Origin of the sequence: Sulfitobacter sp. JL08, assembly GCF_003352045.1 — a bacterium.
Taxonomy (GTDB): Bacteria; Pseudomonadota; Alphaproteobacteria; order Rhodobacterales; family Rhodobacteraceae; genus JL08.
Genome location: NZ_CP025815.1, coordinates 1,355,259 through 1,412,929, shown reverse-complemented (window position 1 = coordinate 1,412,929; position 57,671 = coordinate 1,355,259). Strand labels below are relative to the sequence as shown.

General features: G+C 57.3%; 53 protein-coding genes and 1 pseudogene (2 of these 54 cut by a window edge). 19 read left to right on the top strand and 35 right to left on the bottom strand.

The genetic code is table 11. The annotated features are described in order from the left end of the window. From C1J05_RS07055 to C1J05_RS07045, 3 genes are all read right to left on the bottom strand, one after another. Positions 1-468, bottom strand: the 5' portion of a protein-coding gene (locus tag C1J05_RS07055; protein WP_254684730.1) for a dipeptidase. Its footprint begins 546 nt before the window's first position; the window shows 468 of its 1,014 coding nt (coding positions 1-468); it begins with the start codon at positions 466-468; its stop codon lies beyond the left edge, outside the window. 163 nt (positions 469-631) lie between these two features. Next, complete coding sequence (locus C1J05_RS07050; RefSeq protein WP_114869626.1) at positions 632-1,648, bottom strand: sterol desaturase family protein; 1,017 nt, start codon at positions 1,646-1,648, stop codon at positions 632-634. A gap of 21 nt (positions 1,649-1,669) precedes the next feature. Further along, positions 1,670-2,263 (bottom strand): HD domain-containing protein, encoded by a 594-nt coding sequence (locus C1J05_RS07045; protein ID WP_254684785.1) that lies wholly within the window; start codon positions 2,261-2,263, stop codon positions 1,670-1,672. A 140-nt stretch (positions 2,264-2,403) separates the two neighbouring features. On the opposite strand from C1J05_RS07045, the gene C1J05_RS07040 reads away from it, so the two are divergent. Further along, on the top strand, positions 2,404-3,234 hold the full coding sequence (locus C1J05_RS07040) for a LysR family transcriptional regulator (RefSeq protein ID WP_162797951.1): 831 nt from the start codon (positions 2,404-2,406) through the stop codon (positions 3,232-3,234). 136 nt (positions 3,235-3,370) lie between these two features. On the opposite strand, the gene C1J05_RS07035 is transcribed toward C1J05_RS07040, so the two are convergent. The 8 genes from C1J05_RS07035 to C1J05_RS07000 form a co-directional block, all read right to left on the bottom strand. Further along, positions 3,371-4,516, bottom strand: coding sequence for a serine hydrolase domain-containing protein (locus C1J05_RS07035; RefSeq protein WP_114869624.1), 1,146 nt, complete (start codon positions 4,514-4,516; stop codon positions 3,371-3,373). Further along, positions 4,513-6,612 (bottom strand): acetate--CoA ligase family protein, encoded by a 2,100-nt coding sequence (locus tag C1J05_RS07030; RefSeq protein ID WP_114869623.1) that lies wholly within the window; start codon positions 6,610-6,612, stop codon positions 4,513-4,515. The genes C1J05_RS07035 and C1J05_RS07030 overlap by 4 nt, the downstream gene beginning before the upstream one ends. Then, positions 6,609-7,769 carry an acyl-CoA dehydrogenase family protein gene (locus tag C1J05_RS07025; RefSeq protein ID WP_114869622.1) on the bottom strand — a complete coding sequence of 387 codons (1,161 nt, stop codon included), beginning with the start codon at positions 7,767-7,769 and terminating at the stop codon, positions 6,609-6,611. The genes C1J05_RS07030 and C1J05_RS07025 overlap by 4 nt, the downstream gene beginning before the upstream one ends. A gap of 13 nt (positions 7,770-7,782) precedes the next feature. Then, complete coding sequence (locus C1J05_RS07020) at positions 7,783-8,580, bottom strand: ABC transporter permease (protein WP_114869621.1); 798 nt, start codon at positions 8,578-8,580, stop codon at positions 7,783-7,785. Beyond that, on the bottom strand, positions 8,577-9,425 hold the full coding sequence (locus C1J05_RS07015) for an ABC transporter permease (RefSeq protein ID WP_114869620.1): 849 nt from the start codon (positions 9,423-9,425) through the stop codon (positions 8,577-8,579). The genes C1J05_RS07020 and C1J05_RS07015 overlap by 4 nt, the downstream gene beginning before the upstream one ends. Positions 9,426-9,498: 73 nt before the next feature. Continuing rightward, positions 9,499-10,608, bottom strand: a complete 1,110-nt coding sequence (locus C1J05_RS07010; RefSeq protein WP_114869619.1) for an extracellular solute-binding protein — start codon at positions 10,606-10,608, stop codon at positions 9,499-9,501. Positions 10,609-10,693: 85 nt separating this feature from the next. Beyond that, the gene (locus C1J05_RS07005; protein ID WP_114869618.1) at positions 10,694-11,701 is read right to left on the bottom strand and encodes an ABC transporter ATP-binding protein; all 1,008 of its coding nucleotides are present in this window, start codon (positions 11,699-11,701) and stop codon (positions 10,694-10,696) included. Between the two features lies 1 nt (position 11,702). Further along, a complete protein-coding gene (locus C1J05_RS07000) occupies positions 11,703-12,593 on the bottom strand; it encodes a 3-keto-5-aminohexanoate cleavage protein (protein WP_114872173.1) in 891 nt (296 codons plus the stop codon). Between the two features lie 124 nt (positions 12,594-12,717). Here C1J05_RS07000 and C1J05_RS06995 point away from each other — a divergent pair, with 124 nt between their 5' ends. After that, positions 12,718-13,779: a GlxA family transcriptional regulator gene (locus tag C1J05_RS06995; RefSeq protein ID WP_114872172.1), complete on the top strand. Its 1,062-nt coding sequence runs from the start codon at positions 12,718-12,720 to the stop codon at positions 13,777-13,779. Here the strand turns inward: C1J05_RS06995 and C1J05_RS06990 are convergent. Genes C1J05_RS06990 through C1J05_RS06975 form a run of 4 tightly spaced genes read right to left on the bottom strand, consistent with a single transcriptional unit; the run spans position 13,776 to position 18,087 of the window. After that, entirely contained in the window at positions 13,776-14,732 is a 957-nt protein-coding gene (locus C1J05_RS06990; protein WP_114869617.1) for a 3-hydroxyacyl-CoA dehydrogenase NAD-binding domain-containing protein, read from the bottom strand. The two genes, C1J05_RS06995 and C1J05_RS06990, sit on opposite strands and share 4 nt — an antisense overlap. Before the next feature lie 2 nt (positions 14,733-14,734). Beyond that, complete coding sequence (locus C1J05_RS06985; protein WP_114869616.1) at positions 14,735-15,538, bottom strand: carnitinyl-CoA dehydratase; 804 nt, start codon at positions 15,536-15,538, stop codon at positions 14,735-14,737. 14 nt (positions 15,539-15,552) lie between these two features. Then, complete coding sequence (locus C1J05_RS06980; RefSeq protein ID WP_114869615.1) at positions 15,553-16,590, bottom strand: LLM class flavin-dependent oxidoreductase; 1,038 nt, start codon at positions 16,588-16,590, stop codon at positions 15,553-15,555. 15 nt (positions 16,591-16,605) lie between these two features. Further along, complete coding sequence (locus C1J05_RS06975; protein WP_114872171.1) at positions 16,606-18,087, bottom strand: aldehyde dehydrogenase; 1,482 nt, start codon at positions 18,085-18,087, stop codon at positions 16,606-16,608. Positions 18,088-18,229: 142 nt separating this feature from the next. On the opposite strand from C1J05_RS06975, the gene C1J05_RS06970 reads away from it, so the two are divergent. From C1J05_RS06970 to C1J05_RS06960, 3 genes are read left to right on the top strand one after another with little or no spacing between them, the layout of a single operon-like run. Beyond that, positions 18,230-18,634: a RidA family protein gene (locus tag C1J05_RS06970; protein ID WP_114869614.1), complete on the top strand. Its 405-nt coding sequence runs from the start codon at positions 18,230-18,232 to the stop codon at positions 18,632-18,634. Further along, a complete protein-coding gene (locus tag C1J05_RS06965) occupies positions 18,631-20,370 on the top strand; it encodes an alpha/beta fold hydrolase (RefSeq protein ID WP_114869613.1) in 1,740 nt (579 codons plus the stop codon). Before C1J05_RS06970 ends, C1J05_RS06965 begins: the two co-directional genes overlap by 4 nt. A 24-nt stretch (positions 20,371-20,394) precedes the next feature. Then, complete coding sequence (locus C1J05_RS06960) at positions 20,395-21,003, top strand: amino acid synthesis family protein (RefSeq protein WP_114869612.1); 609 nt, start codon at positions 20,395-20,397, stop codon at positions 21,001-21,003. A 28-nt stretch (positions 21,004-21,031) separates the two neighbouring features. On the opposite strand, the gene C1J05_RS06955 is transcribed toward C1J05_RS06960, so the two are convergent. From C1J05_RS06955 to C1J05_RS06905, 11 genes are all read right to left on the bottom strand, one after another. After that, on the bottom strand, positions 21,032-22,150 hold the full coding sequence (locus C1J05_RS06955) for an alpha-hydroxy acid oxidase (protein WP_114869611.1): 1,119 nt from the start codon (positions 22,148-22,150) through the stop codon (positions 21,032-21,034). An 8-nt stretch (positions 22,151-22,158) separates the two neighbouring features. Then, positions 22,159-22,713, bottom strand: a complete 555-nt coding sequence (gene comE, locus C1J05_RS06950; RefSeq protein ID WP_114869610.1) for a sulfopyruvate decarboxylase subunit beta — start codon at positions 22,711-22,713, stop codon at positions 22,159-22,161. After that, entirely contained in the window at positions 22,710-23,216 is a 507-nt protein-coding gene (comD, locus tag C1J05_RS06945) for a sulfopyruvate decarboxylase subunit alpha (protein ID WP_114869609.1), read from the bottom strand. The genes comE and comD overlap by 4 nt, the downstream gene beginning before the upstream one ends. 52 nt (positions 23,217-23,268) lie before the next feature. After that, positions 23,269-23,673, bottom strand: a complete 405-nt coding sequence (locus tag C1J05_RS06940; protein WP_114872170.1) for a universal stress protein — start codon at positions 23,671-23,673, stop codon at positions 23,269-23,271. Between the two features lie 43 nt (positions 23,674-23,716). Beyond that, positions 23,717-24,724: a zinc-dependent alcohol dehydrogenase gene (locus tag C1J05_RS06935; protein ID WP_114869608.1), complete on the bottom strand. Its 1,008-nt coding sequence runs from the start codon at positions 24,722-24,724 to the stop codon at positions 23,717-23,719. After that, positions 24,721-25,473 carry an SDR family NAD(P)-dependent oxidoreductase gene (locus C1J05_RS06930; RefSeq protein WP_114869607.1) on the bottom strand — a complete coding sequence of 251 codons (753 nt, stop codon included), beginning with the start codon at positions 25,471-25,473 and terminating at the stop codon, positions 24,721-24,723. Before C1J05_RS06930 ends, C1J05_RS06935 begins: the two co-directional genes overlap by 4 nt. A 3-nt stretch (positions 25,474-25,476) precedes the next feature. Beyond that, complete coding sequence (hisD, locus tag C1J05_RS06925; protein WP_114869606.1) at positions 25,477-26,784, bottom strand: histidinol dehydrogenase; 1,308 nt, start codon at positions 26,782-26,784, stop codon at positions 25,477-25,479. Positions 26,785-26,796: 12 nt separating this feature from the next. Beyond that, positions 26,797-28,128: a TRAP transporter large permease gene (locus tag C1J05_RS06920; RefSeq protein ID WP_114869605.1), complete on the bottom strand. Its 1,332-nt coding sequence runs from the start codon at positions 28,126-28,128 to the stop codon at positions 26,797-26,799. Between the two features lie 11 nt (positions 28,129-28,139). Beyond that, entirely contained in the window at positions 28,140-28,655 is a 516-nt protein-coding gene (locus C1J05_RS06915; protein WP_114872169.1) for a TRAP transporter small permease, read from the bottom strand. Positions 28,656-28,764: 109 nt separating this feature from the next. Then, on the bottom strand, positions 28,765-29,904 hold the full coding sequence (locus C1J05_RS06910) for a TRAP transporter substrate-binding protein (protein WP_114869604.1): 1,140 nt from the start codon (positions 29,902-29,904) through the stop codon (positions 28,765-28,767). Between the two features lie 20 nt (positions 29,905-29,924). Then, positions 29,925-30,113, bottom strand: a complete 189-nt coding sequence (locus tag C1J05_RS06905) for a hypothetical protein (protein ID WP_114869603.1) — start codon at positions 30,111-30,113, stop codon at positions 29,925-29,927. A gap of 180 nt (positions 30,114-30,293) precedes the next feature. Between C1J05_RS06905 and C1J05_RS06900 the strand changes: the two genes are divergently transcribed. After that, positions 30,294-31,316, top strand: a complete 1,023-nt coding sequence (locus C1J05_RS06900) for a LacI family DNA-binding transcriptional regulator (RefSeq protein ID WP_114869602.1) — start codon at positions 30,294-30,296, stop codon at positions 31,314-31,316. Between the two features lie 52 nt (positions 31,317-31,368). On the opposite strand, the gene katG is transcribed toward C1J05_RS06900, so the two are convergent. After that, on the bottom strand, positions 31,369-33,576 hold the full coding sequence (gene katG / locus C1J05_RS06895) for a catalase/peroxidase HPI (protein ID WP_114869601.1): 2,208 nt from the start codon (positions 33,574-33,576) through the stop codon (positions 31,369-31,371). Between the two features lie 155 nt (positions 33,577-33,731). On the opposite strand from katG, the gene C1J05_RS06890 reads away from it, so the two are divergent. The 4 genes from C1J05_RS06890 to C1J05_RS06875 all read left to right on the top strand — a co-directional run bounded on the left by C1J05_RS06890 (position 33,732) and on the right by C1J05_RS06875 (position 37,975). Then, a complete protein-coding gene (locus tag C1J05_RS06890; RefSeq protein WP_114869600.1) occupies positions 33,732-34,652 on the top strand; it encodes a hydrogen peroxide-inducible genes activator in 921 nt (306 codons plus the stop codon). A gap of 36 nt (positions 34,653-34,688) precedes the next feature. Continuing rightward, complete coding sequence (locus tag C1J05_RS06885; RefSeq protein WP_114869599.1) at positions 34,689-35,537, top strand: 3-keto-5-aminohexanoate cleavage protein; 849 nt, start codon at positions 34,689-34,691, stop codon at positions 35,535-35,537. Continuing rightward, positions 35,537-36,538 carry a D-cysteine desulfhydrase family protein gene (locus C1J05_RS06880; protein WP_114869598.1) on the top strand — a complete coding sequence of 334 codons (1,002 nt, stop codon included), beginning with the start codon at positions 35,537-35,539 and terminating at the stop codon, positions 36,536-36,538. The genes C1J05_RS06885 and C1J05_RS06880 overlap by 1 nt, the downstream gene beginning before the upstream one ends. Before the next feature lie 69 nt (positions 36,539-36,607). Further along, positions 36,608-37,975 (top strand): formimidoylglutamate deiminase, encoded by a 1,368-nt coding sequence (locus tag C1J05_RS06875; RefSeq protein ID WP_114869597.1) that lies wholly within the window; start codon positions 36,608-36,610, stop codon positions 37,973-37,975. Here the strand turns inward: C1J05_RS06875 and C1J05_RS06870 are convergent. After that, entirely contained in the window at positions 37,968-38,501 is a 534-nt protein-coding gene (locus C1J05_RS06870) for a HutD/Ves family protein (protein WP_205389157.1), read from the bottom strand. The genes C1J05_RS06875 and C1J05_RS06870 overlap by 8 nt on opposite strands. An 83-nt stretch (positions 38,502-38,584) precedes the next feature. Between C1J05_RS06870 and C1J05_RS06865 the strand changes: the two genes are divergently transcribed. Further along, positions 38,585-39,286, top strand: coding sequence for a GntR family transcriptional regulator (locus tag C1J05_RS06865; protein WP_114869595.1), 702 nt, complete (start codon positions 38,585-38,587; stop codon positions 39,284-39,286). Positions 39,287-39,303: 17 nt separating this feature from the next. On the opposite strand, the gene C1J05_RS06860 is transcribed toward C1J05_RS06865, so the two are convergent. The 7 genes and pseudogenes from C1J05_RS06860 to C1J05_RS06835 all read right to left on the bottom strand — a co-directional run bounded on the left by C1J05_RS06860 (position 39,304) and on the right by C1J05_RS06835 (position 46,802). Further along, the gene (locus C1J05_RS06860; RefSeq protein WP_114869594.1) at positions 39,304-40,512 is read right to left on the bottom strand and encodes an aromatic ring-hydroxylating oxygenase subunit alpha; all 1,209 of its coding nucleotides are present in this window, start codon (positions 40,510-40,512) and stop codon (positions 39,304-39,306) included. A 548-nt stretch (positions 40,513-41,060) separates the two neighbouring features. Further along, positions 41,061-41,138 (bottom strand): annotated as a pseudogene (locus C1J05_RS21855) (IS6 family transposase); the annotation flags it as partial. A gap of 93 nt (positions 41,139-41,231) precedes the next feature. Beyond that, on the bottom strand, positions 41,232-43,499 hold the full coding sequence (locus tag C1J05_RS06855; protein ID WP_114869593.1) for a SulP family inorganic anion transporter: 2,268 nt from the start codon (positions 43,497-43,499) through the stop codon (positions 41,232-41,234). An 87-nt stretch (positions 43,500-43,586) separates the two neighbouring features. Beyond that, positions 43,587-44,168 (bottom strand): MASE1 domain-containing protein, encoded by a 582-nt coding sequence (locus tag C1J05_RS06850; protein ID WP_205389155.1) that lies wholly within the window; start codon positions 44,166-44,168, stop codon positions 43,587-43,589. A gap of 172 nt (positions 44,169-44,340) precedes the next feature. Further along, positions 44,341-44,550 carry a hypothetical protein gene (locus tag C1J05_RS06845; protein WP_114869591.1) on the bottom strand — a complete coding sequence of 70 codons (210 nt, stop codon included), beginning with the start codon at positions 44,548-44,550 and terminating at the stop codon, positions 44,341-44,343. Positions 44,551-44,570: 20 nt separating this feature from the next. Then, positions 44,571-45,602: a glutamine synthetase beta-grasp domain-containing protein gene (locus tag C1J05_RS06840; protein ID WP_114869590.1), complete on the bottom strand. Its 1,032-nt coding sequence runs from the start codon at positions 45,600-45,602 to the stop codon at positions 44,571-44,573. Between the two features lie 156 nt (positions 45,603-45,758). After that, on the bottom strand, positions 45,759-46,802 hold the full coding sequence (locus C1J05_RS06835) for a helix-turn-helix domain-containing protein (protein ID WP_114869589.1): 1,044 nt from the start codon (positions 46,800-46,802) through the stop codon (positions 45,759-45,761). 584 nt (positions 46,803-47,386) lie between these two features. On the opposite strand from C1J05_RS06835, the gene C1J05_RS06830 reads away from it, so the two are divergent. The 8 genes from C1J05_RS06830 to C1J05_RS06795 form a co-directional block, all read left to right on the top strand. Next, positions 47,387-49,366, top strand: coding sequence for a cyclic nucleotide-binding domain-containing protein (locus C1J05_RS06830; protein WP_114869588.1), 1,980 nt, complete (start codon positions 47,387-47,389; stop codon positions 49,364-49,366). Positions 49,367-49,370: 4 nt separating this feature from the next. Next, positions 49,371-51,107, top strand: a complete 1,737-nt coding sequence (locus C1J05_RS06825) for a hypothetical protein (protein WP_114869587.1) — start codon at positions 49,371-49,373, stop codon at positions 51,105-51,107. Positions 51,108-51,115: 8 nt separating this feature from the next. Continuing rightward, positions 51,116-52,600: a response regulator gene (locus tag C1J05_RS06820; RefSeq protein WP_205389145.1), complete on the top strand. Its 1,485-nt coding sequence runs from the start codon at positions 51,116-51,118 to the stop codon at positions 52,598-52,600. A gap of 48 nt (positions 52,601-52,648) precedes the next feature. Beyond that, positions 52,649-53,014 carry a response regulator gene (locus C1J05_RS06815; protein ID WP_114872168.1) on the top strand — a complete coding sequence of 122 codons (366 nt, stop codon included), beginning with the start codon at positions 52,649-52,651 and terminating at the stop codon, positions 53,012-53,014. Positions 53,015-53,057: 43 nt separating this feature from the next. Continuing rightward, positions 53,058-54,308 carry an ammonium transporter gene (locus tag C1J05_RS06810; RefSeq protein ID WP_114869585.1) on the top strand — a complete coding sequence of 417 codons (1,251 nt, stop codon included), beginning with the start codon at positions 53,058-53,060 and terminating at the stop codon, positions 54,306-54,308. Between the two features lie 76 nt (positions 54,309-54,384). Then, positions 54,385-55,632: an ammonium transporter gene (locus tag C1J05_RS06805; protein WP_114869584.1), complete on the top strand. Its 1,248-nt coding sequence runs from the start codon at positions 54,385-54,387 to the stop codon at positions 55,630-55,632. After that, complete coding sequence (locus C1J05_RS06800) at positions 55,629-56,594, top strand: type IV pili methyl-accepting chemotaxis transducer N-terminal domain-containing protein (protein WP_114869583.1); 966 nt, start codon at positions 55,629-55,631, stop codon at positions 56,592-56,594. The genes C1J05_RS06805 and C1J05_RS06800 overlap by 4 nt, the downstream gene beginning before the upstream one ends. Continuing rightward, on the top strand, positions 56,584-57,671 hold the start of the coding sequence (locus C1J05_RS06795; protein ID WP_162797948.1) for a response regulator. It continues 2,830 nt past the right edge of the window; 1,088 of the gene's 3,918 nt are visible here — the first part of the coding sequence; the start codon lies at positions 56,584-56,586; the stop codon falls past the right edge of the window. The genes C1J05_RS06800 and C1J05_RS06795 overlap by 11 nt, the downstream gene beginning before the upstream one ends.

The window sequence follows — 57,671 nt, the reverse complement described above, 5'->3', positions numbered from 1 at the left end:
CACACCATATCCGAAAGTCGTATCGCGGCTCCAGACCGGACCGACCGAGCGCAGACCCGCCTGATAGAGCACATGCAAAACGTGCATATCGGGATCGATCGCCTCGGCCCCTTCGATGTGAAAGATTGCCGCCATGATGCCATCGGCCAGACAAGTGCGTAGGTCGGATGCGGTCCGGCAGATTTTCAAAGCACCCTGTCGTTCCATCTCGAACAGGATTGCCGCCTGCTCCATGACGACGGGCAAGGCATCCTGCTGGGGGATCGGGTCCGGCAATGGCAGATCGTAAGCCGGTTTGGTCATCTCGTCGACCTTGACGTCCTGATCCATGTCGGATGGTACGTAGACGGCAAAGAACCCGCCGCCAAAGCCGCCCTTTTGCGCCGAAACCGCATCAATCGCGCCGTCACGCCCGGTCAGAAAACCCGCAACAGCAGACCGTCCGCCCGCGCGAAACAGTTTAAGCAATACATCATTGTGGCCATCAAATACGGCCGGTGATCGAAAATCCCGCACTGTGCAAGCGACTCCCCCGGTGATCGTCCGGACAGGTTATCGCAATAGGTTCGATTGACCAGAGGTTTTTATTTTTGTTGGGAAATTCCTTGCCCGGCCTTTGTAAACAAGGGTATCAATCGCCTTTGCCTGCCCAGATTTTCCGCCGCCGCTCCTTGACCAGCGCGTCGCCTTGCGGCGTGCCATCGTGAAATGTATTGAACCACGCATCCCACGGCGTTTCCCATGTGCCATAGTTGCAATCGAAAAACTTGTGGTGCAGCTGGTGATAAAAATCGCCCAACTGGAAACGGCCAGATTCCCCGATCTTCAGGTTTTCAAATCCGGCATGGGATGTGGGCGCGCCGATGCCATGGTGAAACAGCAGGAAAATCACGTGCACCGGATGCGAGGCGACGATGAAAAAGATCATCGTGTCAAACATCAGGAAAAAGCTTTCAACCGGATGCATCGCCAGACCCGACCACGGGCCGGTATTGACGTTCTTGTGATGCCACGCGTGCACGCGTGTATAGAGCGGGCCGACATGAAGCAGCCGGTGCAGCCAGTAGAAATGAAACCCTGCCCATAACGGGATCAGCACAATCAGGCCCACGAACCAGACCGGATTATCCGTAAATGTGATCAGCGTGGCCCAGCCGTTGGCATAGGCCCAGTACATCAGGCTTTCCCAAAAGGTCCAGAAGGCCAGCGCCGGCCCCAGCGTCCAGAACATGTTATCCCAGACCTGGTTCTTGAAATAGAACACCTTGGCGCCCCTCGCCATCGGGCGCATGTCATAGCGATATTCATCGCCCTGCGCACGAAACCGCAGCAACAGCAGATGCAATCCGCCCGCGACCACCAGCAGGATCACCAGATTGCGCAGCCAGATTTCGAACACCCAGTCAAACTGCCATGTCTGCGCGCGTTCAAGTTCCGGAGTGAAATACAGCCAGGTGATAACCGCGCAGACCAGAAACAGACAGCGCTGCGCCACCGGATTCCAACTGCGCGCCAGATATTTGAGCGAGGCAAGAGGTGCCAAAGGCCAGTCCCAGTAGGGCGCAAGCCTGAGCGGCAGGGCCGGTGTGTAATTCCATATCTTTCGCACGGCGCGGGGCGCGCCGGTCTGGGGCGTTTCATCGGTCATGATCGGATCTCGGGGTTGGCGCTAGGCGCGCTGTGATGCAATCTCGGGGTTTTGAAGTGCGACGCGCACCCCGGCCTGAATAACGCCCGGGTCATAGGCCTTGCGGGCGAAAACCTGATGCACCATCGGCGCGAAAAACGACAGTGGCAGCGTATCATAATCCGGGTCAAAACTGGTTTGATCCCAACGCTCGCAAAACGTGGCGCAATCGTCAAAATAGGCATGGCCCTTGTAGGCGTCACGTTTGTTCGGATCAGCCCCGACATGGGTCGCGTAATAAAGCATCTGGAAATCACCATGTTTTTCCACCACCCATGCGCATTGTTCACGCACGAAGGGCCGCAGGATCGCAGCCGCATATTCATCATGGTTGTACGGTGCATAGATGTCGCCGATATCGTGCAGCAATGCCGAAACCAGCCAGTCGGTATCGGCGCCGTCGCGCCATGCGCGGGTCGCGGATTGTAATGAATGGCCCAGCCGCGTGATCTGATAGCCCGAAAGCGATGTATCAAGGCTTTCCAATGCGTCCAACAGGCGGGTGGCCGTATGGCTTGCATATTCGGTTTCATGCGCGTTCAGCAGATCGTAATCCGCCTTGTCGCCTTCTTTCATCTGGGTGAATTTTACAGTTTGCACGCGGGCGCCCTTTTTCGCTGAACGATTGCTTGCCGACACAATAGGCCTTTCCATTCGCGTCTGATAGGCCCAAAAACAGGCAAGGCATCATGCCTTTTTGTTATGGAGCCGCAGATATGGCCAGCCGTCGTCGCCTGCCTTCCCTGAATGCCCTGATCGCGTTTGACGCGGTCGCCCGCAATGGCAGCTTTACCCGCGCCGGGCAGGAACTGACTGTGGCGCAACCCGCCGTTACGCGCCACATCGCCAATCTGGAAGGTTGGCTGGGCGTCGCGCTGTTTCACCGCCACGGCAATGCGGTTTCGCTGACCAAGGACGGACAGGAGGCCGCCGATCTGGCGATTTCGGTCCTTGACCGGCTTGAGATCGGGCTGGGCGCAATTCGCGCCGCGCCACGATCCGAAGTGGTGATCGGCGCGTCCTTTGGCATGGCGCATCTGTGGGTGATCCCGCGGATTTCCGGGTTGCGCATGGCGGCGGGCGGCGCGGTCATCAATTTTGTGACATCCGAAAACTATGATGCCTTTGATCGGCAGGGGGTTGATCTGTCGATCCGCTTTGGCACCGGGCAATGGGCCGGTGTGCATTCCGACCTGCTGTTCGAAGAGGAAACCCATGTGATCGCGTCACCGGATTTTCTGGCCGCGCATCCCGAGATTGACGCCGATAACCTGCCATTCACTCTGCGCGGGGAATGGTTGCTGGAACACGGCGATCAATACAATGTGGGATGGATGACATGGAAATCCTGGTTCCGCCATCACGGCCCCCCCTGCCCGCAATCCCCAAGCCCGAAGTGCGCAATTTTCCCACCCTTCTGGATATGGTGCGCGCGGGCGAAGGTGTGGCCATCGGTGTTGCGGGGCTGGATGATGCATGGGTTGAAAAAGGCGAGATTATCCGCCTTGGGCCGGCTCTCAAACGGACGGGGCTTGGTTATTATCTGACCCATCGCGATAATTGCGCGCCCGCCACGCTGGAGGTCCGCAATTTTCTGCTGGGGCACCGTGAATAGGGTTGGGGCATCGGGTTACCATACAAAGCCCGGTTTTCTGCCGTGATCATCAAGGGTTAAACCCATCGCTATTGTTGCCCTACAGCCTCGCACACTTCGCGCAGGGCCAGAATGACAGATAGCATGTAATCCTCGTCATAGCCGGCATCGTTTTCCAGAACGCTTAGATACGCGCAGGCCGTGCGCGACACCGTATCAACCATCAGAAACTGGCCGCCATATCCTGCGTGGCCCAGAAACCGCCCGTCTGTCATCAGATGATTGGAATAGCGCAACCAGTCGCGCGGCGGGTTCAGCGCCGGTGCCGCGCGTTGCAGCGACGTGCGCAGGAACGCGTCATTGGCAAAGGTGCGGCCGCGGATGTCGCGCCCGCCGCGGGCAAACAATAGCCCAAAGCGCGCCAGATCGCGCGCAGAGACACAACCGCCGCCGGAAAATGCCGGAAAACCGTCCCGCGACAGGCTGATGTGAAACGTATCCTCGTACCCGGCGGCATCTGCGATGGCTTCGATCTGCGCGGCAAGAGGCACTGGTGACACGGCGGCGCAGATCAGGGTCAGGACATCGGTATTGGCCGATTTGTAATCCGCATGGCCCGTGCGGTTTTTCAGATCGGATCCCGTTATGGCATGGGTGAAATCGCGCAGCGTGATCTCAGGCGTGCCGGATTCGGGCAGACGCCAGCCAAGCGCCGCCTCTTCGGCATAACAATCGGATTGCGGATCGTCGTAATCTTCGGAAAAATCATTCGCGACGTTCATATCCAGAAGATCCTGAACCCGCGCCATTGCATAGCCTGATCCGATATCGGGCAAATAGTGTCGCACCGGTTTGTAAAGATCCAGCAGCCCCTTTTCCAACAACCGCCCCACGATCAGATGAATGTGCATCTTGGTGACGGACTGGATGGAATGGGGGTGGCGTGTATCGAAATCGGGCGCGGAGTGGTCCAGCAGAATTTTGTTGTCCCGTGCGCATACAAAGGCGGAAAACGCCACATGGTCCATCAACTTGTCCAGCGCCGGCGTGCTGATACCCCGCGGCGGCACCGGATCAAGTGCCAGCACATTGCGCGCGCGTACCATCAACGCGCGGCGAAACAGGCTGTGGGCATTGTGAAAACCGTGGCGACGATGCGCGGGTTGGTTCCATCTTTGCTTGTTGTCTGCCCCAACACTCAGATCCGGGTTGGGGTGTGTTCGCAAACGGTTCATGTCCGGTCCTCGAGGTGTAGCAGAACATCAACGGCCATGATGCTGTCGGGATAGACAAACATCGGATTGATTTCGACTTCGGCTATGGGATCATCACCAGCCAGAACATAGCTGCAAAGCTGGTGCAGGGCGTCAGCGATTGCCGCCAGTTCGGCCCTTGGCCGGCCACGAAACCCACCCAGCAAATGGCCCACTTTCAACCTGGCCAGCGCGGTCTGAATGTCGGCGGGCGAACTTGGCAACAACAGCGTTCCGGCATCGCCCACCAGTTCGACCAGTATACCGCCGCTGCCCAGTGTCAGCGCCCAGCCGAACTGCGCATCGCGGCGCAGGGACACGATCAATTCGGCCAGCGGCGGCGGTGACATCTGTTCCACCAGAAAACTGTCGTTCACGGCATCCGCATCAAATGCGGCCACGTCCTGCTTCATCCGGCAGATGGCAGCGGACAATTCGTCAGACGATGACAGCCCCAGCGCAACCGCGCCCGCCTCGGTTTTGTGGGCAAGTTTCGGACCCATCATCTTTAGCGCAACCGGATAGCCGAGTTCAGCAGCGGCGGCCAAAAGCCCCGATGCCGGCACACATTTTCCGCGCGGCACCGGCACGCGCGCCTTTTGCAGCCATGCCTTGCCTTCTGCCTCGTTCACCATTTTCACCAGGCCCGTTAACTGTGGCGGCGCCAATGGCTGAGGCGGGTGTGTCAGGATGCGCGCACGTGCCTGCGCCCAGCCCGCCGCATCCAACATTGCATTCAGCGTTTCGTGCAGGCCCTGCATCGGGGCAACGCCCTGTGCGATCAGGGCATCGCGCGTGTCCTGATCCAGATTTTCCGGCAGGGTCGCGCAGATCGCGGCGGGCACACCGCTTTCCGCTGCCGCACGCGCAAAGGCTGCGGCATCATTCTGGTAGTAGATCTTGGACGCATCCAGACCGGCAGCGGGATAATCCTGCACCAGAACGGCCGCATCGGCCACCAGCCCCTGCATCGCGGCCGCAAACACCGGATAGGTATGTTCGGGCTGGCCCCAGATCGGTGTTGTGTAATCCAGCGGGTTGGACACGGTGGCTATATCAGGCAACAGCGCCCCCAGACGCTGCGCGCTATCGCCGTTAAAGTCGGGATAGGTCAGGCCGATCGTTTCGCCGTGATCCGCCAGCATCGTGGCGCCGCCACCCGAACAGGTAAAGCCTGCAATGTTGCGTCCCTTCGGCGCGCCGACGACACAAAGATACTTCAATGTTTCCAGCATTTGCGCAGGGTTCGTGACGGAAATCAAGCCGGTGCGTTCAAACATCGCCTGATAAAGATCGTTGGCGCCCGACAGCGATCCGGTGTGGCTGACCGTCAGCGCTCCGCCAATTGCGGAACTGCCGGTTTTCAGCGCCACGACCGGTGTGTTGTGTTCCAATGCCTTGAGTGCGGCGCGTTCAAAACGGGCCACATCGCGCAAGCCTTCGATGTGCAGACCAATGGCGCGTACGCGGGGATCTTCGCACAGGACATCCAGAAAATCCTCTTGGCCCAGAACGGTCTGGTTGCCCGCAGAAATCATATAGGCCATCGGCAACGATCGCTGGCTCATTGTGATGTCAGAGGAAAACATACCCGACTGGGTGATGATGGCCGCGCCGTATCCCGGCGACGCGCCGCCATGTTCGAAAGACCATAGCGCCGCATTGCCCAGATAATTGATTACGCCGTAACAGTTCGGGCCGATCAGGGCCATGTCGCCATTTGCACGTTTCAGCGCAGCTTCGGCCTTGGCCCCGGAGTGCCCCGCCTCCTTGAAACCGGCGGTATAGCATACGACACCCCCTGCCCCCATCGCGGCCAGTTGCGCCACCGCCAGAACCGCCGCCTGAGCGGGGATGGCCAGATAGACGGCATCCGGTGCATCGGGCAGATCATCAAGGCTGGCAAAACAGGGCACATCGGCCAGATCGGGCCGCGTCGGGTTCACGGCCCACATCTGGCCTGCAAATCCACGGCGGCGTGCCTCGTTGATGGCCGTGATCGCATCACGCCCGCCGACAAAGGCAATGTGGCGCGGGTTCAGTAACCTGTCAAAGTTCCGGCGCTGCGCGGGCGTCATGCACCAAGCGGCCTTAGTATCGAACGGGTGATGATATGGCGCTGGATTTCACTGGTGCCGTCCCAGATCCGTTCCAGCCGCGAATCCCGCCACAAACGCTGGATCGGCAATTCTTCCATCAGGCCCATGCCACCGTAAATCTGCACCGTGTCATCGGCAACCTTGTTCAGCATTTCCGAACAGTAAACCTTGACCATGGCCGCATCGGCATCTTCCATCATTCCGGCATCCGCACGGCGCACCGCGTCCGCCACCAAAAGATCCGCGGTGCGCAATCCGATGGCCATATCGGCAAGGCGAAAACCAGTGGCCTGAAACGTGCCGATGGGTTTGCCGAACTGTTTGCGGTTGGCCGCCCAGTCGGTGGCCATTTCCATCAGGCGTTCGGCCTTGCCACAACAGGTCGCCCCGACCCAGATGCGGCCCATACCCAGCCATTTGCCTGACAACTCCAGCCCGCGGCCTTCTTCGCCCAGAACCTGCCCCGGTCCAAGGCGCACATTGTCAAAGCTGAGCTGGAAGGTCTTGTAGCCACGATAGCTGACGCATTTGTTGCCTTCGCGGCAATCAAACCCCGGCGTGCCGACATCGACCAGAAATGCCGTAACCCGTTTGCGCGGGCCGCGTTTTGTTTCATCGACACCCGTTGCGGCGAACACGATGGCGAAATCGGGCATGCACGGGCCGGAAATAAAATGCTTTGATCCGTTCAGTATCCAATCGTCACCATCGCGGCGCGCATTGGTTTTCATGCCCATCACATCCGATCCGGCCTCGGGTTCTGTCAGTGCAAACAATTCGCGTTTCTCGCCCGTTACACACGGATCCAGATAGCGCGCGATCTGATCCCCCTGACACGCTAAAAGCAGTTCGGTCGGGCGGCCGATCCAGCTGTGCAGGGCATGTGTCGTCTTGCCGTATTCGCGTTCGACCAGTGCCATCGCGGAATAGTTCAACCCGCCCCCACCGACTGACTCCGGCAGGTTGGATGCATAAAGCCCGACCTCTTTGGCGCGGGTTTCGATCTGGCGGCCCAGGTCTTCGGGCACTTCGCCCGCGCGATCGACCATGTCTTCGTGCGGATATATCTCGGTTTCCAGAAAACTGCGCACCGTGTTGAGCAAAAGTTCGTTTTCGTGCGAGGTGATGCTGTTCATGTCTCGCTCCTCTTCAGGGGTTGGATTGCGCGGCTTTGCGCCGCGACATGATGGCCGATGCGGTAAAGGCAATCAGCGTTATGGCAATCAGGACGACGGCGGCCGCGGCCACTGTCGGGTCGGTGTTTTCGCGGATGCCGTTCCACATCCGGCGTGGCAGCGTGTAGACGTTGAATTTGGAAATGAACAACGTCACCACGATTTCATCCCAACTGAGGATAAAGGCGAACAAGGCGCCTGCATACACGCCGGGGCGCACTGAGGGCAGGATCACGCGGCGCATGGTTGTCCAATTCGACGCGCCCAGATTTTTGGACGCCTGTTCCAGTTTCGGATCGAAGTTCGCAAGCGACGCGCTGACCGTGATCAGCACCATCGGCGCGGCCAGAATGGTATGGGCGATGATCAGGCCGGCGTAGCTGTCCAGCAGGCCCATCGGTATCCACAGCCGGTAAAACGCCATGGCGGAAATGATTTGCGGAATGATCAGCGGCAGCAACAGAAAGGCGCGCACGACCTCGCTGTATTTCGATGACACGCGCCACAATCCGATGGCGCACAGCGTGCCCAGAACCGTGGCCAGAAAAGACGTCGCCAACCCGATCACCGCACTTTGAAAAAAGCTCGACATCCATTCGGGGCTGGTGAACAGTTTTTCAAAATGGCGCAGCGACAGTTCGCCGCCCGGCATTGACAGGAACCGTTTTGGTGTCAGTGACACCGGGATCGCGATCAAGGCGGGCGTGACCAGAAACAGCAGCAAAACCCATGCGCCAACCCTGTTGAACCGTGACAAAATTCCCGTTTTCATGACGCGCTGCCCCCGAACACGGTGCTGAGCTTCATGAATTTGGACATGATGTAGAGCATCGACAGCACGCCGAACAGCATCAGCGCTGCCAGCATCGCTGCCGTGCCCCATTGCAGCGTCACCAGAAGCTGGACCGAGATGTATTCGGCGATCATCAGCACCTTGCCGCCGCCCAGAACCGCAGGTGTCACGTAAAACCCAAGGCTCAGGATAAAGACCAGCAGCGTAGAGGCGACAAGACCCGGTGTGGTCAGCGGCAGATAGACCCGCCAGAAGGTTTGCGCACCCGTCGCCCCCAGATTGCGCGAGGCATCCATGACCCGCGTATCCAGCGATTGCATGTTCACCAGCAACGGCAGCACCGCATAGGGCACCATGTAATGCACCATCCCGATCAGCACGCCCAGCTCGTTGCGCATGAAGGCGATCGGTTCGGAAATGATCCCGATGCCTTCCAGCGTGTTGTTGACCAGCCCGTTGCGCCCCAGCAGCATCAGCCAGGAAAAGGTGCGCACAAGGATCGAAATCCAGAAGGACACCAACAGCAGGGTCAGCATGTAATTCTTTTGCTTCTGGTGGCAGTGCACCATGGCGTAGGCAATGGAATACCCCAGAAGGACGGAAAATACCGTTGTGACAATGCAAATCCGCAAGGTGGTCCAGATGATGCGCGGCAAGGCATCGCTTTCGTACAGCTTGGCATAATTGCCCAGACCCGGTTCGGGGTCTGTCACGCTAAGCCACAGGATATTCGCGATCGGGCCAAGATAAAGTGCCACAACAAGCAACAGGAACGGCGCGACCAGCAGCCATCCCGGACTTATGTGTTTTTGCAGCGCGTTCATCTTGGTTCGGCCCGATCACATGGGTTTGGGTCACGCGATCCGGCGGGTCATAATCCGCCGGATCGCGCAGGGTTCAGCTGATGGCGTCAAGGAAGGCGTTGACCGCCTCGCCCGAATTTTCGCCCCACCAGACCGGATCGTTAAACGCGACACCGTCGATGTTTTGCGCCGACGTGATGGCATAAGCCTGCTGCCCGTCCGGAATTTGTGCGAACGCGGCAGGGTTGGACGGCGTCATGCCCAGACAATCCAGAAGCTGCAACTGCGCCTCTGGCTCTTGCGCGACGGCGATGAATTTCATGATCGCTTCGCGCCCGGCCGGGTTGCCCTTGGGCACGATATAAGCGCCCGGCATCGCCAGCGCCTCGTTCATCACCAGTTTATAGCGCCCGTCTGTGTCCGCTTCGATGTTCTTGCCGCGGTTCTGCCAGATCATGCCCATGCTGACCTCGCCATTCACACACATCGAGTGCGCTTCGGAGCCTGAGCCCCAGTACAGGCTGTCATCCTTGATCGATTTGATCTTGGCCAGCGCACGATCCATATCCAGCGGATAAAGCGCATCCTTGGCCACACCGTCGGCCATCAATGCCGCCTCAAGCGAACCGTTGGCCCACTTGTAAAGCGAGCGTTTGCCGGGAAATTTGGCAGTGTCAAAGAAATCCGCCCAGCTGTTGGGGGGCGTGTCGCCGTAGGCTTCGGTATCATAGACGAACGCATAGCCGTAAAGGATGATCGAAACGCCATATTCCAACGCGTATTGCGGCAGTGTCTTTTCCTTGCTGACGACGCTGTAATCGATCGGTTCGAGATGTCCCGATGGCCCCAACGCGATGGAATCAAACAGGTCCGCATCGCACACATCGGCGGTGACATTGCCGCTGTCGACCATTTCGCGGATCTTGCCTTGAAGCGGACCGGACGTGTCAAAGCGCAACGGCATACCGGTTGCGGCCTCGAACGGTTTCCCGATGGCGTTGCCGTGGCATTCTTCGGATTGGCCGCCCCAGTTCCACATTACAATTTCGTCCGCCGCCGCTTCGGCCTTGCCCGCCAGAACCGTGGCCGACGCAAATCCTGTCATCGCGCACAGGGTCAGAAACGCGCGCCGGTCCATTTTTCCGGCTTTGAAGGCCTTGGCCCCGTCTTGCAGCGTTTCACGCATGAACTGCTTGTCTTGCATTATATCTCTCCTTGTTGTTGTGCCCGGCTTGGTGCCGGACGTTGGCAAAAATGACGCCATTGGCTGGCGTTCTGATTACGTGCTTTTATCCGTCTTCCAGTTTGACAGCCGCCCCCTTGCGCCAAGTCAGATCGACCGACTGGCCGGTTTCCAGCGGCGCCTCGTTGCGCCAGACATCTATATCAACCTCAAGCTCGGCCCCGTCCGTCGTGGCCACGATGATGCGCTGCATGGATCCGAAATAGGTGATGGACCTGATCGTTCCGGACAGGCGCACATCTGTCTGGCTTTGTCCGGCGGGGTGGATATCGATCTTTTCGGGGCGCAGCGCATAGATACCGTCGCTTCGGTGCAAGAAGTTGCTTTTGCCCAGAAAGCTGGCGGCAAATTCGGTTTTCGGGTTTTCGTAAAGTTCGACAGGCGTGCCGACCTGTTCAATTGCACCGTCGCGCATGATCACGACACGATCCGACATCGACAGCGCCTCTTCCTGATCGTGGGTGACGTATATGAATGTAGTGCCAACGCGGTTGTGGATGTCTTTCAGCTGTTCCTGCACCTCGACGCGCAGTTTTTTGTCGAGCGCGCCCAGCGGTTCATCCAGCAGCAGAACGGGTGGCGCGAAACACAACGCGCGGGCCAGGGCAACGCGCTGTTGCTGCCCGCCTGACAACTGGCCGGGCTTGCGATCGGCAAAATCCTGCAATTGTACCAGTTCCAGCATTTCGTCGACGCGGCGGGCTATTTCGTCAGCGGGGCGTTTTCGTACCGACAGCGCATAGCCGATATTGTCGCGCACGCTCATGTGCGGGAACAGGGCATAGCCCTGAAACACCATGCCGAAATTGCGTTTTTCGGCGGGCACATCCGCTATCGAATTGCCATCCAGCGCGATATCGCCCGAGGTGATATCCAGAAACCCCGCGATCATCATCAAAAGCGTTGTCTTGCCCGAACCGGACGGGCCCAGCAGGGTCAGGAACTCACCCTTCTGAATCTCGAGATTTACTTTATCAACGGCACAGAACGCACCGAAGTATTTGGATAAATCCCGAACCTGCAAACTGCCCTGATCGACGGTGGTGGCTGCCATGTTACGCGTTTGCCCCCCGCAAATTCAGCTTGTTGCGCGCTTCTTGCGGGGTGATGGCCCGCGCGCCCATCCTTTCGATGATTTCAACGATCCGTGTCACCAGCTGCCCGTTTGTGGCCAGCACACCCCGATCCAGAAACAGATTATCCTCCAGCCCGACACGCACATTACCCCCCATCGCCACCGCGGCGGCAGCCATCGGCATCTGCATGCGCGAAATCCCAAAACCGGCCCAGCTTGCATCATCTGGCAGGTGGTCTTTCATCACCTTCATCGTATCGACGCTTTGATCGGCCCCCCACGGGATACCCAGACAAATCTGGAACATCGGCGGATCGGCGATCAGGCCTTCGGCAATCATCTGGCGGGCAAAACGGATATGCCCCAGCTCGAACACTTCCAGTTCCGGCTTTACCCCCCATTCCAGCGTCAGTTCGGCCATCCGACGCAACGTTGGCGGGGTCGAGATATAGATGTTGTCGCCATCCCCGAAATTCAGCGTACCGCAATCCAGTGAACAGATATCGGGCATGCATTCATGCACATGGATCAGCCGGTCTTCGGCACTGATCATGTCCGTACCCGGCCCCGGCAAGGCAGGGTTGGTTGCATCAGGCACCCAGTCGCCGCCCATGCCGGCCGTCAGATTGATGATCACGTCAGTGCCACTGTCGCGCACACGATCCACGACTTCCTTGAACAGTTTGGGATCGCGCGATCCCTTGCCGGTTTCGGGGTCGCGCACGTGGATATGGGCCACCGCCGCGCCGGCCTTGGCCGCTTCTATCGCGGCATCTGCGACCTGTTTGGGGGTCACAGGGACATGCGCGCTGCGCCCTGTCGTATCCCCCGCGCCCGTGACGGCACAGGTTACAATCACTTCGTAATTCATTGGCCGCACCTCCCGTTTTTTATCAGTTTGGCGGCCAGACAGGCAAAATAAATGTCGATTTTTCGACTTATTTTGCGTCATAGTGACGAAAAACCTTACTGGATTTGAAAGAGCGGACCGCGACATGAACATCAATCTCGACGGCACAAGCGGCGGCGCGCGCGGGCAGTCACATGCCATTTTCGTGGTCGTTCCACGCTTTAACATCGCGACCCTGATTACCACCATCGAAACCATGCGCATTGCGAATTATCTGTCTTCTATCCGGGCGTTTTCGTGGGAAATCGTATCGTTCGACGGGGCATCCATCACCGCCAGCAACGGCATGAAAACCGAAGTGAACGCGGATACCGACAGCCTGGGCCCGGCCGATCTGATCTTTGTTCTGGGCAGTTGGGGCACAGAGCATTACGCGAACAAGTCGCTGATTTCATGGCTGCGCAAACGCGCGCGGCAGGGCGAGCGGGTCTGCTCTGTCGAACTGGGCTGCTACATCGTGGCGCGCGCCGGATTGCTTGCCGGAAAATCCGCCACGACCCACTGGTCATGGATGTCGGGATTTCAGGAAAGCTTTGACACGGTCCAGTGCAGCGAACAGCTGTTCACGATCGGCGACAAGGTGATGACCTGCGCCGGTGGGCTGGCCGGCGTTGATCTGATGTTGCGGCTGATCGAAAAATCCCACGGCAGCAGCTTTGCGGGCGAAATTGCGGATCAGATGCTGCACCATCCGATCCGCACGGAAACAACTCCGCAACGGCGCACGATGGGTCAGGGCACCGAAACCATGGCACCGGTGGTCCGGCAGGCCATCCGTCTGATCGAACGCAACATAGAAGAACCGTTGGGCGTGCCCGAAATTGCCCGCAGTCTGGGGATTTCGCAACGCCAGCTGGAACGCCAGTTCAAGAAATACATCGGCTGCACCGTGATCCAGTTCAGCCTGTTGATGCGGCTACAGAACGCGCGGGTTCTGCTGATTTCAACCAAGCTGAGCGTGCGCGAGATTGCGACCGCATCAGGGTTCAACACCCTGTCGCATTTCGCCTATTCGTTCGGCAAGTTCTTTGGCCGCCGCCCGTCGGAATACCGCGAGGCATGGCCCCAGAACGAAGCCGCGCCCACGTGGCCCGGCACCCTGTCCGAGTTTCTGAACACGCGCCCGATCAAGGCGCGCAAATCCTAGGGTGTCTGATCCGCGCGCACGTCGCGCAGCGCATTCAGAACGGCGACGATTTCGCGATCCCGCTGCGCGGCCATGTCCTCAAAGGGGCGATCGCCGGCAATGGCATTGCAGCCATCCACCATCCGGTTGCGCAATTCCGGCGTAAGCTCGGGGGCGGTCAGCCGCGTCCATGGCAATTTCAGGGCCGGACCGAACTGATCCAGATTGGTGGCCATGCCCCCTGCCCCGCAGGCCACGTGAAATGCCATGCACTGGCCCTGAGCCACCATGCGCGGCGCGGGGCCGTTCATCAGGGCGATGTCGATATCTTCCGGCGTTGCCTCGCCATTGGCGACCATGTGCAACGCCTCGCGCCATAGCGCTTCTTGCAGGCGGGTCGCGACAAAACCGGGGATTTCCTTTTTCATCATCAGCGGGGCCTTGCCCGCTATTTCGTAAAACCGGCCCGCCCATGCCACGGCATCGAGCGATGTTTTTTTGCCGCCAACGATTTCGACAAGTGGCAAAAGATAGGGCGGGTTGAACGGGTGGCCGATCACACAGCGTTCGGGGGTGGCGCATTCGGCCTGAATATCTGTCATCATCAACCCGGATGTAGAGGATCCGATCACCACATCGGCGGGAACAATTTCGCCCAACGTTTTGTAAAGCGCCTGTTTCATCGCCAGATTTTCCGGCGCGCTTTCCTGAATGAACTGTGCGCCTTGCACCGCGTCCTTCAAGTTGTGGACAATCGTCAACCGATCCAGCGACGCGCCTTTGGCAAGGCCCAGATCAGTCAGGCTGCGCCAGGCCGTGTCCAGGATCGCACGGAACGCCCCAATCTCGGCAGGGTCGTGCAGATAGCTGGTCACGTCATAGCCGCGGGCCAGAAAATGGGCGGCCCAGCCACCGCCGATGGGCCCGCCGCCGATGCTGGCGATGCGGGTGATGGATTGCGGATCGGGATACATCGCTATTCGCCTTTGAACTTGGGTTCGCGTTTTTCGACAAACGCCGCCACACCTTCGGCGGCGTCGGATGATTTCAGCATCTTCCGGTAGGTCGGCATCGGATCGGTGCGCATCTTGTGAAACGCCTGTTTCAGCGGCACACATTCAATCTCGCGCTGGACCTCTTTCACCGATTGCATGGCCAGCGGGGCCGACCACGCAATGGACGCTGCCCATTCCCGCGCGGCTTCCATCAACTTGTCCTTGGGAACGACCTTGTTGACCAGACCATAATGCGCCGCCTCTTGCGCGGGCATGCGGCGCCCCAGAAGAAACATTTCCATTGCGATGTTGTGCGGGATACGGCGCGGCAGGCGTTGAAGGGCACCGGCATCCGGCACGATCCCCAATGGCATTTCCGGCAGGCCGAATTCAACGTGCTCAGCCGCGATCAGCAGATCGCAGCCCATCGCCATTTCAAACCCGCCGCCGATGGCGTGGCCATTGATCGCCGCGATGACCGGTTTGTTCAGCGTCCAGTTTTCGGTCAGGCCGGTAAAGCCGCCTTCGCCGTAATCATCGGTTTCCCACCAGTTGTCCAACTGCATATCGCCTTCGTTCAGCGCCTTGAGATCCCAGCCCGCAGAAAATATCCGGTCGCCCGCGCCGGTCAGGATCGCAACGCGCAATTCGGGATCATCGCGCAGTTCGGCAAAGGCCGCCGCCAGCGCTTGCGACGTTGGCACATCAATGGCGTTGACCTTGGGGCGATCCAGAACAACCTCAAGCACGTGGCCGTTGCGGGTGGTGGTGACACCGTTTGTCATGGGGGAATGTCCTTTTACTGAAACGCGGGCATGACTTCGTCAATAAACAGCTTGAGCGAGCGTTTCTGCGCCTCGCGCCCAAGGCCCAAGCTGGCATAGTAGATGTATTCATCGACGCCCAGATCTTCGTAGATCTTGATTTTCTTGATCACATCCTCGGGCGATCCGAACATCAGGTTCTGTTCCAGCATCGCCGGATCATATTGTTCGCGCCCTTCCAGTTCGTTCAGCGGAATTTCCTTGGGAAAGCCGTTTTTGACGTCGCCCAGATTGCGATAAAGATTTTCGAACTGGCCAAGAACACGGGTGATTGCGGAAATCGCCTCGTCCCGGCCTGCCGCGTTTTCATAAAGCGCACTGTGGCGCATCAGTGCGAAAATCGGGTTGGCCGTGCCGCCCTGTTTGGCGATCGCCTCGTCCAGCTGGCGTTTGTACAGTTCCGCCTCGGCGTGGGGGCGGGTAAAGGGCCAGCACATGATATTTGCATCATTGGCCACCGCATAATCATAGGTTATCGGTGAACGCGCCGCGACCCAGATGCGCGGGTGCGGCTGTTGCAGCGGTTTTGGCACGGATGTTGATGTCGGGAATTGCCAGAATTCGCCGTCATGGGCGTAATCGCCCTGCCACAGCGCCAGAACGGCGGGCAGCATTTCCTGCATGTATTTATACCCGTCCGTTTGCAGCAAACCGGGGTGCATCCTGTCAAATTCGCGCTGGTAGGCGCCTGATCCGATACCGAATTCCAGCCGCCCGCCACTGATCAGATCAAGAAACGCCGCCTCGCCCGCAAGTTTGATCGGGTGCCAGTAGGCAGCCGTGGCGACCGCCGTGCCAAGGCGGATATTATTGGTTTCACCCGCCCACCACGTCAGGATCGAAAACGGGTTGGGCGCGATAGTCATTTCCAGCGCGTGATGTTCTGCCGCCCAGACAATATTGAACCCGCCCTGATCGGCCATTTGCACCATTTCAAGGGTATGGCGCGCCACATCAGTCATGTCGGCGCTGTCGTCCAGACGTTCCATATTGATCGCAAGTTGGAATTTCATGTGTTTGTCTCCTGCTCAGCGCATAACGAACGGGTTTGCCATCGGCTCGTCCGAGGTGTTCATCCAGATGGTTTTGGGGCGGGTATAGTCATACATGGCCTGAAAGCCGCTTTCGCGCCCGTAGCCAGACCCTTTGATGCCGCCAAATTCGGCAATCGGGGAAACAACGCGATAGGTGTTGACCCATACGATGCCTGCGCGCACCGCGTTCGCCATCCGCAAGGACCGGGCGCTGTCGCGGGTGAATATCCCTGCCGCAAGCCCGTGTTCGGTATCGTTGGCCAGCGCGATCACCTCGTCTTCGGTCTTGAACCGCTGCACGCACAGGACAGGGCCAAACAATTCCGTGTCGACAATGCGCAAATCCTGCCGCGGGCAATCGATGATCGTGGGTTCAAAGAACAAACCCTGCATGTCATCGGGCTGCTTGCCGCCGGTCAGTACCGTGCCGCCTTGGCTTTGGGCATGGGCCACTTCGGCCTTGATGTGCTCAAGCTGTCCGGTGGTGCATAGCGGGCCCATCTGGGTTTCTTCTTCCAGCGGGTCACCCATTCTGATCTGGCGGGCCAGCCCGGTCATCCGGTCGAGGAATTCATCGGCGATGTCATCGTGCAGATAAAGGCGTGACCCGGCTACACAGCTTTGCCCCGTGGCCCCGAAAATACCGGCAATTGATGCGTTCACGGCACTTTCTATATTGGCGTCGTCAAACACGATAAACGGCGATTTGCCGCCCAGTTCCAGCGACACTTCGGCAAAATTGTTTTTAGAGTTTTCCAGCACATGGCGCGCCGCATTCGGCCCGCCGGTAAAGGAAATGCGCGCCACCAGCGGATGGCCGGTCAGCACACGGCCACACGGATCACCATGCCCGGTGACGATGTTGACCACGCCGGGTGGAAAGCCGGCCTGTTCGATAAGCCGGCCAAATTCCAGCATTGCGGCCGATGCATGTTCTGACGCTTTCAACACCACGGTATTGCCCGCCGCCAGCGCCGGCCCGATCTTGACCGCCACCAGAAACAGTTGCGAATTCCACGGCACCACTGCGGCAACCACACCCAGTGGTTCGCGCTTAGTAAAGACAAACATATCAGGTTTATCAATGGGCAGGGTTTCGCCGCTGATCTTGTCGGCGCATCCCGCGTAAAACTGAAAGAATTCAGCAATATATTTGGCCTGCCAGCGGGTTTCCTTCAGCATTTTTCCGGTATCCACAGATTCCGTGCGCCCCAGTTCTTCGGATTGATCGGCCAGCAGTTCCGCCAGTTTACGCAGGCATTTTCCCCGTTCTGTCGGGGTCATTTTCGCCCACGGCCCCGTCAGAAACGCATCATGGGCTGCGCGCACGGCACGGTCGACATCCTCGGCGGTGGCTTCGGGGATTTTGCTCCAGACCTGACCGGTTGTCGGGTTTATGCTGTCAAATACCGCGCCGTCGGCGGCATCGACCCATGCCCCGTCGATCAGCATTTTGTAGGTCCGGATATCTGTCATGTCGCCTGCTCCCTTCATCCGCGTGATTCCCATTCTTGTCGGTTCAGCGCGGCAAACGTGCGTAAATTCGACACCATATGGCGAAAAAAAAGCATACGCCGCCCCAAATTCACGTCTACCCTGCACCAAGGGAGGCGCGGGTATGTCCAAAAGCAAACAGATCATAGGCGGACCGCTGGAAATCGACGGGCGCGTTCTGACATTATCGCGCGCCATTCGTGCCGGTGATTTTGTTTTCCTGACAGGGCAGATTCCGATGCAGGATGGTGTGCCAATGACCACCGGCACAATCGAGGATCAGACCCGCGCGGTGCTGGAAGATATCAAGGCGACACTGGCGCAAGCGGGATGCGTGCTGGAGGATGTCGTGAAATCGATGGTGTGGCTGCGCAGCCGCGCCGATTTTCCCGGTTTCAACGCGGTTTATGGCGAGTATTTTCCGGTCGAGCCCCCGACCCGGTCGGCTGTTGTCAGCGATCTTCTGGTTGATGCCCGTGTCGAGGTAGAAGTGGTTGCCTATCGTCCGCTGACGGGCACCGCCGAATGAATATGACAGAAGACGGCACCGTTTTTGATGTGGCCGGCCCGCCGGACGCGCCTGTCGTGGTTCTGGTGCACGGGCTGGGCCTGAACCGGGCGTGCTGGCAATGGACGCTGCCAGCCCTGTCGGATCGCTACCGCGTTGTGACTTATGATCTTTTCGGCCATGGCCAAAGCGCGCCGCCGCCCGAAACACCGTCTTTGTCTATGTTTTCGCGGCAGTTGACCGGCCTGCTGGACCATCTGGATACACCCGCTGCCGCCATTGTCGGATTTTCGCTGGGCGGAATGATCGCGCGGCGGGTGGCGCAGGACGCGCCGCAGCGGATCAGCGCGCTGGCGATCCTGCATTCCCCGCACAGGCGCAGCACCAAGGCACAAGGCGCCATTCTGCAACGCGTGGAACAGGCCAAACGGGATGGACCGGCAGCAACGGTCGATGCGGCCTTGGAACGGTGGTTCACAGACGGGTTCCGTGCAGACAACACCGAAATGATGGATCTTGTGCGCAGTTGGGTGACTGCCAATCCGATCGAGATTTACTATAAGAATTACAAGGTTCTGGCAGACGGGATTGACGAGATTGTCAACCCGGTCCCGCCGCTGTCCTGTCCGGCGCTGGTGATTACAGGCGACGAGGATTATGGCAACGGGCCAGAGATGTCGCAGGCTATCGCCGCTGAAATTGCCGGATCAGAACTGCACATCCTGAAGGGATTGCGCCACATGGCACTGGCCGAAGCGCCGGATCAGATCAATGCGCCCCTGCGCGGTTTTCTGGATCGGGTAGTTGCGGCCCCGCCCGTGATGACGGATGAAGACAAACGCGCCTTGCGCAATGCATTCGGAACTTTTGCAACCGGCGTGACAGTGGTGACAACGCGACAGCCCGATGGCACACCGCGCGGGTTTACCGCCAATTCATTTACATCCGTATCGCTTGATCCGCCACTGGTACTGGTATGCATCGCCAAATCCGCGCACAGTTGCGATGTGTTTGCCAGCGCGCCGCATTTCGCCGTCAACGTACTGGGCGAAGCGCAAAAGGCCGTTTCCGGCCTGTTTGCATCCCGCGCGGCGGACAAATTCGAACTGGCCGACTGGCATAGCGGGCATGCGGACATGCCGGTTCTGGACGGATCGCTGGGCCGGTTCGTGTGCGCGCGCCACTCGGTCGTGGATGCAGGGGATCATCTGGTTCTGATCGGGCGGGTCGAGGAATACGGTGTGACCGACAGCCAGCCTTTGGGCTATTTTCGCGGATCGTATTTTTCCATCGGACTTGAAGACCCGCTGGTCGATGTGGCCAGTGCGGGCGGCACCATTGCCATCGGGGCGGTGATGGAACGGGACCAGAAGGTTTTGTTGAAACGCCACGGTGACGGCACCTATGGCGTGCCCATGGCAGCAGAAGATCGCAACAGTCTGGACGGGCTGGTTGCGGGGCTGAAAGCGTCCGGCCTGAACGCGCGGCTGGATTATCTTTACGCCGTCTATCGTGACAGCGAAACGGCGCATCACGGCATCTATTATCATGGCACCGTCAGCGGTGATCCCCCGTCTGACATGGCGTATTTTGCGTTGGAAGACATCCCGCTGGACCGCATCCAAAGCCGCGCACAGCGCAGCATGCTGGCGCGGTATCGCGAAGAATTCCGCCACGGCAGTTTCGGTATTTATCAGGGCGACGAAAGCACCGGAATGGTGCATCAGGTCGCGGCGCGCCAACCTTCAAAACACTAATCGGACAGAAAAAGAGACCGCAACATGCTTCCAGAACTTAGAAAAGTCGTCACATTTGACGAAGATGTCCACCGCGAAGGCGCACGCGAAGCCAGCCCGCCCCTGCGCATGATCGGTGTGGCAGCCGTGGTCGCAAACCCGTGGGCCGGCAAGGGATATGTCGAGGACCTGTCGCCTGATATCCGCCGTATGGCCCCGCCTCTGGGCCAGATGCTGACAGACCGGTTGATTGCGCTGGCGGGTTCCGGCGACGCGATCGAGGCCTATGGCAAAGCCTGCATCGCAGGCACCAATTGCGAACTGGAACATGCCTCGGCCCTGATCCACACATTGCATTTCGGCAATTTCTACCGCGAGGCGGTTGGCGCAAAAAGCTATCTGGGGTTCACCAACACACGCGGGCCGGCCAATACACAGATCAACATCCCGCTGATGGACAAACACGATACCGGACGCCGGTCGCATTATCTGACGGTGCAGTTTTCGATCTACGATGCGCCTGCGGCGGATGAACTGGTCGTGGCATTGGGTGCGGCCACGGGCGGGCGTCCGCATCACCGCATCGGCGACCGGTATTCCGATCTGGCATCCTTAGGGCGTGACGTGGAAAACCCTGCAGGTGTCAAAGACTGACACCCAGACGAACGCTGGCGGGACCGGATCAGGTTTCGCTGAAACAGGCGTTCAGTCCGGTCAGGTTCGTGCGCCCGATCTGGGCCAGTGTCAGGCTGGCCTCTTGTGCGAACACATCGCACATCTGGTCAAGACCCGCAGCCCCTGCGGCGGCGATGGCAAATTGCATGGCACGCCCGAAGAACACGAAATCGGCGCCCATGGCGTAGGCTTTGATCACATCCTCGCCCGAGCGCAGGCCGCTGTCGAAAAACAACGGAAAATCCTGCCCCACCGCCTTGCGGATGGCGGGCAGCGCAAGGATCGGCGGGGGCGCACAATCCAGTTGCCGCCCGCCGTGGTTGGAAACCTGAATGGCGTCCACCCCGACCGATTTCAGACGTACCGCATCCTTGACGGATGTGACGCCCTTGATCACCAGATTGCCATCCCAGCCGTCGCGCAGGCGTGCCAGGAAATCCCAGTCGGCCCCTGCCCTGCTAGCGGTGCGATCAAATGCGAACCCGGGTTCTGTAAAGTTGCCCATTTCGGGCCGCCCCTTGAGCAGTGTGGTCAGCGACCACCGCGGATGCAGGGCGAAATCGACAAACTGGCGCGGCCCGATGCGGAACGGCATCTTGAACCCGCGCCGCAATTCACGCGGACGACGCCCGACCTCGGGGACATCGACGGTCAGGATCAGGGTGCGATAGCCCGCCGCTTTGGCGCGTTCGATCAGACGGTCATTGCCGCGGCCATCAGCGCTGTAATAGAGCTGGAACCACGCGTGCCCATCCGCCGTTTCAATCATCTTTTCCAACGCGGTCGAAGCGACGGTAGACACGCCCACCGGCATTTCACACCGCGCCGCCAACCGCGCCAGCATCAGATCGGCCCCCGGTGCCGACAGGTTGCACATGCCCATCGGGCTGATCCCGAAGGGCAGCGCACAATTGTGATCAAAGACACGCACACCCAGTTCGCGCTGCGCCACATTGACCAGCACGCGGGGTTGCAGGCGGATGGCTTGCAAGGCCGCGATATTCGCCGCCTCGCCTGTGCCTGTGCCCGCAGCCCCGTCGATATAGTCGAATACCATCCATGGCAAAGCGCGGCGCGCAAGGCGGCGCGCATCACCGTAGGATTGTATCTGCGCCGCGCGCGACATGGCCTGCCCTATTGCTGCACCGCTTTCATGAACCGGTCCTTGATCACCACAGGGTCCATTGTGATCACCGGCACCTTGACGTTGCCACTGTCACATTTCACCACAAGCACGGTCATCTTGCCCGATGCGATCGCCGCCGAGAGCGCAGCACCGGTATCGACATCGCGGCATTCGACAACGTTTTCGCAACCACAGGCCGTTGCCACGGCGGCCAGCGATGTCTTTTTGCCCGCATAGGTCGGCTGATCGCCGGTCGAGCCATAACTGCCGTTGTCGATGATCATCAGGATGAAATTGTCGGCCACATTGTTGGCAATGGTCGGCAAGGTCCCCAGATTGGTCAGAACCGAACCGTCCCCGTCGATCGAGATTACGGTCTTGTCCTGTGCCAGCGCCAGCCCCAGCCCGATGCTGGAAGACAGACCCATCGTGCCCAGCATGTAGAAATTGGTCGGCTGGTCATCGATCATGTGCATTTCCTGACTGGGCAGGCCGATGTTGCAGATCACCAGATGATCCCGCAGGATGGGCGCGATCTCGCGCAGAATTTCAGATCTGATCATTGATCCCCATAGCCTCCCCAAAAGGATGCGTCCGTCAGGATCGCAACAGGTTTATTGCACATGAACGTGTATTTCAGGATCGTATCCAGTTCGTGCACATCCGCTTCTTCGTGAAAATGATAGGTCGGGATGTTCATCTGCGCCAAAAGCGCCTTGGTGTGCACCGCCATTTCAACCTGACAGGCGACCGGTTCGCGCAATTCCCCGCGATAGGAAATCAGCATCGGCAGCGGCATCCGGTAATACTGGATCAGCGTCGCTAGGGTGTTGATCGTTACGCCGATGGCGGTGTTCTGCATGATGATCGCAGGCCGTTTGCCCCCCATATGCGCACCGGCGCACAGCCCCATACCTTCGTCTTCCTTGTTTGACGGGATGTGATAAATTTCGGGTCGGGCATCGACTTCGTCAATGACGCCCGCCAGTTGTTTGCATGGCACCGTGGTAATGAAATCAACGCCATTGGCGACGAAATCGTCCACGATCCTCGAGTGGATGGACAAGGGGCTTCTCCTGTTTATGGTCTGGGTTTCAGTCTGTTAAATCTTGCCCTGCCTAGCGCAAAACATGTACGGAACAGGGCGCGTGACGCACGACGCGCGCCGCGGTAGAGCCAAGCAGAAAATCACGCAATCCCGGCTTGTGCGATCCGACGATGATGCAGTCTGCATCGATATCGCCGGCGTAATCGGTGATAGCGCGACCGGAATGGCCCTCGATCATCACTGGCTCTACGTCCGGGGCGTTTTCAACCCGCTTGGCCAGCGCGCGTGTTGCGCCTTTCATGGCTTGCGCGACCGCTTCTTCGTTCACATAGGCGCTGACAGAGCCCTGCATCGGTTCATAGACATGAACCGCCTGAATTTTACCGCCGGGGGCCAGAAGCGCGCGGGCAACTTCGATGGCACGCGCACTGATACCGTGATCAAGCGACAGGGATATGATGATTTTTTTATACATGGTCATTCCTCGTTTAAGGGTATGCGGGCGAAGCCGAAGGGCGTCAGCCCGGGGCCGCGTGGGACGGAACCAGAATGGTCTTGGGGGCAGCCACTTGACCAGCCCTAATCTCGTGAAATGCCGCCTGCCCGTCAGCCAGTGCGCGGGTCGTGATCCAGTCCAGTGCACCAAAGCGCCCGTCAAATATCGCGGCGGCCGTCTGGCGGAAATCTTCGGCGGTGTAGGTATAGGTGCCGATAAAGGTGATTTCCTGCAGCGTCATGCGGCGGATATCCAGCCCACCGGTGTCTTCGCCCAGTCCGATATGCACGATCACCCCGCCGGGGCGGGTGCGCGCGGATGCGGTGGCGCGGGTCGCGGCAAAGCCGACACCGTCCACCACCAGATCAAAGCTGTCATCCTCTGACAGCGCATCCGGTGCAATCACCGGAAAGCCGCATTTTTCCACCAGAAACGCGCGCCGCGTTTCGTTGGGTTCAACTATCGTCACATCCCTGATGCCCTGCGCCTTCATTGAAAGCGCCGCCCCCAGCCCGATGGCACCGCCCCCGATAGCCAGACCGCGCACGGCGCGCGCATCCGGTGCACCCGCCGCCAGCCCCAGACGCACCCCGTGCCATCCGCAGGCCAAAGGTTCGGCCAGTGCGGCCTGTTCCAGCGTCACGCTGCCCGGCACGGTGACAAGATTGCTGTCGGGCATCACGACATATTCGGCAAATGCCCCCGGACGCGGCGGCATGGATATGATCTGGCGGTCGGCGCAGAGGTTAGTGTGCCCTGATTGGCAGTTTGAACATTGCCCGCATGTGACCAGAGGATTGACCGTAACGCGGCGTCCGTCTCTGACCCCGCCCACAACGATGCCTGCTGCCTCGTGGCCCAGTATCAGCGGCGCGGGGCGTCGCGCATCATGGCCCAGATAGGCGTGCATATCCGACCCGCAGATGCCCGAAGCCATGATGCGGATCAGGCTTTCGCCCTGTCGCGGTTCGGGGCGGGCCACATCCTGCTGTTCCAGTGTTTGCACGCCGGTGTAAACCAGTGCTTTCATTTTGCGGTAAATCCCCCGTCCACAAACAGAAGTTGCCCTGTCACATAATCCGACGCGGCCCCGCAGAAGAACAGCAACGGACCATCCAGATCACTGGGTTCGCCGTTGCGCCCGATGCAGGTTTGATCGGCATTCCTTTGCGCCAATTCGGGGTTGTCAAAGACAGGTCCGGTCAGTTCGGTGCGAAAAAAACCCGGGGCCAGCGCGTTGGCGGTAATGCCATGGGGCGACCACGCCTGGGCCATGGCCCGTGTCAGCTGTTCCACACCGCCTTTGGACGCGCCATAACTGATCGAATTGGCAAAGGCGCGGCGCGATTGCAGTGACGCAAAGTTTATGATCCGCCCCCAGCCGCGCGCCTTCATCGCCGGCACCATTGCCTGAGCCAGAAAAAACGGCGTTGCAAGGTTCAGGTTGATCGTGTCGTCCCAGCCCGCCGCACTTACGTCTTCGGCCGGTTCACGATTGTTCAGGCCCGCCGCATTGATCAGGATATCAGGCGCGCCAAAAGGCTGCGCCGCCTGTTCTGCAATGCCGGACAAGGCCGCACGATCTGACAGATCAGCCACAACGGCGGCTGTCTTTCCTGCGGTATCATCCTGCCATCCCTGCAAAGCATCGGCGCGCCGCGCGATGCCAACGACATTTGCGCCCCGCGCCGCCAGCAATGTGGCAGCAGCCCGCCCCAGTCCGGAACTGGCGCCGGTCACGCAGACCGTTTTACCGCTGACATCGAACAGGTCCGCCATAGGTTATTCGATGCCTGTCAGATCAAAGGTTTCATCGGGGAAATACTTGGCAAGGCGGGCATCTGCGGTGCGGGCGTGCCCTTCCATCCCTTCCAGTCGGGAAATGCGTGCTGTCGCTTCGGCGACAGGTTTTGATCCGTCGCGGGTGGATTGCTGCCATGTCACGATCTTCATGTATTTGTGTACTGACAGGCCACCGGTATATTTGGCCGATTGCGATGTGGGCAGCACATGGTTCGTACCCGATGCCTTGTCGCCAAAGGCGACAGTGGTTTCTTCGCCCAGAAACAGCGAACCGTAGCATTGCAAACGGTCGCGCCACCATGGCAGATCGGCGGCCTGTACTGTCAGGTGTTCGGGTGCATAATCATCCGATGTGGCAGCCATTTCCTCGCGGTTGGGGCACAGTATGATTTCGGCGTAATCGCGCCACGCAGCGGTGGCGTTTTCGCGGTTCACGTCCGGCAGATCATCAATCAGGCCGGGCACCAGTTCCATCACCTTTTCCGCCAGCGCCCGGTTGTCTGTCACCAGCCAGACCGGAGAATTATAGCCGTGTTCGGCCTGACCGACCAGATCGGTGGCCACGATGAACGGATCAGCCGTTGCATCGGCAAGGATCAGGCTGTCGGTCGGACCGGCGATCATGTCAATGCCGACACGGCCGAACAGTATGCGTTTGGCTTCGGCGACGAACTGGTTTCCGGGGCCGACCAGAATATCGGCCTTGGGCAATCCGAACAGTCCGAATGTCATCGCGGCCACGCCCTGAACACCACCCATCGACAGGATCTTGTCGGCACCGCACAGGTTGGCGGCATAGATGATGGCAGGCGCGATACCTTCACCCGCGCGTGGCGGCGAACAGGCTACGATGTGCTTGCATCCGGCCACCTTGGCGGTTGTGACTGTCATGATGGCGCTGGCGATATGGCTGTAACGCCCACCAGGCACATAGCATCCAGCCGCCTGACAGGGGATCGCCTTTTGCCCCGCGATCAGACCCGGTACAACTTCCAGTTCGACATCCGTCATCGTCGATTTCTGCACCTGCGCAAAGCGGCGCACGTTGTCGTGGGCGAATGCGATGTCATCCTTCAGGCGTTGCGGCACCTTGTCCGCAGCCGCCGCGATATCTTCCGCGCTCAGCAAAACGGGGCCATTGTAGTTGTCGAATTTGGCGGCGTATTCCAACGCCTTGGCGTCCCCACCCTCTTCGATTTCGGCCAGTATCGTGCTGACCGTTTGATGCACGTCCGAAGCGTCGGATTTGGCCGTCAGTTTGGCCTTTTTCAAATATTCACGTGCCATTCAGGCCTCCTGTTATCGCAAGTTGTCGGGCAGCATCGTCAGCGAGATTGCCGGAACATAGGCAATCAGCAAAGTCACGAGCAGCATGAAGAATACAAACGGACCCACCCGTGACGCAATGCGAAGAACGGATTCTCCCGTAATTCCGGACACGACAAACAGGTTAAGGCCCAAAGGTGGTGTGATGAAGCCGACACCCAGCGCGGTGATCATCATGATACAGAACTGGATTTCGTGCATCCCGATCGAATCCGCCAGCGGCTTGAGGATCGGGGCAAGGATCACGATATTGGGCGTGGTTTCCATCACGCAGCCGGCAAGGATCAGGATACCGATCATCAGCAGGATCAACATTGTCGGATCATCGGTCAGGGCCGATACGGAAGACACGAACCCCTGCGGCACCCCCATGATCGCCAGCGCCTGTGCCAGCGGCAGGGAAAACGCGATGATCGGCAGGATCACACCGTTCACCTTGGCCGAACTGATCAGCATCGCCGGAAAATCCGAAAACCTGAGCGTGCGCAGGATGAAACCCAGAATGATGGTGACGATCACCGCTGTTGCGCCCGCTTCGGTCGGTGTCAGGCGACCCGAAAAGATGCCGTAGAAAATGATTCCCGGCACCAGAAAAGCGTACCATCCGCTGGCAATGGCGCGGCCCAGATTGCCGGCCCATTCGCCCATCGTCATCTGGCCGCCACCTTCATAGGCGTAGATCCGGTTCATCACCAGATTGGTGACAAGGATGGCGACAAGGATCGCAACACCGGGGATCAGCGCGGCGATAAACAGGGTGGATGCGGATATCCCCAGAACAAGACCGATGATGATATAGGCAATTGACGGCGGGATCAGAACGCCGGTACAGGCGCCCGCCGCAACCAGGGCACAGGCGTAGGGGCGCGGATAGCCGGATTCGACCAACCGGTCGATTGTCATGCGCCCGACGGCCGCAGCCCCGGCCGCGTCGGAACCCGAAATCGCGGAAAACATACCGCAGACCAGCACCGTGGCCGATCCGAAGCCGCCCTTGGTCCAGCAGGTCAGCGCTTCGGCGACGTTCAGGAATTTCCGGCTAAGCCCGGTGCGAACAAGCACATCCCCCGTCAGAATGAACAGCGGCACGGCAGTCAGTGCGAAGGCATCAATGCCGTCAAACAGGGATTCCCCCAGCAGTGACAACGGCAGCGCGCCTGACAGCAACAGCATCAGAATGGCGGCAGCCCCGATCGAGGCCCAGATCGGAATGGCAAGGGCGCACAGCACCACGAACAGCAGAACCGGTCCGTAAAAATCCCATCCCAGAACAACGGTCTGGTCTTGTAATGTTGGAAAAAGCATGGCCCCGCCCCTCAATCAAAAAGTTTGTCACCTTCGTAGACGGGCTTGCCCGCACGAAGGTCTGCGACATCGCGCAGGAAGGATTGGACTAGGCGCAGGATCAGCAGCGAAAACCCGATAGGCACCGCCGCAAGGAACCACACCATCGAAACCCGCAGGCCATGGCTGACAGAGCCGAATTTGAGCGAGACAAGTACCGTTTCAAACGACCAGTAAAGCGCGATCACAGCGACCGCGAACATCACGATATCGCCCAGGATATAGATCATCGCCTTGGTGCGGCGTGACACGTAATGCATGATCACGTCGATGCGGATATGCGCGCGTTCGCGTACCGCGGATGCGGCACCGATCCATGCCAGATAAATGAAAGAATAGCGCACAATCTCTTCGCCCCAGATCGACGAATAGGAAAACACTTCGCGCCGGATGACTTCGACAAACATTGTCACCACCAGCAGCACGTAGAAAAACAGCAGCGCCCAGCGCTCTGCGTTCTTGTTCAAATTGCTCAGGAATTGTCCCATTTCATTCACTTTCATGGCGCGCAGGCGGGATCGGGCAAATGGCCCGGTTCACGCAGTGCTGCTGAAGAAGGAAGTGCGCCGCCGGTGGCCTGCACCGGCGGCGTCAGGATCAGGCGTCGTGGACGTAATAGCGCCCCTGGGTGCCGGCAGCTTCTTCCAGCTTGCCAAAGGCCTCCATCGATCCGGCCAGTTCGACCTTGAATTCGTCCCATTCGGACCGCTGATAGCCACCTGCAGCCTTCCATTCGGCCAGTTGGTCATCGGACAGGGAATGGAATTCAACACCGGATTTGCGCAGTTCCGCCATCGCGTAGTTGCGGGCCGACGGTACCTTGGCAAGGTTCTGGTGGCCGGTGATTTCCGAGGCGACCATGATGCCTTCCTGAACATCGGCGGGCATGGAGTTGAACCATTCCAGATTGCAGGAAAACACCTGACTGTCCGGTACGGCCTGCGTGAATGTCACGTGGCTCAGGATATCCTTGAAGCCAAAGACATAAAGCGCACCAACAGACGGGTCGAGCGCATCTGCCACACCCTGCTTGATCGCGGACGGTGTTTCGCCCCACGCCACAGGTGTCGGGTTTGCGCCAACCATCTTATAGTACTGTTGCAGCATTTTCGATCCCGGTACGCGGAATTTGACACCGGCCAGATCGCTGGGCGTGATCACGGCCCCTGCGCCACCTTTGCGCACGGCCACGACGCGCGGGTCGATCACGACATAGAACAGCGCCTTGAAGCCCTTGGCCTCGACATTTGCCTCGACATCGCTTTTCCACGCATCCGAATGCACCAGATTAGTGAAACGCTGGTTCGAACCACAGAAATACGGCATGTTGATCAGGTCGGCCGCCGGTGCAAACGCGGCAAAATTGGCCAGCGAATGTTGCGCAGCCTGAATAGTGCCACCCTGCACCTTCTGCACCAAAGCACCGCCTGCACCCAACTGGCCGCCCGGCGCCAGCTTGACGTAGACCTTGCCGTTGGTGGCGTTCTGGATGTTTTCTTTCAGATCAAGTTGCAGAATCGGATAGCTGCGCGATGCGCCCAGCACATAGGCCGTGGCGATTGTCATCGTGTGTTCTGCGGCGGCTTCGCGGTCCTGTTCTTCCTTGGCGGTCTGGGCCACAGCCTGGGTCGACCAAAGGGTACCTGCGGCGCCCGCGACCATTGCCGCAGTGAAGGCACCGCCAGTTGTCAGTTTCAGAAAATTGCGGCGTGATGCCGATTTGAGTTCGTTGTCCAAAGTCTTCCTCCCGGGTTGGTTCAGTCTTGTTTTGGTTTGTTTTTCTCCGCCGCTTCGCGCAGCAGAATGGCCGCAACGAAAAACAGCACCGAAACTGTCAGCAATAGCAGTTCGGGCACATCACTCAGAAACCCTCCTCCTCCGAAGGCACCGAGTGTGACGTTCAGGAAATAGACGCCGAACAAGATTGCGGCGATTGCCATATACATGATTAAACCTCCCCCTTGTCCGTTTTTGCGGTTGTTCGCGCCGCCGTCTGCTTTTTATCTGTAAGCGCTTACATTTCAATTTGCAAGCGCTTACATTTACAACTCAAAGCAAAGCCTGCGCTTCGCAATTGCGAATGGCTGCTGTAGGGTGATGCACACAGGCAACGGGAAAGTCAGGGATTGAACAAGATATCGACGCCCACACTGGAAGACGTGTCGCGCGAGGCCGGCGTTTCGACGGCGACGGTCTCACGCTGTCTGAATTCGCCCAGTCAGGTGGCGGAACACACCCGCAGCAAGGTGATGACCGCGGTTCAGAAACTGAACTATTCACCGAATTTCGGGGCGCGCGCGCTGGCAGCGAAACGCACGAACACCATCGGTGCTGTCATCCCGACCATGGAAAACGCGGTTTTTGCGCGGGGTATCCACGCCTTTCAGGAAGAATTGCGCGAACATGGTATCACGCTGCTGGTCGCGTGTTCGTCCTACCGCGAAGAGCTGGAAACCGAACAGATCCGCACCTTGGTGGCCCGCGGTGCCGATGCGCTGCTGCTGATCGGGCACCACCGCGATCCCGCGATCTACCGGTTTCTGCAACGCCAGTCCGTGCCAGTGCTAAGCGCATGGGTCTATGATGCAGGGCACCCCAACCTGTCGATCGGATTTGACAACAAGCAGGCGATGAAATCCCTGGCGTTTGCGGTCCTGAACATGGGCCATCGCCACATCGGCGTCATTTCAGCACAACAGGCCGCAAATGACCGCGCCCGCGCCCGGGTGGAAGGTATTCGGGCGGCGATGGCGGATTACGGGGTATCGCCCGAATTGATGAAACTGACCGAAGTTCCCTATGGCATTGAGGAAGGTGGCACCGCCTTTCGTGATTTGATGCAAGCCAAGGATCGCCCGACAGTCGTGATGTGCGGCAACGATGTGCTGGCGGCAGGCGCGTTGCGTCAGGCCATCCAGATGGGTCTGCGGGTGCCGCAGGATGTTTCGATCACCGGGTTTGACGATATCGAACTGGCGACAGTTCTGACCCCTGAAATCACCACAGTGCATGTTCCGCATCGCGAAATGGGCCGCCAGGCGGCCAAACACCTGATTGCGATGGTGGCAGGAAACGGGCCCGATACCAGCATCGAACTTGATACGCGCCTGTGCCTGCGCGGATCGTTGGGCCCCTGCCCCAAGCCATAAAAAAGGGCGCGGCCAAATTAGACCGCGCCCCAGACATTTCTTAGTCAGCCCATCAGGCCAGATCGAAACGATCGGCGTTCATGACCTTGGTCCACGCATCGACGAAATCCTGAACAAAGGTGTCCTTGGCATCGTCGCAGGCATAGGCTTCGGCCACGGCCCGCAATTGCGAGTTTGATCCGAACACCAGATCCACGCGGGTGCCTGTCCATTTGACCTTGCCGCTGGCACGGTCACGGCCTTCAAAAACGTCCTCGGCCTCAGAGGTTGCTTTCCATTCCGTGCCCATATCCATCAGGTTCACAAAGAAATCATTGCTGAGCGTGCCGGGACGGTCGGTGAAAACACCGTAATCCGTTCCGCCGAAATTGGTGTTCAGCACCCGCATCCCGCCGACAAGCGCTGTCATTTCCGGGGCGGTCAATGTCAGCAATTGCGCGCGATCCACCAGCATTTCTTCTGCCGAGACAGAATAGCTGGCTTTCTGGTAGTTGCGGAAGCCATCTGCAACCGGTTCCAGCACATCGAAGGATTCAACGTCCGTCTGCTCCTCCAAGGCATCCATGCGCCCCGGTGCAAACGGCACCTGCACATCATGACCACCCGCCTTGGCCGCCTGTTCGATGGCCGCGCCACCGCCCAGTACGATCAGATCGGCCAGCGATATCTTCTTGCCGCCGGTTTGCGCCGCGTTGAACTCTGACTGAATGGTTTCCAGTATACCCAGAACCTTGGACAGTTGGTCGGGCTGGTTCGCTTCCCAGTCTTTTTGCGGGGCAAGCCGGATACGCGCACCGTTGGCTCCGCCGCGCATGTCGGACCCGCGATAGGTTGATGCGGACGCCCATGCCGTTGTCACAAGTTCAGACACCGAAAGACCCGACGCCAGAATTTTTTCTTTCAGCGCGACAACGTCCGCTTCGTCGACCAGATCGTGATCAACGGCCGGGATCGGATCCTGCCAGATCAACTCTTCTGCAGGCACTTCATCCCCCAGATACCGCGAGATTGGCCCCATATCGCGGTGGGTCAGCTTGTACCACGCACGCGCAAACGCATCGGCAAACACATCCGGATTGGCATGGAAGTGGCGCGAGATTTTCTCGTACGACGGATCCATGCGCATCGCCATATCGGCGGTTGTCATCATCAGCGGCACGGTTCCGTTACCATCGACCTGCGGCGCCTCGGCGGCGTTCTGGCAGGCCTTCGGTGTCCACTGGTTGGCCCCTGCCGGGCTTTTCGTCAGTTCCCAGTCATATCCCAGAAGAACGTCAAAATAGCTCATGTCCCACGTGGTCGGTGTGGGTGTCCACGGGCCTTCAATTCCGCTGGTGATTGTATCGACGCCTTTGCCCGATCCATGTGTGCTAAGCCAGCCAAAGCCTTGCGCGGCCATGTCGCCGCCTTCCGGCTCTACCCCGACCAAAGCGGCATCGCCGTTGCCATGCGCCTTGCCAAAGGTGTGACCACCCGCGACCAAAGCCACGGTTTCTTCATCGTTCATCGCCATGCGTGCAAAAGTATCGCGAATGTCACGCGCCGATGCCAGAGGATCGGGGTTGCCATCCGGACCTTCGGGGTTGACGTAGATCAGGCCCATCTGGACAGCCGCCAGCGGGTTTTCCAGTACGCGATCACCGCTATAGCGGCTGTTGGGTTTGTCGCTGGTGGCAAGCCATGTTTCCTCGGCACCCCAGTAGATGTCTTCTTCGGGTTCCCAGATATCTTCGCGACCGCCGCCAAAGCCAAAAGTCTTGCCGCCCATCGATTCAATGGCGCAGTTGCCGACGAGGATGAACAGATCCGCCCAGGAAACGCTGTTGCCGTATTTTTTCTTGATCGGCCACAGAAGGCGGCGCGCCTTGTCCAGGTTGCCGTTATCTGGCCAGCTGTTCAGCGGCGCAAAGCGCTGCGATCCCGACGAACCGCCGCCACGGCCGTCTGCGGTACGGTAGGTGCCCGCGCTGTGCCATGCCATCCGGATAAAGAATGGGCCGTAATGCCCGTAATCCGCCGGCCACCAGTCCTGTGAATCGGTCAGCAGTGAGTAGATGTCTTCCTTCAGGGCTTTCAGGTCAACTTTCTTGAAGGCTTCGGCATAGTTCACCCGCCCGCGGGTCGGATCGGTCAGCGGGGAATTCTGGTGCAGAATTCTGAGGTTCAACTGGTTCGGCCACCAATCCCGGTTCGATCGCGTCCCGAAAGTTGCGTGCATAACAGGGCATTTGCCCCCGGTTCCAATATCATTTCCGTCCATGGCGCTCTCCGATTTTGGTTGTGATGACTGAATAGATTTATCCGCAGCGATTCCCAGCCAGAATGCCGGAAAGTCATGCGGTCTGACCCTGCTTATATCAAACCGGCGCAATTTATTTAAGTTGAAAAAACTGATGACTGCAATAACCTGCGCTTATGATAAATTTCACGCTGAAACAGTTGCGGTATTTCGAAGTGCTGGCGCGGCATTGCCATTTCGGGCACGCGGCGGCGGCCTGTGCGATATCGCAACCGGCCCTGTCGGTCCAGATCAAGGAACTGGAACAGGAATTGGGGGCGGTCCTGTTTGAACGCGGTGCGCGACAGGTGCGGCTAACCCTGTTCGGCGAAGAATTTGCCCTGCGCACCCGCGAGATTTTGCGCTCGATTGACGAACTGGGCGATCTGGCGCGCGCGTCGCGGGACCGTCTGGTCGGGCGGTTGCGCATCGGGGTGATCCCGACCATCGCACCCTATCTTCTGCCGCGTATCATCACCGGCCTTGCGCGCACCCATGCCGGGCTGGACATTCATGTGCGTGAAACGATGACGCACAAATTGATACAGGAACTGGCGGACGGGCGCATCGATACCGCCATTGTGGCCCTGCCTGTTTCGGAACCGTCGCTGACCGAGGTTGCGCTGTTCACGGAAAATTTTGTACTGGCGCGCCCCTTGGGGGACGAGGGCAAACCGGTGCCCGACCGCGACGCTTTGCGGGAAATGAAACTTTTGTTGCTGGAAGAAGGCCATTGCTTTCGTGATCAGGCGCTTTCGTTCTGCAACATCCAGACAAGCCGCCAACGCGAAGGGCTGGACGCCAGTTCGCTTGCGACACTTGTGCAGATGGTCAGCGCGGGTATCGGTGTCACTCTCATCCCGGAAATGGCGGTCGATGTCGAAACACGCTCGGCCCCGGTTTCAGTAACACGGTTCAAAGACCCGCAGCCTGCCCGTATAATCGGAATGATCTGGCGCAAGACAAACCCGCTTGCCACAGAGCTGACGAAAATCGCCGATGTCGTGCGCCGCTCGACCGCACCTTCGCGGCAGTACAAAGCGCAAAAGGCCGGATAGCCGAAACTGCACGCACAACGAAAGGAACGCCAAGACATGACCAACCCGAACCAAAGCGTCGCGGGCAAACCCTGCATCCTGTGCTGCGCGATCACGGGGTCGGTTCCGCGCAAGGAAGACAACCCCGCCGTTCCGATCAGCATTGCCGAACAGATCGAAAGTGCGCACGCCGCGTACGAGGCGGGGGCCAGCATCATTCACGCCCATGTGCGCAATTCCGATCAGACACCATCATCCGATCCCGACAAGTTCGCGCGGCTCAAGGAGGGGTTGGAAGAACACTGCCCCGATGTGATCATCCAGTTTTCAACAGGCGGGCGATCCGGCGCCGGGCGTGAACGCGGCGGTATGCTGCCGCTGCGCCCGCACATGGCATCCCTGTCTGTGGGATCAAACAACTTTCCCACCCGCGTCTATGAAAACCCGCCCGATCTGGTTGACTGGCTGGCGGGTGAAATGCAGACCTATCAGGTCACGCCAGAGATCGAGGCGTTTGATCTGTCGCACATTCTTCAGGCTGTGCGCCTGCACGAGGCGGGGCGTCTTTACGGCACGCTTTACGTGCAGTTTGTCATGGGGGTGAAAAACGCCATGCCCGCCGACAAGGATGTGTTCGATTACTATGTCCACACAATGCACCGGCTTGCCCCCGATGCCCCCTGGTGTGCCGCAGGGATCGGGGCAAACCAGATCGTTGTGAACGAATGGGCCATTGCCGCAGGCGGTCATACGCGCGCCGGACTTGAGGACAATGTCCGGCTGGACAAACACAGGCTGGCCCCATCGAATGCCGCCCTGATCCGGCGCGCTGCCGATCTGTGCGTGCGTTATGACCGGCCCGTTGCAACACCGCAGCAGGCCAAGGCGATACTGGGGCTGACGTAATGGCACAGCCGCGCGCCGAACTGGTTGGCCCAGCCACACCGATCCAACCGCTGGCGCGCCTGTCTGGACAGCTAGGCATCACGCTGCACATCAAACGCGATGATCTGGCGGGCACGACCTTTGGCGGCAACAAATCCCGCCAGCTGGAATATTACCTTGGGGCGGCGCAAGCGGCCAGCGCCGATACGATCCTGATCACCGGGGCCGTTCAATCCAATTTCGTGCGCACCGCCGCCGCATCGGCGGCGCAGTTGGGGATGCGCACAATCGTGCAACTGGAATCCCGTGTGCCGGATATGGGGCCCACCTATGACCGCTCGGGCAATGTGTTGCTGTCGCGTATTCTGGGGGCAGAGGTGATGCACTACCCTGATGGCGAGGACGAAGCCGGTGCCGACGCGGCGCTGCGGGCGCGCGCGGTTCAGGAACAAAAGGCGGGGCGTGTGCCCTATGTGATCCCGCTGGCGGCCGGAAACCCGCCTCTGGGTGCGCTAGGATACATGCGCGCGGCGGATGAAATCATTGCACAGAACGCCGGATTTGACGTGATCGTCGTGGCATCCGGCAGCGGGCTGACCCATGCGGGCCTGCTCGCGGGGCTGCACCGCGCCGGCCATGGCGCACGGGTGATTGGCAGTTGCGTGCGCCGTGATGCGGGCCTGCAAACCGACAGGTTGAAACGGGTTCTGGCGGCGCTGTCTGAACTGACGGACACAGGCGGGCCTGTTCCCCAGAACCGGATCGAAATCTGGGACGGTGCGCTGGCCCCCGGATACGGGCGGATCGGACCTGCTGCCGCCGATGCCATGGCCCGGATGGCGCAGGTCGAAGGGATCATGCTGGACCCGGTTTATACCGCCAAATCCTTTGCCGCGATTCCCGCACTGGTCCGGTCGGGATCAATCCCGCAGGGCAGCAATGTACTGTTTGTCCATACCGGCGGTCTGGCCGCGCTGTTCGCCTATCAGGACGAGATCGAAACCGCCCTGCCGCGCGGTTGATCGGCGCAATTAAGTTGATTACCGGATCGGGCGCCTTTAAACAGTTTATGTCTAGACAAAAGTGATCCCATGCAGACAATTTTTGCCAAGCGCGCGCGACTAAGCTCTGGCTGGGCGCAGAATGTGCGTCTTTCCCTTGAACACGGGCGTATCGCGGACGTGAAAGCCGGTGCATCCGCTGCACCCGATGCCATAGCGGTTGATACGTTGCTGCCCTCTTTGGCCAACCTGCATTCGCACAGTTTTCAGCGTGCAATGGCCGGTATGACCGAATTTCGCGCCGCCGGACAAGACAGTTTCTGGACATGGCGGACATTGATGTACCGCTTCATGGATCACATCACGCCTGATCATTATGAAGCGATTGCGGCACTCGTGTTCATGGAAATGCAAGAGGCCGGATATGCCAGCGTGGGCGAGTTTCACTATGTGCATCACCAGCCGGGCGGGCAGCCTTATGACGATCTGTCAGAGTTGAGCGCGCGTGTGTTCGCCGCCGCAGCGCATACCGGTATCGGCCTGACCCATCTGCCGGTGCTATATAGCTATGGCGGCGCGGGCATGGCCGCATTGAACGGCGGCCAATTGCGGTTCGGCAATGATGTCGACCGGTTTGGCGCATTGGTGGCACAGGCGCGCGACCGGGCCGCCCGTGATCTGCCGGAAGACGCTCAGGTGGGCATCGCGCCCCATTCGCTGCGTGCCACCTGCCCCGATGATCTGTCGGTTGTGTTGGCGGACGCACCGAACGGGCCTGTCCACATCCATGTGGCCGAACAACCAAAGGAAGTGGCGGATATTTCGGCATGGCTGGGGGCGCGGCCCGTACAGTGGCTGCTGGACAATGCCGGTGTTGATCCCCGCTGGTGCCTGATCCATGCCACCCACATGACCGACGCAGAAACCCGCGCGCTGGCGCAGTCCGGTGCCGTGGCAGGCCTGTGCCCAATCACCGAGGCCAATCTGGGCGACGGTCCGTTCAACGGTGTGGACTATCTTGCAGCGGGCGGGGCATTTGGTATTGGTTCGGATTCCAACGTGCGCATCGCGCTGTCCGAGGAATTGCGGATGCTGGAATATTCGCAACGCCTGCGCGATCTGGCCCGCAATGTTCTGGTGCCGCAAGCCGGATCGGTGGGCGACCACCTGTATCTGGGCGCGGCACAGGGCGGCGCGCAAGCCCTGAACCGCGGCAGCGGACAGATCGAGGTGGGTGCGCTGGCCGATCTGGTGGCGATCAACAGCGACACACCGGCCCTGTGCGCCCTGAACGATGGTCAGGTTCTGGACGGGCTGTGTTTTGCTGCGGGCGACGACATCATTACCGACCTGTGGAGCGCGGGGCGACATTGCGTGCAGGATGGCCACCATATTCACCGTGACCGCATCATCGCACGTTACAAACAAACAGTGCAGGATTTGCTGGCGCTTATCTGACCGGTTTCAGCGTCGCCAGCACCGCCACCGCGCCGGATGATACATCTATGTCTACAGGTCCGGTGCAATGGATACCCGCCTCTTGCGCCAGTGTTTCGGCGCCACACCGGACAGATCCGCGGGCGCAGTAAAGCAGGGTTTCATCAATGCCCGACCAGCATTGCGGCCCGAACAGAACGGTCATATCGGCCTGCACGCGGGTCGGATCGAACATCAGGTTCAATGCCTGACAGGGACCATCACGCAATGCAGCGTAAAATGACACCGCGCCGTCAAAGGCCACAGGTTGCAAGGGGCGCACAGCGATCATCTGATCCGGGCCAGAAAGGTGCAGGCCCGCCCCCTCCACGATGGTCTGGATACGCCGCAAACCGGGAAACACCAAATAAGGCCCGTCGGCCAAGATCTGCGCCATGCTCAGCCGCCAGAGGAGTGCGTCGCCACTGTAGCCGACCGCCAGTTCCTGAGTGGTCCCGCCACCGTTTTTCCACGGCTGTTTCGGGCAAGTATTCAGATCGAACCGCATCGCACCATCCCCTTGATCCCAATAAATATTGGACATTTGCCGGTTATGCACATCATAAACATCCACCAAAAGGAACAAAATGCATGACCTTGCAACGAAAAGTCAGCTTTCACGATATAAAGGAAGAGGTCAAAGCGCGCATTGAAAACCGCGTCTGGCCGCAGGGCAGCCTGCTGCCCACCGAAATGGAACTGGCAGAAGAGTTCGGCTGTGCGCGCGCAACGGTAAACCGGGCCTTGCGCGAACTGGCCGAACAGGGGCTGGTGGATCGCAAACGCAAAAGCGGCACGCGCGTGAAAAGCGCGCCGTCAAAACAGGCCAAATTCGAAATCTCCGTGGTGCGCCGCACCATCGAGGACATGAACGCCACCTATCGCTATGCGCTGGTGCATCGCAGCATCATCGATGTGCCCGCATGGCTGCGCGCGCAGATCAATGTCGCGGAAGGCGCGCAGATCCTGCATCTGAACTGCATGCATTACGCCGACAACCAGCCGTTTCAGTTCGAAGACCGCTGGATCAACATCGATGCGGTGAAATCGGTGGTAGACGCCGATTTTTCAACCATCGGCCCGAATGAATGGCTGTTGGAAGCCGTGCCATTTTCCAACGCCGAAATCACGTTTTCTGCGGTTGGTGCCAGTGGCGAAATGGCGGATTTTCTGGCAACACCCAAGGGCACCCCGCTGTTCCAGCTGGAACGCACAACGTGGTTTCGCAGCAAGCCGATCACCTTTGTGCGCATGACCTTTCAGCCCGGATACCGGATGAGCACAAGGTACTGACCGCGAAGTTTTCCCGATCAGACGGAGGGCGCGATCATGCCAAGATAGCTGTCGTAGAATGATTGAATGCCCCATTCCATGTGCGACAGCGGACCCGGCACAAAGTGGTGCGAATTCACGCCTTCCTGATTGACACGTATGATCCGTTCGTCATCCAGCGATGTTTCGTGCCACAGCCAGATCAGGGTGTCAGGGTCGTAATCCCTGCCCGCCTCGGCATCGCCGCGCACCATCCACACGACCTGAATATCGGTTTCCTGCACGCCGGTCGGGACAAAACGATAGCCGACGACGTAGTCGGAATAGATCAGGAAATTGTTCAGAACCCCGATCTGAAGATCGGTGGTGCCGCCATCATAACCGCCCAGCGTTCCCAGCAGCGGCGCAACCGGCGTGCCGTCCTTGCTCCCGGTGACATAGCCGGAATAAAGCGGGTAACGGCGGAAATAGAAATTCATTCCCCCGCCCGACTGTTCCGGCAGGCTGATCTCGGTCGTATCCAGCCCGGCAGCACGCGCCTTGTCCTGCATCGCCCCGACCAGTTCATCGGTCATCGACGCGGGATCTTTCAAACTGTGGCTGCGCGAATAATCCTTGTGGGCTGGCGCGCAATGATAGCATTCCATGTAGTTTTCGATCGCCAGTTTCCAGTTGGCGGGCACCGGATAGGATGCCGTATGTGCGAGTTTGAGATTGGCAAGATCGAACGGCGCGACCAGCGGGCGCAGCTGATCAAGCCCCGCATCAATGTCGGGTGGATTTGCGCCGGTCGAGATGAAAATCAGCCCCTCAAACACGCGCACATGGGCTTCGAACAGGCCGTATTGTGCCGGATCGAAATCGGGGCCCATTTCGCGCCCGCCGCGCAATTTGCCATCCAGATCATATGTCCATGCGTGATAGGGGCACGAAAACACCCGCGCTGTGCCTTGGTGTTCCACGCATACCCGCGATCCGCGATGACGGCAGACATTCAGATAGGCGCGCACCCGGTCCGATCCGTCGCGCACCACGATGATCGATTCATGCCCGTATTCAAACAGAAAGAACGCGCCCTTTTCCACAATCTGGCTGACATGCCCGACCCATATCCAGCTTTCGTTCCAGTAGGTCTTGATGTCGTGCTGATAGATATCGGGGCGCGTGTAAAAATCGCGCGGCAGGGCAAAACCGGGCTGGCACTTCTGGACAAGCGCGCCCAGACCTGCGGGTTTCTGGTATGACATGGTCGGATCCTATTGGCTGACAGCGCCAATCTTGGCTCGCGGAACCGGTTTTTGCAAGGGCGCCCCGGTCGCAGCCTGAGCACGTTTTTCCGACATCAAAACTGCGCAATCTGTTCTTGAAATTTGATCTCCCTGCAGGGCTCTGCAGGACCGGACCTTCAAACCAACTGAAGGTGACACCCCGAAATACTGTCAGGGCGTCGATTGTCTGATTGGGATCCGGCACGCCGACATCATCAGATGGGGTGGTTGCCGCCCTCCCTCGACGGCATCGCAATGTGCCAGAATGGTGGTGTTACAGCCACTGAGAGGAAAGGACGGCAAAGACCGCACAACGAGGCCTGATAGAAGACCGCACTCGATCTCAAATCCATGCTTCAGAAACTTCTTGCATTTTTAGCGACAACCACAGAAGGGCCAACGGTCACATGCACCGCACACAAAGGCCGGACACATGACCGAACCCCGCAACGATCAAAATCCGCTCAAGTCAACCCTTGCAAAACCGGGGCCGTCCACAAATGACAATGCCATCCGAGGTGTTAAGAGCGGACATACATCACAAGCGCCAAGCGAATATTCTCTGGGCTCGTCTTGAAATAACGACAAGGGCTGCGTTTTGTCATCCGGTGACGCTAGTCAGCGCGAACTCAGCCGACAAGAAAGTTCCTCTTTCACTGACGTCACAAGCGATGGAAAAAGAATTTTAGGCTAAAGTATTATTCTTCGAGGCGAAGGATCGATGAAAGTGTTCGCAAGTTACTTGCCAACCGCTCTGAAACGTATTCGAGCGCAAATGTTTGGAACGAAAGGACCAATTCCGGATCTTCGGACTTCATACGTTCGAATGCCGATTCTGTCATAACGTGAGCGGTTCCTTCTGTGTCCGCTATACCTAGCACAAGCGGGCCGATATTTCCTTGCCTGAAGAAGCTTGCCACGCCGACCATCGAACCTGAGCCCGCACTTCGTATTCTACGGTTTTTTCCGTCTAACTCGGCGAGATAAATCGAAATGGTCCCCTGTTCGATAAAGTACAGCATGCGCTGCTCATTGCCAGGTTCTGAAACAACATCACCATATGAGAACTCAATCGTTTCCAAGTAGCTCCGGAATTTTTGGACATCGATCTCTCTCTTGAAAACCTTGTTCAACTGATCGTCTATCGGCAACGCTTTTGGGCTTGGATCAAAACCAGCCGTTCTTAGAAGAAAATCTTCGCACCATTCCAAGGCACTGTCTGCATCCTTGAAGATCGGCTCGATAACAGCATCGCCATCTAGAAATTTTTCTTCGTGCAACCGTCGATCAATTTCTTCTGAGACGTGAGCCAGCGCAAGCTGCGTTCCGACTTCGAGAGCCTTTTTCTTAATTTTGACGAGGCCATGAACGGCAGACGTATCCAATCCGGAAACCTGCTGAAAGTCCAAAATTACGAACTCTGGTGCGGCCTCTTGTTTAGATAGAGCTCCAGCCACTTCCTCATACAACCTAATTGAGGACGCGAAAAAAATGAAACCGTGAAGTTTAAGATATAGAATTTTTTTGCCTTCGGTAGTCAGGGCGTTTCGCTGGTCTTCCGGGCGATCAACGGCACTCGAAAAATTACTCCCCTCTATGGCTAAGCGAACAACGTTAATTTTGCTGTAGCTAATCACGAAGAGAACTACGGCTGCGGCTACGCCGGTCGCAACACCTTCGAGAAATCCGATAAACTCGACCACAAAAAGGATCACAAATATTATGGCGACGTCACCGCGCCGTAGACTGGACCAACTTTTAACAACCCAATCGAAAAGGAAACCTAGTCCGATAAACATTACCAAGCCGCCCAGCACAAATTTTGGGAATACAGACAGAGCACCTGCGCCGACCGTCATTGTAAGAAGGCAAAATACTGCGACTACGACCCCAACGAGCCTACTGTCTCCACGCATACGACGCCCGAGAGTGGAGAGGCTTACGTAGTGATATCCAACAAGACTTCCGCCAGGCGCAGCAAGCATGTTTGCAAGTCCGGCCAGGCGCATCTCGCGGTGGACGTCTATGTCACGGTTAAAGGCCGACTCGAGAGCTGTGAGGTTAAGAAGTACAGAGATGAGCGCAATCGAAAGAATAGTGGCCAACCCTGTGAATTCTGTCACAAACAACGTCCAATCGGCGGCAAGAAATGTTGAAAGAGGTACAGGCTGCCACAACGCGCCTTCCCCAAATGGTTGCAGCAACCACCCTCCGTCAATGGCTTCCTGGCTCGCAACACCACTGAGAATTAGAATTACGTGAAAAAGAGCTACCGCGCCCAAGATGAGCCCCGGCATGATGAAAACATTGGAGTACTTGAGGGACACGAACAACGTAATGATAGCGAATGCGGCTCCGGGCAGCCAAAGATGCGTGACTTCGCCGAGTGCACCGAGCTGGGAAAAATCAAACTTTTGATCCGCCATTACGCTGAAGGAGCCCTTGAAAAGCAGCCACCCCGTTGCCGCCAGAAAACCAGCGATCACCGGATACGGAATCAGCTGGACAAAGGCTGCGAGCCGCCACCGGCCGACGAGGTAGAAGATCACACCCGAAAGAGCTGTCGACGCCACCATTATTACCACCGCCTGGGCAAACAGCATCTCTGGCGAGAGCGTGCTCCCGGGAAGTTGGGATAGAGTCGCAATCATGACAGCGATGATTGCCGTTGGGTTGTCTTGTGGCAAAGCCACGACGCCGCGAAGCTCGCTGAAGAGCCCAATGACAAGCGCAATTACAACACCACCAAAGAGGAGTTGCCCTGTCGCTCGTGGCACGTAGCCGGAGAGTTCACCGGTAAAAATCACGGCCGAATAGGAAAACATGAAGGTGACCGTCAGGACACCCGCAACCAGTCCGGCGGTGATACTTGGGACAACAACGGGGCCACGCAAGTTTTCCTTGAGTTCCTGTTTCCAGCCAGTCTGCATCAATCCTAATTCCCACTCAGCATTATCGTCGAACATTTTACAGGGTGGCCGTTTCTCGAACCTATTGCCTCCAATCTTAGTGGCGCATCAACTTGTTCGAGAAACCTCACGCTTAGCCGTCTGTTAGGGCTCGGCATTGTTGCTTTTACGGTCTTCAATCATGTAATAGATCAGGATGAATGAGCTAAACAAAAAGATCCCGACTGAATCCCCCAACACCCACCGCGTCCAATTTTTTGCCATATTTGAAGCTGGCACAATGCCTGAGAAATAAAGTGATGCAACACCAAATCCGGCACTAATGCTTGCACTTATTGCTGCCCCGATGGTGCCCAGTTTTAGAGCTTTGAAAAAGATCGAAAGCTCATTCCAAGGGCCCAGAGCACGCAGGGCCAAGGTGGCTATAATTGCGCCCAGAGCACTCCCGATACCAATTCCAACGGCGGCTTGGATGTTTGATCCAAAATACAGGTTTGAAACAAAGGATGCCAAAGCAATGCTTGGCCAAAGCCGCATATCTATAAAGACCAGCGCAACAACAGCAGAACCGGCAGGCAACCAGATGATCGCGACACCGTCGTAGTTAGCCGCTAATGTCAGGCTAAGTATGCCCAAAACCAAACTGACAAAGAAATACAAAACGAATATGACAAGAAACTTTGGGCCTATGGGTAGGCTGTTCCGCTGAGTTTCGTACTTGGGCAAATCCCGTTCCCTCTTTCTTACTTTAGTGGGCGTTCCTAACCCCGGAGAAATAAAGCTGAAGCACCCGAATTCTGCGGATCGGTGAATTTTCCGCGCTACGAGGACTGCCTTAAATCGAAGTCGAGCCACTTGGTTGATGCTGATTTCTCTTGGCCCGCTGAGGGAGAGGCTTTCAGAAGACCTCGAGCTTCGATTCCAGAGCGTGGTTCTCCTCTGCGACTAAAATGTGGAACTGCCAGTCTATGCGCCAGCCGAGCTTATCAGTGAGAGCCTTCATTTCGCCCCGGGCCGAGTGTGCCGCATCGGCGACAGATGCACGTTCGGAAACGTGCACCTCCTTCCCGCCTACGAACATCGTCTTTTGAGTTACAATTCTCTCCATATCACACTCCAGCCTTGCAGCTAGACGGCTTCTAGCGCTTTTTCGTGAGCCACTTTGACCGTGCGCATGATGCGGTCGACGACGAGATATGGGTCAGCATCAGATGCAGGACGCCGGTCCTCAAGATACCCTTTCCAGTCATGCGTTGTCGTGTAGAGCGGGATGCGGATTGATGCACCTCGGTTCGATGCTCCAAAGCTGAACTGATCGATAGAGGCCGTTTCATGAGACCCAGTCAATCTGCGTTCGTTTCCAGCACCATAAACATCGATATGATCTTGGTGGAATGGGCGGAAGCCTTCGCATAGCGCTTCAATGTAGCTCTGTCCGCCGACATCCCGCAGGTAGTCGTACGAGAAGTTTGAGTGCATGCCAGAGCCATTCCAATCCCCAGAGATCGGTTTTGGGTCGAGGGTTGCAATCAGATCATACTTCTCTGTGATTAGTTGAAGTAGGAACCTCGCTACGATCAAATCGTCGGCCGCACGAAGGGCTCCCTTTCCAAAACACTGAAATTCCCACTGACCCAACATGACCTCGGCATTGATCCCAGTCACACCCAGGTCGGCGGTTAGGCAAGCGTCCCAGTGTTCATCAACCAATTCTCTCGCCTCGACGCGATGCGATCCCACGGCGCAATAATACGGTCCCTGAGGCTCGGGAAAGCCGCCATCGGGAAACCCAACAGGTCGACCATTTGAGGTCATCAAAATGTATTCCTGCTCAAAACCAAACCAGAATTCAGCTTCGGCTTCTCGATCAATCAGATTTCGCGTGTTGGTTTCGTGCGGGCGCCCATCTCGATGAAAAACCTCGCACAAAACGAGGTAGGCGTTTTGCCTGAAGGGGTTCGGATAGACACGAACGGGCTGCAAAATGCAGTCAGAGTCATGGCCCTCCGCCTGCTGAGTGGAACTGCCATCGAAACCCCATTTCGGGGTGTCTTCAACAGATCCATTGTACGAACTATCTGGGTGGATTTGTGCTTTTGTACGGATGTTCGCGATGTCGTAACCGTCCAGCCAGATGTAGTCGAGACGAGCGTTTCCCATGATATTCTTCCTTTAGTTCATTTTACTTATTCGTGCCATCAACTGGCCGATATCAAACCGATAAAATTCTACTCTTTCATTCGTTGGTTGTCGTTAGTTGCCAGTCGCAATCTGCTTGTCTGAGAGTCTCAAGTGGATAAACAAAGGGCCACTCGACTATCTGTAACGTTCGTACGCCCACTTTAGCGCAGCGATGTCGGGCGCATATTGAGAGATGTTCCCTCGCTCATGAGCGTTGTCCGTTGCTGCCGCATCATGAGGCTTTTGAACCCACCGACCGACCAAAGACACGGGGCTTACGTCAAATTCTTCCTTAAACACCCGACTGAAGTGAGCTTGTGAAGAAAATGCCCAACGTTCGGCAACGGCCTTAACGACGCCTCGCACGGGCTGTGCCTCAGACAAATCCCGATATGCTCTGCTCAACCGGCGCGAAACAATGTACCGGTTCACTCCTCCGTATTCTTCCAGGTGGCGGAACAGTGTCGCTCGGGACAGTTTCAATTCTTGGGATATCCTACCCGCGCCAAGCCAAGTACATTTAAGATTCTTTTCAATGAAGTCCTTGATGGCATTAACTTGGTCATTTTGGGCATTTTTATATTTTTTATGTCTCGTTCTATTAGATAGAACGCTTTTGAGCGTCCCTGAGATGCTTTCTGCAAGAACCGAAAGCTCATTTTGGCTCAGATGGTCAAGCTCCTGAAATGCGGCGTCAATGCTCGCCAAAAGAAAACGTCCGAGGGCGGAGTCTAGGCTGAAACTCAAGACGGGCGGATGGGTCGACGGGTCATATCCAAGTGCGTGATAGGGTAAAAAGATCGAAACCAGTTCGTGATCTGTGTGAGCTTCGCTTTTGGATCGATGTTGATCGATAAAGTGGAGTGCACTGCTATCCAAGTGGAATTTCTCACCATCTAACTGAATGGTTTCTCCGCCATACTGATACAGTTTAACCTTTATGAGGCGAGTGGGGCGCCCCTCGACTAGCTTGCTCGGTCTGAATATGGTGTTCGCTTTCGCTCGGACCCTGAAAAATAAGATATCCGGTGCAAGCCACATACGCGTGGCAAATCTATAGTCGTTCCCCGCACAGGCTGCTGAAGCTAGTTCGTATGTTTCGTCGGTTATCTCACGCCAAATTGCTCGCGCCTGATCTGGCGGCAAATCAAAAGTATTGACGTAGTAAGATGCAGCCATTCCGTACTCCGACGAAGCGATCTCAGCAGATTTCACCCATTCGAGTTCTTTGCTTCTAAATCTCACCCGGATCGAGCGGTTTGACCTTGTCTCCTGGAGACTCTCAGACAAACAGATTGCGACTGTTAACTAACGACATGCTCTGATTTATCAAGTAGACGGTAGCGGCTCCTGATGTCCTGCAGTCTATGCGGCCAATAGTTGAAAGAAAAAAAGAATAATGATCGTGCGAAATACAAGTTCAATTTGGCGGATGCATCGGCGCACGGATCATCCGCATAGCGTACGCCATGGCATGACTACGGATGTGCTTATGTCCGTCAATGCCGCTCAGCGACGGCCTTCTCTGTGACTGGCATCTTTTGTGCGGCCAAGCCAAGCACAGCCTCAATAGCGGCGGTGTATCCCGCCTTGGTTTCGGCTTCGTCATCCCAGTTGAACTCGAAATCCCTCTCCCTTTTTATGTTGCCTTCCGTCGACCTGCCCGCTCCCTACGAAAGCCCTCGGCAAATTGACACCGTTCACCAACACGTTACATACTAGCATTCAATAATCAATATATTTGGGGGGGGAATCGGCGAAAAATGGATGCCATACAACAGGTGATACCTGCCTTGGGTCTTTTTGGGCTTCTGGCCTGCGCCACCCTTTTATTGGTGCGCATTGCGACCGTGTATGTGTCCGGGCGCGTTCACCGCATCCGAGCATCCGCGGAACTCATTGGCTTGCTGGTGTTGCTCGATTTCACAATCGGCCCCGGGCTTCGTTTTTTAGGTGCAGATTCGCTTGTCGCACCTGTAGAGAGAGCTGTTATTGCTGCGACAGCCATCGGTTTTGCCTTTCTGTTAAATAGTGTGATTCGGGTTGTCCTTTGGGATGGACTGCTCTCGGATCATGGCGAGAGGAAGGTCCCAGTCATTGTTACGGGAAGCGTCGGGGTTGCGTTCTATCTTGCAGCAATCTTGCTGGTTATGCACTTCGTCTACGATGAGCCGGTTGGAGGTCTGCTGGCCACATCGGGCGTGGCGGCGCTGGTGCTCGGCTTCGCGGCGCAATCAACACTCAAGGAGGTCTTCTCCGGCGTTGCTCTCAATGCCACTCAGGCCTTGCGTATCGGCGACTATGTCGAGATCGATGGAGTTTATGGTCAAGTCCATGAGATCAACTGGCGCTCGATCTCGGTCAAAAACCCCCATACCAACTCGCTTTATATCTTTCCCAACAGTGGTGTCGCTGATCGAACCATCCTGAACTTCAGCGAACCCACTAGTCGGTTTCGCTATTACCTCACTTTTACTTTGGAACTGTCCTGTCCTCCGGAACTCGCCATTCGTGCGATCGCAAAAGAGCTTGAGAACTCGAGGTTCGTTCGCCGTGACCCGAAACCTGACTTCAATATGCTTGGATATACCAGTGAGGGCATTGAAGTGAGGGTTCGTTGGCATTTCGATGATGACGATCATTGGTGGGATGCACAGAATGAGATGGTTATGGCTATCTGGAGTGCGATGAGAAAGCATCGGCTGCGCATCGCGATCAACCGACATTGGCTGGGTACCGGCGACGAGTGGGAGAAACTCGACCGGGAAGGCGCCGCTGATTTCGGGAAAGACAAGGTCGCCGACCAGCTCGGAAAATCAGAAATATTCTCGGAATGCACTGAGGAAAATCTGGTTCAGCTGGCCGAAGCCGCTAGAATTATAACGCTCAATCCACCGGCTTGCTATTATGAGCCGGGCGAGCCGTCAGATGGGCTCTATTTCGTCCTTAGCGGAAATGTCGCGCTTCATCAGCGCATAGAAGATGACAGAGTGAACGAAGTCAAAGTGGAGAATTGCCCGAGTGGAGAGATATTTGGCCTGCAAAGCTTCCTGAATGGCACACCTCGAAATTACCTAGCACAGGCGGAACAATATTCAGTGGTCGCACATCTTCCCGAGGACGCACTCCGAAGCTTGATGTCCGATAGCCCTGAAATCCAACTCAAACTACAAGACGCGCTCGCGCAGCGTGCTCCGCAACGCGAAAAGGATGCCAAGGTTGCTCACAAAGAACTTCTGGCGGCTATGCATGCTGAAGAGCGTCGAAAGCTTTCCGAAGAGCTACGACAGAACGTGGGAGAATTACTGGAACGTCCGGCCTTGCACCATTTCATGAGCCTTCTGTCATCCAAGGTGCGCCATGAAGATATTATCAAGGCAACAATGGCAGGCGCTGCAATCATCGCAGCCTGCCGGGGTGATGTAGATGAGGAGGAAGAACTGTTTCTCCGACGCACTATGGCGGAGGCTGACTTGCTCAGACACATGGATATTGATCACGGGTTGGAATTGTTTCGCGAGTTTGCGGCCTCAGACGATGTTATGGCGCGGAACGGTCAGGTTTTCGCTATGCTCGACCGGGCAAGCGAGATGAAGGGCGCACCGCAGATCGCCCACGCGATTGCCGTCGGGATGACAGGCGTCCACGGAACGCCGACCCAGAAGGAATGCGAGGCGCTTGTGGACATCTCGAAACGACTCGACCTGGAAGCGCCGAAATGGGCACTGGGAGTCGAGGGATAGCAGAATGAGTGACGAAGTGGCAAAATCAGGGTTTGTGTTCACCATTGGCCTTACAGGGCACCGTGACATTCATCCTGAAGCTGTCGCCCACATACGTGCGGCACTACGAAATGAACTTGAGGCTCTCAGAGAACGGTTTGCTGCCCTTCCGGTCGAGCTTGTGACCGGACTGGCTCAGGGCGCCGATACACTCGCGACCGAGGTTGCAATTGAGATAGGATTGCCCGTGCGCGCGGTTCTGCCAATGCCCCGTGCTCTCTACGAGGCAGACTTTGAGGGCGAAGCGCACTCGGACTTTATTCGACTTTTAAATGACGCGCGCGTCAAAGTGCAGGAGTTGCCTCTTCCCTTTGGCACTGTGGAGGACAATTACGAAGGTGACGCGTCTCGTGATGCCCTTTATGCGCGGCTCATGGATTACCTTGTTAGACGTTCAAATGTCCTTATCGCGCTTTGGGATGGAGAGGTGACGGGGCTTACTGGTGGATCATCCGACGTGGTCGTTCGCTACCTCTCCGGTTTAGAGCCACAAACGCGGCAGGCTCGCAAACTCGAAGCGGTCGGTGACGCCGAGTTGGCCGATGATCGATCCGACCTCGCGATTTGGATCAAAGCACCTAGGCAGGCGGGCGAAGTTGAGCAGGCCGACGTGCAGACAAGCTATCTGGTACAGGCGGGTGCTACCGGCCTTATCTGTCGCCTGCCGCAAATCCCTGATTTCGTACTGGAGCGCTGGAGCGAGTTTGACCAGTATGCCATCGAACGGGACACAGAAACAGGCACCGATCTGACCGCCTATCCGATCTCTACCCCGGATGATATCAAGATATCAGAAGTCGCTTCCTCGATCGACGTGGATTTCCTGCGTGCGGATCAACTTGCTCTCGCAAATCAGCGTCAATCGGATCGTCTCTTTAAGCTTTTCGGCCTCATGGCCGCCCTGATGGGGCTGACATTTCTGCTCTATGCTAAGATTGCCGCACTGAAACTGTTTCTCATCGCTTATGTGGCTCTGTTTGCGGGAGGTTTCATACTTTTCGCCATTGGCTCAAGGCGCGGCTGGTTTGGACGTCACCTCGCCTTCCGCGCGCTGGCCGAGGCACTCCGAATCCGATTTTTCCTCGTCTTGTCCGGAGGTGGTGCAACAGGCCAGACAAGGCGCCTTTTCCGACTAACCAGCATTGAGCGTTTCAAAGGCTTCGGATGGATTGGCGATGCAATCCGATGCACAGAACCCTTGACCTACGAAAGCACTGTGCCTGCCAAAGATAGGGTTGCGACGGCATCAGAAAGATGGGTCAAGGATCAAGCGGCATATTTTTCACGAAAGCATCACCAGTTACACGGTGAGCATGAACGTCTGGAAACAGTAAAGAAGTTCCTGTTTCTTGCTGCGTTTCTCGGTGCAGTGTCGCTGCTTTTTTTCAAGAAGTCTCTCTACGGTTTTCATATCGGCGATCTTGATGGGAAGACCATTGTCGTCTTCCTCATGGGGCTTTTGCCGCTTTGGCTTGCAATATGGGAGATCTACCAAACGAAAATGGCGACGCGTGAGCTGCTCTGGCAGTACGCAAATCAGGGAGAGCTTTTTGAACTCGCTGAGCGGCGTCTCGAGGCAATCTCCGACCCTATCCACGCACAGGATGTGATTTCGGATTTGGCGGAACGCTCGCTCATGGACGTGGTCCAGTGGAGCACACACCGCTACCACCGCGAACACGAACCGCCATCTGCAGGATGAACAAGGAGGTGGAAGATAGCAGCGATTTCAAGGCGCAACTTTCAAAGTTGCGCCACGACATTCGCACACCGGTAGGCCATATCATCGGCTACGCCGAGATGATTGAGGAGGATCTGCCACCTGATCTCCTGAAGACATTTTCGGGAGACCTTCAAGCAATCCAGAATGCAGGTCACAAAATGCTTGCCCTTATAGAAGATTTCTTGGGCGCTTCGACGGACTCGCCCGAGGAGGTCAATGTAGGTGACGCTCAGTTTCAGTTTCGAATGCAACTCAACCACATAAACGGTTATTCGGAAATGATCTTCGAGGAGGCGACAGACCTCGACGAAGCCGAGTTCATATCTGACCTGGAAAATATCGCCGACGCGGGGCGAGCAGCGCTAAGTCTCGTAGATGACATCCCGCAACGTTTGCTCGAAAAAAACGCAAACAAAAAAACCGCGCCAAAGAAAAAAGGCAAATTCTCTCCGCAACAAGACATGTCGATAATTACCAGTCAAATCGGCCAAGGGGGCGAACTCTTGCTGGTAGACGACGATCCGTCAAACCGCGAGCTATTAAGGCGGCGTGTTAAGCGCATGGGATACTCGGCGCGGACGGTGTCCAGCGGAGAGGAGGCCCTTGCCCTCCTCGAAACCGATCGATTTGACCTTGTCCTGCTTGATTACATGATGCCCGGCCTGACTGGCCTTGAGACCCTGCAGCGAATGAAGGCGTCTTCTCGCCTGCGCACGATCCCGGTGATCATGCTGTCTGCGTCTGACGATATTGAAATGATGGTCGATTGTATCCTTCAGGGTGCCGAAGACTACATATTTAAGCCGTTCAATCCGATCCTGCTTCAAGCGCGGATCAGTGCTTGTCTTGAAAAGGTCCGCCTCCGCCAGAACATCTCAAAGCAATTCAGAATATTCATTTCTTCACCCGGCGACGTCATTCCCGAACGGCGAGTGGCAAAAACTGTGATTGGGCGTCTTAACGAGGAATTCTTTGGGCGTGCCTATCTGATCCCAATTCTCTGGGAAGAGGAGCCCATGCTGGCTTCTGAGACTTTCCAGGCTCAGATCCACCCACCGCATGAGACGGAAATCTACGTTGGTATTCTTTGGTCTCGCATCGGCTCGCCTCTACCTGATACGATCCTGAGACCTGACGGGACCCGATACGAATCTGGTACGGCATTTGAATTCGAGGACGCACTAGGCGGTTTTAAGCAGCAAGGCTCTCCGGAGATGCTTCTCTACAGAAAGCAGGGGGCGCCGACGTTGTCGCTCGAGGATCGTGACGTTGTTCTCGACAGGCTCGACCAGATCGACAAGCTCACCCGGTATCTCGATCGCTGGCTGATTGGCGAAGACGGCTCCTATATCGGAGCTTTTCATATGTTTGAAACAGAGGAACAACTCGATTCAATGCTCGAGATGCATCTACGGAAACTCGTTGAGGCTCGGCTGGCAGCGGATACATCGACGGAAACAGACGCAGCTTAAGGTTTCGTACCGATGTTCTGGTCAGGAATAAAAGAAAGGGAAGACAAGATGGCAAAAATTCTTCTGGTTGAAGACAATGAGATGAACCGAGACATGCTGTCTCGCAGGCTCAAGAAGAAGGGCTACGACGTCGTGATGGCGTTTGACGGCCAGCGCGGTGTCGAGATGGCGTCAGAGGAAAGCCCCGACATAATTCTGCTCGATATGAGCCTTCCGGTCATGGATGGCTGGGACGCGGCACGGCACCTCAAAGCCAGTGACCAAACAAAGAGCATTCCGATTATCGCGCTGACAGCACATGCCATGGCGGGTGATCGTGACAAGGCCCTGGGTGCGGGTTGCGATGACTATGATACCAAGCCGGTCGACATAAAGCGACTTCTTGAAAAGGTTGAACAATGGCTAAACGCGTGACGCTGCAAGGCACCAATACTCGCTGCCTCTGGCAGTTCGTCTGATGTCGAATATTGATCTGCTCTGGGTCATCTTTGCCAGTGCGCTGGTCTTCCTGATGCAGGGTGGGTTCTTATGCCTTGAGAGCGGGATGACCCGCTCAAAAAACAGCATCAACGTCGCGATCAAGAACCTCGCTGATTTTTGTCTGTCCACGCTGGTCTTCTGGGCTCTCGGCTTCGGTCTTATGTTCGGGCTGAGTTATCAAGGGTGGATCGGATCGGACCTGTTCTCCATCGACTTTGCAAAGGCGTCCCCGTCTCTTGCTGTCTTCTTCTTATTCCAAGTGATGTTTTGTGGGGCCGCGGTCACGATCCTCTCTGGGATTGTCGCCGAGCGGATGAAGTTCGGGGCCTATCTCTTCGTCGCGGTGATCGTATCGGGGTTTCTCTATCCAATTGCCGGGCACTGGAGTTGGGCTGGCCTTGACGGCGCTGGTGGATCGGGCTGGCTTGCGGATTTGGGGTTTGTGGATTTTGCCGGTTCGACGGTGGTTCACAGCGTTGGCGGCTGGGCTGGGCTCGCGCTTGTCTTGATTATCGGCCCGCGCTTGGGGCGCTTTGATGACGGCTCGGACGCCCAGGCCATCACCCCGTCAAACATGCCCACCGCCACACTTGGCGCTCTTTTGCTTTTCATCGGCTGGCTTGGCTTCAATGGTGGAAGCACATTGGTGCTGGACGAAACCGTGCCGTCGATCCTGATCAACACGGTTGTCGGGGGATGCGTCGGCGCTATGTCGGCAGGGGGGCTTCGCTATGCGGTCAACCAGCGGCTCGACGTTGATCAGTTCATCAATGGCGCACTGGGTGGGCTAGTCGCCGTTACCGCGAATTGTTTCGCCGTCTCGACAGGATCCTCTGCCCTGATTGGCCTGGTTGGCGGCATGATCGTCGTCTTTGTCAGCCAGATCCTCGAGACCCTGAAGATCGACGACGCAGTCGGCGCAATCCCCGTGCACCTAGGGGCCGGGATATGGGGCACTCTGGCAACCGGGCTCTACGGTGATCTCGAAACCCTTGGCACAGGGCTGAGCCGCCTCGAACAGATCGGCGCCCAAGGTCTGGGCGTGCTTGTCTATGGCATCTGGACCTTCGGTATGGCCTTTCTGGTCTTCTCCGCTGGCAACGCGGTCTTCCGCTTTAGGGTGACCAGAGAAGAAGAGATCGTCGGACTCAATATCTCGGAACATGGGATGCAGCACGAAAGTGAGATGACGACTGCAGAACGACATTCATTTGCGAGCGCCGGATGAAACCTCTACGCGCTCGATATGTCGCGACTAAAGGGCAACTGCAAAGCCACCGCTTCTTCCGGCGGAGGATCGGTTGATGGAGGACATTGATCTTCTTTGGGTGGTCATCGCCAGTGCCTTGTTGTTCTTGATGCAAGCGGGTTTTCTTTGCCTCGAAACGGGAATGACCCGCTCGAAGAATAATATCAACGTCGCGATCAAGAACTTCTGTGACTTCTGTGTGTCGGTCCTGGCGTTCTGGCTTGTGGGCTTTGGGCTGATGTATGGTCTCAGTTATCGAGGGTGGATCGGGTTGGATCTATTCGCACTCGATTTCGCCAAGGCCACCCCGTCTCTTGCGGTCTTATTCTTGTTCCAAGTGATGTTATGTGTGACATCGGTCACGATCCTATCGGGGATCGTCGCCGAGCGGATGAAGTTTGGCGCATATCTCTTCGCCGCTATAATCGTGTCCGGGCTTCTCTATCCCGTTGCAGGTCACTGGAGTTGGGCCGGTCGCATAGCAGAAGGATCGGGCTGGCTTGCGGATTTGGGGTTTGTGGATTTTGCCGGTTCGACGGTGGTTCACAGCGTTGGCGGCTGGGCTGGGCTCGCGCTTGTCTTGATTATCGGCCCGCGCTTGGGGCGCTTTGATGACGGCTCGGACGCCCAGGCCATCACCCCGTCAAACATGCCCACCGCCACACTTGGCGCTCTTCTTCTCTTCATCGGCTGGCTTGGCTTCAACGGTGGCAGCACATTGGTGCTGGATGACACTGTGCCGTCGATCCTGATCAACACGGTTGTCGGGGGATGCGTCGGCGCCATTTCGGCCGGTGGGCTTCGCTATGCGGTCAACCAGCGGCTCGACGTTGATCAGTTCATCAATGGCGCACTGGGTGGGCTAGTCGCCGTTACCGCGAATTGTTTCGCCGTCTCGACAGGATCCGCTGCCCTGATTGGCCTGGTTGGCGGCATGATCGTCGTCTTTGTCAGCCAGGTCCTCGAAACCCTGAAGATCGACGATGCGGTCGGGGCAGTCCCTGTGCACCTGGGGGCCGGGATATGGGGCACACTGGCAACCGGTCTCTACGGGGATCTTGACACCCTCGACACAGGCCTGAGCCGCCTAGAACAGGTCGGAGTTCAGGGGCTCGGTGTCCTTGTCTACGGCATCTGGACCTTCGGAATGGCCTTTCTGGTCTTCTCGGCTGGCAACGCGATTTTCCGGTTCAGGGTGACCAGGGAGGATGAAATCTCCGGGCTCAATATCTCTGAGCTCGGGATTCATCAGGAGAGTGAACTGCAAGCTTCAATATCAACGCCCGTTGGAACAAGGCCATGAACAAGAACTCTGTCAACAGAACGGGATATGGTGGAATGGAGTCTTTCCAGAAGCTCTTCAAACGCCGGGCGCTGCTTATGGGCGGCGGCGTCTTTGCCTCGATGCTTTTGGTACATCCGAGGGATCTGCTCGCGCAAGCAGAGCGTTCTGATGGGCCTCGCAGAATCAACTTGTCAGGCCGCCAGCGGATGCTGATCCAGCGAGCCGGAAAGTTTGTCTGTCTTGCCTATCAGAACCCCGATCCAGCCCCACTTCTTGCGGCTGCTGCAGAGACAGTGGCGCTGCATCAGATAGCCGAAGCTGGGTTGAAGGACGGGGACGACGAGCTCGGACTTGAGCCGGAAACCAATGCCTCGGTTTTGAGTGCGCTGACACGCGCGAACAATGCCTTCTCCCCGTATGGCCAGACCATCCGTGATGCGATCGAGCGCCGACGCGTCGAGCAAGCGCATCTGCAGGCGATTTCGGACCTCAACGGTCCTGCGCTTGCCGAAATGGATGCCGCGGTCAACCTGATCGAGAGAGTTTACAAAAGCGCAGAGCTTTCCGAGCAAATGGCCATGCTCATCAATATCTCAGGTCGACAGCGCATGTTTACTCAAAGGCTGGTTCTGTTGCTATGCCTCTCTCGTAGCGGATTAGCGTCACCTGATACCCGTCAGGAACTCTTCAGAATCATGAACAGGTTTAGCATATCGCTGAATATTCTGAACCGGGTGACACCTGGAGCGCTGAAAGATGCAAAATCTCAGCCAGTCATTGAACGTCTAAACTCAGTTCAAGGTGACTGGGCGGCGCTTAGGGAGTTTATTTCAACTAACACAAGGTCCACCGGAACTCAGGTTACCGGTGACATCCTCGATGTCGACAAACAAGCAGAAGATCTTCTCAAGAGGATGAACGCAATAGTTCTGCTATATGAAGAGGCCGCCGCAGGAAGGGAGCAGGGATATGAAGACTGAAAGGCCAATCTCAAAAATGGGATTGACGATCGGCACCAAACTGGCGGCGATCAGCATAGTCATTTCCATGGCTGCTGTCTGTATCGCGGCCGTATTGGCTGGATACTCGTCCAATGAAGCCCTGAAGCGTGCGGCGTTCGAAAGACTGACAGCCGTTCGTGAGCTCAAAGCGCAACAAATTGAGGGCTATTTCTCCCAAGTCGAGGATGAGCTTAACTTCATTGCGGAAAGCGCATCTCTGAAAGAGCACCTCCAAAAACTGCGACGGGGTGTCGTTTATCTAAAGACGTCCGATGAACTCATAACATCGCAATCTCAAGATAAATTAACGAAATACTACTTTGAGGATTTTCTACAACGGTATGAGATGGAATCCGGTTCCACTGCAGATGATACTCTGATCGACGAACTGTTACCCCAGGACCGATTGGCGATTTTTCTGCAGAACCAGTACATCGTCGATCCACGACTTGTGGATGAGGCGCAATTTGAAACATATTTTGGGTCTGCATTTTCAAAATTGGATCAGCCACTAAGCGAATTTCAGAACCGTTTCGGTTTTTATGACGTCTTTCTGGTTGAACCTGATGACGGCCGCATTGTGTACTCCGTTGAACGTGAAATCGATTTTGGCACGAGCCTATTAGACGGCCCGCATTCAAACACGAACCTCGCACAAGCAGTAACGGCAGCGATGGCTGCCAGTCCTGGTCAAGTCATCCTCGCCGATTTCGAACCGTATGTCCCCTCATTCGATGCACCGGCGGCTTTCGCCGCTCTGCCCGTTTACGATGGAGCAATACCGATTGGGGTGCTTGCCGTACAACTTCCTCTCAGCAGGATCAACGCGATCATGACTTCCAACGAGGCTTGGAGCGACGTTGGTTTGGGTGAATCCGGCGAAGCATATCTTGTTGGCCGTGACAAGCTCTTGCGCAATCAGTCGAGATTTCTGATCGAAGATCGAGAAGAGTATCTCGAATTGATCGGTGAGGTTGGCCTTTCAAGCTCGATCATCGACCAAATTGAACGGACGAACAGTTCCGTTGGCTTGCAAGAGGTCGATACCGTTGGAAC

Coding starts and splice junctions, on each gene's coding strand:
- C1J05_RS07050 (WP_114869626.1), bottom strand. CDS start 1,648: ATGACCGATGAAACGCCCCAGACCGGCGCGCCCCGCGCCGTGCGAAAG.
- C1J05_RS07045 (WP_254684785.1), bottom strand. CDS start 2,263: ATGAAAGAAGGCGACAAGGCGGATTACGATCTGCTGAACGCGCATGAA.
- C1J05_RS07040 (WP_162797951.1), top strand. CDS start 2,404: ATGGCCAGCCGTCGTCGCCTGCCTTCCCTGAATGCCCTGATCGCGTTT.
- C1J05_RS07035 (WP_114869624.1), bottom strand. CDS start 4,516: ATGAACCGTTTGCGAACACACCCCAACCCGGATCTGAGTGTTGGGGCA.
- C1J05_RS07030 (WP_114869623.1), bottom strand. CDS start 6,612: ATGACGCCCGCGCAGCGCCGGAACTTTGACAGGTTACTGAACCCGCGC.
- C1J05_RS07025 (WP_114869622.1), bottom strand. CDS start 7,769: ATGAACAGCATCACCTCGCACGAAAACGAACTTTTGCTCAACACGGTG.
- C1J05_RS07020 (WP_114869621.1), bottom strand. CDS start 8,580: ATGAAAACGGGAATTTTGTCACGGTTCAACAGGGTTGGCGCATGGGTT.
- C1J05_RS07015 (WP_114869620.1), bottom strand. CDS start 9,425: ATGAACGCGCTGCAAAAACACATAAGTCCGGGATGGCTGCTGGTCGCG.
- C1J05_RS07010 (WP_114869619.1), bottom strand. CDS start 10,608: ATGCAAGACAAGCAGTTCATGCGTGAAACGCTGCAAGACGGGGCCAAG.
- C1J05_RS07005 (WP_114869618.1), bottom strand. CDS start 11,701: ATGGCAGCCACCACCGTCGATCAGGGCAGTTTGCAGGTTCGGGATTTA.
- C1J05_RS07000 (WP_114872173.1), bottom strand. CDS start 12,593: ATGAATTACGAAGTGATTGTAACCTGTGCCGTCACGGGCGCGGGGGAT.
- C1J05_RS06995 (WP_114872172.1), top strand. CDS start 12,718: ATGAACATCAATCTCGACGGCACAAGCGGCGGCGCGCGCGGGCAGTCA.
- C1J05_RS06990 (WP_114869617.1), bottom strand. CDS start 14,732: ATGTATCCCGATCCGCAATCCATCACCCGCATCGCCAGCATCGGCGGC.
- C1J05_RS06985 (WP_114869616.1), bottom strand. CDS start 15,538: ATGACAAACGGTGTCACCACCACCCGCAACGGCCACGTGCTTGAGGTT.
- C1J05_RS06980 (WP_114869615.1), bottom strand. CDS start 16,590: ATGAAATTCCAACTTGCGATCAATATGGAACGTCTGGACGACAGCGCC.
- C1J05_RS06975 (WP_114872171.1), bottom strand. CDS start 18,087: ATGACAGATATCCGGACCTACAAAATGCTGATCGACGGGGCATGGGTC.
- C1J05_RS06970 (WP_114869614.1), top strand. CDS start 18,230: ATGTCCAAAAGCAAACAGATCATAGGCGGACCGCTGGAAATCGACGGG.
- C1J05_RS06965 (WP_114869613.1), top strand. CDS start 18,631: ATGAATATGACAGAAGACGGCACCGTTTTTGATGTGGCCGGCCCGCCG.
- C1J05_RS06960 (WP_114869612.1), top strand. CDS start 20,395: ATGCTTCCAGAACTTAGAAAAGTCGTCACATTTGACGAAGATGTCCAC.
- C1J05_RS06955 (WP_114869611.1), bottom strand. CDS start 22,150: ATGTCGCGCGCGGCGCAGATACAATCCTACGGTGATGCGCGCCGCCTT.
- comE (WP_114869610.1), bottom strand. CDS start 22,713: ATGATCAGATCTGAAATTCTGCGCGAGATCGCGCCCATCCTGCGGGAT.
- C1J05_RS06940 (WP_114872170.1), bottom strand. CDS start 23,673: ATGTATAAAAAAATCATCATATCCCTGTCGCTTGATCACGGTATCAGT.
- C1J05_RS06935 (WP_114869608.1), bottom strand. CDS start 24,724: ATGAAAGCACTGGTTTACACCGGCGTGCAAACACTGGAACAGCAGGAT.
- C1J05_RS06930 (WP_114869607.1), bottom strand. CDS start 25,473: ATGGCGGACCTGTTCGATGTCAGCGGTAAAACGGTCTGCGTGACCGGC.
- hisD (WP_114869606.1), bottom strand. CDS start 26,784: ATGGCACGTGAATATTTGAAAAAGGCCAAACTGACGGCCAAATCCGAC.
- C1J05_RS06920 (WP_114869605.1), bottom strand. CDS start 28,128: ATGCTTTTTCCAACATTACAAGACCAGACCGTTGTTCTGGGATGGGAT.
- C1J05_RS06915 (WP_114872169.1), bottom strand. CDS start 28,655: ATGGGACAATTCCTGAGCAATTTGAACAAGAACGCAGAGCGCTGGGCG.
- C1J05_RS06905 (WP_114869603.1), bottom strand. CDS start 30,113: ATGTATATGGCAATCGCCGCAATCTTGTTCGGCGTCTATTTCCTGAAC.
- katG (WP_114869601.1), bottom strand. CDS start 33,576: ATGGACGGAAATGATATTGGAACCGGGGGCAAATGCCCTGTTATGCAC.
- C1J05_RS06890 (WP_114869600.1), top strand. CDS start 33,732: ATGATAAATTTCACGCTGAAACAGTTGCGGTATTTCGAAGTGCTGGCG.
- C1J05_RS06885 (WP_114869599.1), top strand. CDS start 34,689: ATGACCAACCCGAACCAAAGCGTCGCGGGCAAACCCTGCATCCTGTGC.
- C1J05_RS06880 (WP_114869598.1), top strand. CDS start 35,537: ATGGCACAGCCGCGCGCCGAACTGGTTGGCCCAGCCACACCGATCCAA.
- C1J05_RS06875 (WP_114869597.1), top strand. CDS start 36,608: ATGCAGACAATTTTTGCCAAGCGCGCGCGACTAAGCTCTGGCTGGGCG.
- C1J05_RS06870 (WP_205389157.1), bottom strand. CDS start 38,501: ATGCGGTTCGATCTGAATACTTGCCCGAAACAGCCGTGGAAAAACGGT.
- C1J05_RS06865 (WP_114869595.1), top strand. CDS start 38,585: ATGACCTTGCAACGAAAAGTCAGCTTTCACGATATAAAGGAAGAGGTC.
- C1J05_RS06860 (WP_114869594.1), bottom strand. CDS start 40,512: ATGTCATACCAGAAACCCGCAGGTCTGGGCGCGCTTGTCCAGAAGTGC.
- C1J05_RS06855 (WP_114869593.1), bottom strand. CDS start 43,499: ATGTTCGACGATAATGCTGAGTGGGAATTAGGATTGATGCAGACTGGC.
- C1J05_RS06845 (WP_114869591.1), bottom strand. CDS start 44,550: ATGGAGAGAATTGTAACTCAAAAGACGATGTTCGTAGGCGGGAAGGAG.
- C1J05_RS06840 (WP_114869590.1), bottom strand. CDS start 45,602: ATGGGAAACGCTCGTCTCGACTACATCTGGCTGGACGGTTACGACATC.
- C1J05_RS06835 (WP_114869589.1), bottom strand. CDS start 46,802: ATGGCTGCATCTTACTACGTCAATACTTTTGATTTGCCGCCAGATCAG.
- C1J05_RS06830 (WP_114869588.1), top strand. CDS start 47,387: ATGGATGCCATACAACAGGTGATACCTGCCTTGGGTCTTTTTGGGCTT.
- C1J05_RS06825 (WP_114869587.1), top strand. CDS start 49,371: ATGAGTGACGAAGTGGCAAAATCAGGGTTTGTGTTCACCATTGGCCTT.
- C1J05_RS06815 (WP_114872168.1), top strand. CDS start 52,649: ATGGCAAAAATTCTTCTGGTTGAAGACAATGAGATGAACCGAGACATG.
- C1J05_RS06810 (WP_114869585.1), top strand. CDS start 53,058: ATGTCGAATATTGATCTGCTCTGGGTCATCTTTGCCAGTGCGCTGGTC.
- C1J05_RS06805 (WP_114869584.1), top strand. CDS start 54,385: ATGGAGGACATTGATCTTCTTTGGGTGGTCATCGCCAGTGCCTTGTTG.
- C1J05_RS06800 (WP_114869583.1), top strand. CDS start 55,629: ATGAACAAGAACTCTGTCAACAGAACGGGATATGGTGGAATGGAGTCT.